The sequence below is a fragment of the Bacteroides sp. DH3716P genome (assembly GCF_025914115.1).
GTDB classification, from domain to species: domain Bacteria; phylum Bacteroidota; class Bacteroidia; order Bacteroidales; family Bacteroidaceae; genus Bacteroides; species Bacteroides ovatus.
The window spans coordinates 5,231,627-5,289,297 of the sequence record NZ_CP083673.1; the positions used below are offsets into that span (position 1 = coordinate 5,231,627).

A 57,671-nucleotide genomic window follows, 5' to 3' on the forward strand; every position below is an offset into this window, starting at 1 on the left:
ACGTAGGGGATGCCGTATCAATGCCGAGCCGGCTGAAGGCGGCGGGTTTACAGTTTATTTCACTATTCCGCGCCGATAAAAGGAAAACACATAAAAGTTATTAGATAAGGAACATGGAAGAACAGAAGTTTAAAGTTATTATTGTAGAGGATGTAAAACTGGAGTTGAAAGGGACAGAAGAAATATTCCGTCATGAAATACCGAATGCAGAAGTAATCGGCACGGCAATGACGGAAAGTGAGTTTTGGCCGTTGATGGAGGCCCAGCTTCCCGATCTGGTATTGTTGGACTTAGGACTAGGAGGTTCTACGACCATTGGTGTTGATATTTGCAAGAATATATTCAAACGTTACAAAGGAGTTCGGGTATTGATCTTCACGGGTGAGATTCTGAACGAAAAGTTGTGGGTGGACGTATTGAATGCCGGTGCCGATGGAATCATCCTCAAAACGGGTGAGCTACTGACGAAAACAGATGTACAGGCTGTGATGGATGGAAAGAAATTGGTATTTAACTATCCGATTCTGGAAAAGATTGTAGATCGTTTCAAGAAATCTGTAGCCAATGATGCTAAGCGTCAGGAGGCTGTCATCAGCTATGATATTGATGAATACGATGAACGTTTTCTCCGTCATCTGGCTTTGGGTTATACGAAAGAGATGATTGCCAATCTGAAAGGAATGCCTTTTGGTGTGAAATCATTGGAGAAACGGCAGAATGATCTTATTGGACGTCTTTTCCCGAATGGAGAACGGGTGGGAGTGAATGCTACCCGGTTGGCAGTACGTGCATTGGAATTGCGTATTATTGATCTGGATAATCTGGAGCCTGACGAAGAGTAAATTAAGTATTAACGGTAGCTTCTTGCTTAGTCGGAAAATGATGAAGAATAAATGGCGTATGCCCCATCCCGCTACGATGTTCCTTCTGCTAACAATGGCAGTGGTCTTTCTTTCATGGATATGCGATATCTATGGGTTGAAAGTGACATTGCCACAAACAGGTGAGGACATCCGTGTACAAAGCCTGTTGAGTCCGGAAGGAATCCGCTGGTGGTTGCGGAATGCTATTAAGAACTTTACAGGTTTTGCTCCATTGGGCATGGTGATTATTGCTATGTTCGGATTGGGAGTGGCACAACATTCCGGTTTTATTGATGCTTGTATCCGCATGGGGGTGGGAAACCGGCAGGAAAAGAGGAAGATCATCTTGTGGGTGATTGTGCTTGGCTTGTTGTCGAATGCCATTGGTGATGGTGGATATATCATTTTATTGCCTATTGCTGCTATGCTGTTTCAATGGGTGGGGCTTCATCCGATTGCAGGGATTGTTACGGCTTATGTTTCCGTTGCGTGCGGGTATAGTGCTAATATTGTATTGAGTACGATGGACCCGTTGTTGGCGCATACCACGCAAGAGGCTGCACTGGCACAAACGGGTTATCAGGGGAATACAGAACCTCTTTGCAATTACTTTTTTATGAGTGCTTCAACGGTGGCCATTACGGCTATTGTGTATTGGATTACTCAAAAATGGCTTCTTCCTACGTTAGGTAAGTATGAAGGCAGTATGAAGGTGGTGGCTTACCATCCTCTGTCTCGTAAAGAGCGGCGTGCCATTATGATTTCCATTGTTGTGGCAGCTATCTATGTGGCTCTTATCTTGTGGCTTACTTTTTCTTCTTATGGAATTTTGCGGGGTGTGAATGGTGGTTTGATGCATTCGCCTTTTATTGCCGGTATTTTGTTTTTGCTTTCTTTGGGAGCAGGTATTACGGGAATGGCTTATGGATTCAGTTCCGGACGGTATCGCACTGACAATGACGTGATTGAAGGACTTACGCAGCCAATGAAACTTCTTGGAGTGTATTTCGTTATCGCTTTCTTCGCTGCGCAGATGTTTGCCTGTTTTGAATATTCCCATCTGGATAAATGTCTGGCGATTATGGGGGCTGACTTGCTTTCTTCGTTTGAACCGGCTCCTTTGTCTGCTCTTGTTCTGTTTATTCTGTTTACGGCATTGATAAATCTGATTATGGTATCTGCTACCTCCAAATGGGCTTTTATGTCTTTTATCTTTATCCCGATGTTTGCACAGATGGGAATTGCTCCGGATATAGCACAATGTGCTTTCCGTATCGGAGATAGTTCGACGAATGCCATTACTCCTTTCTTATTCTATATGCCTCTGGTGCTTACCTATATGCGGCAATATGATAAGCAGATTACGTATGGTTCATTGCTGAAATATACTTGGAGATATTCATTAGGCATCCTGGTTGTCTGGACATTGCTGTTTATCGTTTGGTATTTGTTGAAAATACCGATGGGATTGTAGGGTTAAGGAATGATTGCCGGGCTCCGGTTTATCTGATTGGAATTTTGTTTTTCTGAATTAATCGCTATATTTGCACCGTTCCTTAAAGAAAGACAACGAATGAATCTACCAGAAATCTCTGAAAATCTAATTGAACAGTTAAATCACGGTAATACAAAAGCATTTGATAAAATCTATCATACCTACTACCTTTATTTGTGTGCGATAGCTGTTTATTATGTGCATGACAAGAGGGTGGCAGGGGAGATTGTGAATGATGTCTTTGTCGCTTTTTGGCAGAATCGCCACCATATCACTCACCCGGCTCTTCCGTACTTGCGGCGTGCTATTCAAAACGCAAGTATTAGTTATCTGCGTTCTTCCTACTTCAACGAAAAACAGATGATGGAACAGATGGAAGAAATCTGGGCTTTTCTCGAAAATCATATTCTTTCTTCCGATAATCCTTTGCAGGCATTGGAGCATAGCGAAATGAATACCATCATCATGAAGAAGGTGGAGGAATTGCCAGCCAAATGCCGTGCCATATTTAAAGCAAGTTTGTATGAGGGTAAGACATACAGTGAAATTGCCGAGGAGCAGAATATTAATGTGACCACTGTAAGAGTACAGATGAAAATAGCATTGACTAAGCTACGCGAATCACTGGGTACTCCTTATATGATAGCTATTTTGATGTTTCTCTAAAAAAAATCGCTTTTCTTTTAAACGTTTCTTTTTTTATTGCGTATCTAGTTATATACACCCATAGAAAAAGTACGTTTATGAATGACTCTTATCATATAGAAGAATTGGAAATCCGGATAAGCAACTATCTGTCCGGTAACTGCACCGAAGAGGAGAAAGAAGCTCTGTTCGCTTATCTGGCTTCCAATGAAGATGCAGCTAAAATTTTCCGGGAGATGTCCGCAGTATGGGCTGTTTCTTCTGTGCCTGCATTTGCCAAAGTAGAGGATGCTAATTTATCACAGATAAAAGAAAAAATAGCCGCTGCTGAGATGAAACCTGTCCGTTCGCGGAAGATAGTTCCTGTGTGGCTGAAGGTAGCTGCTGCAATTATTTTGTTGTTGGGCTGTAATTACTTCTGGTACACTTATACTGAAAATCTTACGGAAGTATATACGAATGCGGATTCTCCTTATGAAATTAAAGTGCCAGCTGGTTCGCGGACGAATATTGTGCTTCCGGATGGAACAGAGGTTTCATTGAATGCGGGTTCTGTGTTACGTTATTGCCGTGGGTTCGGTATTCGTGAACGTGATGTTACGCTTGATGGCGAAGGATATTTCAAGGTGGCGAAAAATGAGAAGATTCCTTTCTTTGTAAATACGAATGGTGTACAGGTAAAGGTGGTAGGGACTGTTTTTAATGTACGCGCTTATGATGACGATAATTATGTAATGGTATCTTTGTTGGAAGGTCGTGTCAATTTAGCCACTTTGTCCGGTTCGGTAATGAAACTATTCCCTAGCGAACAGGCTTTTTACGATAAGAATACGGGCCGCATGGAGAAAATGAAATCAAATGCTAGTTCTGCCTGTGACTGGTTGGATGGTGGCCTGACATTTGAAGATGCTCCGTTTGCCGACATCGCACACCGTCTGGAGCGCAAATTCCAGGTGAAGATCAGTTTAGAGAGTGAACGTCTGAAAGCGGAACGCTTTTCCGGATGTTTCAATAGTAATCAAAGTATCAATGATATATTGGGAGAAATCAACGTTGAGAAGCAATATACATGGAAAGTTAGTGGAGACACTATCTTTATAACTGACAAGAAAAAGGAGGTAAAATAAGAAAAAGTAAAGTATGATTGGGAACTTAGTCGATAGATATATCGGTGGTTCAGCGTTGTATAGAAAGATATTATGTTAACCTTTAATAGTGAAAAATATGAGATTAATAGTAAAAAGAATATTATTAATGCTTCTGCTTTTGTCTGTAGGAAACGTTTTGACTGGTGGTTTCCAGCTATCGGCACAGGAACAAAGTAAGCGATTCAGTGTGAAAGTAGATAATATTACTTTGAAAGAAGCCATTGAAGTAATAAAGAAGCAAGGCAATTACTCTTTCCTGATTCGTAATAATGACATTGATTTGAATAGGAAAGTCTCTGTGAATATAAATAACGGTACTATTAATGATGTGATGGGACAATTGCTGGCCGGTACGGACGTCAGTTATGAAGTGAACGGCCCCCGGGTGATTATGTTCCATGCAGTGACACCGCAGAAAGAACAGGAAAAAGCGTTTGTCTTAAAAGGTAGAATCACTGATCCTACAGGTGAAGGGGTGATTGGGGCAAATGTGAAAGTGGTCGATTCTACGGAAGGTACCATTACGGATATGGATGGCAATTTTTCTTTGATGGTTACTCCGAATGCCCGTTTATCCATATCGTATATCGGCTATGCCACACAGGAAGTGGTGGTGAAAGATCAACGTCCTCTCAATGTAACTTTGAAAGAAGATACTCGGTTAATAGACGAAGTAGTAGTTGTTGGTTACGGCGTACAAAAGAAAGCGAACCTGACAGGTGCGGTGAGCAGTGTGAAGATGGATGATGTTTTAGGTGACCGTCCGGTGGTGTCTGTGAGTGACGCTTTGAAAGGGGCAATGCCCGGCTTGCAGATTACAGGTAATTCAGGAAGACCCGGTGAAGAAATGAGTTTCAACATTCGTGGTGTCAACAGTTTGGATAAGAATGGGAAACCGCTGGTGCTGGTAGATAACGTGGAGATGGATATTAATATGCTCGATCCGAACGATATTGAATCGGTGACTGTTTTGAAGGATGCGGCATCTTCTGCTATTTACGGAGCACGGGCAGCTTTCGGTGTGATTTTGATTACTACAAAGAAAGGCTCGGATGCAACTAAACTCTCTATTAATTATTCAAATAACTTCTCTTTTAGCAGACCTGCCAATATGCCTCATAAGGCTACTCCGCTCCAAACGGTACAGGCTTATAAGGACATGGGGACAATAAATTATCAAAGTGGTCAGAACGTAGATACCTGGTTGGGACTTTTGAAGGAATATAATGCTAATCCGTCTGCATATCCGGATGGTTATGCAATGGTGGACGGGCTGCGTTATAGCTTGGCAGAAACTGATCTTTTCGATGATATGATGGAGACTGGTTTCCAGCAAACTCATAATATTTCGGTAGGTGGCGGTACGAAAGATATTTCTTATCGTTTCTCCTTCGGTATGGTGAATGAAAATGGGGTACTGGCTTCGGATAAAGATACGTACAAGCGTTACAATGTGTCTTCTTATCTCCGTTCAGATGTGTTTTCATGGATTACTCCGGAATTGGATATTAAATATACGAACTCTAACTCTTCATTGCCGGAAACTTCCGGAGGATATGGTATATGGGGAGCAGCAGTCGCATTCCCTTCTTATTTCCCTACTGGAACAATGAATATTGACGGCGAAGAATTACCGATCAATACTCCTCGTAACTTGATTGATCTGGCATATCCGACAACTATTCAAAAGAATAATCTTCGTATTTTCGGAAAGGTTACGATCAGTCCTTTGAAGAATGTGAAGTTGATTGGTGAGTATACATTCAATCATCTAAGTAACGAGAAAACGAAATTTGAGAAGAAGTTCTATTATGCACATGGAGGTAACTTTGTGAAAGAGGTTTCCACTGCCAATTCCAAGTATGAATATTCCAATGGTATTACGGATTATAATGCATTGAACTTCTATGCTAACTATAACAACTCATGGGGCAAACATGATGTAACGGTGATGGGAGGTTTCAATCAGGAGAGTAGTGATTATCGTTATGCTGAGATGTCGCGTATGAATATGATTAATGAAGATCTGCCGTCTATTTCGCAGTCGACAGGTGATTATTTTGCTAAAGACAAATTTGAACGTTATACGGTAAGAGGGTTATTCTATCGCATTAACTATTCGTTTGCCGGCAAGTATTTGCTTGAAACGAACGGACGTTATGACGGTTCTTCCAAATTCCCGAAGAATAGCCGTTTCGGTTTCTTCCCTTCGGTTTCCGCCGGATGGCGTATCAGCGAGGAAGCGTTTATGAAACCTTTGAACTCTGTTCTTTCGAACTTGAAATTGCGTGGTTCTTGGGGTAATATTGGAAATCAGAGCATCACTCCTTACGCATATATTCCCGGTATGGATGCGGAACAGGCTTATTGGACTGTTTCCGGTATTAAAGTTACTACTTTGAAACCAGCTGCTTTGGTTAGCAATAGCTTTACTTGGGAAAAAGTAACGACAATTGATGTCGGATTCGATCTTGGGCTAATGGATAACAGATTGAATATGGTGTTCGACTGGTATCGTAGAGATACTAAGGGTATGCTTGCTCCGGGCTCTGAACTTCCGGGTGTATTAGGTGCAAGTGCCCCTTTACAGAACACGGCTGACCTTCGTTCTAAAGGTTGGGAAATCTCGGTTGACTGGAACGATCAGATCGGAAAAGTGAAATATAGCATAGGCTTTAATCTTTACGATGCGAAAACAAAGATTACTAAATACAACAACGAAACAGGACTGTTTGGCAAGGACAAGAACGATAATGAAACATATCGCGTAGGAATGGAACTGGGTGAAATTTGGGGGTATGTGACCGATCGTTTGTACACAGTGGATGATTTCGATGCAGATGGCAAACTGAAACCGGGTATTGCTAAAGTGGAAGGTTATAATCCGAATCCGGGAGATATATTATATAAGGACTTGGATGGTAATGATATTATCAACAGTGGTACCAGTACAACGAAAGATCCGGGAGACCGTAAAATCATTGGTAATAATACCCGGCGTTATCAGTATGGTATTCATGGTAGTGCAAGTTGGAACGGTTTTTCTCTGTTATTCTTGCTGCAAGGAGTTGGTAAACGAGATTTGTGGGTGATGAACGATCTGTTTTATCCGCATTATGATGCTTGGACTACCGTTTATGATTCACAGTTGAATTATTGGACTCCGGAAAATACGAATAGTTATTTCCCCCGTATTTATGAGAAAGCGGCCGGAAATACAGATGCCAATACACGTGTACAAACTCGTTATCTACAGGATGGATCGTATTTAAGTATTCGTAATATAACGCTTTCTTATAATTTTCCGTCTAAGTGGATGAGTAAGATTGGAGTTAATAATTTGGCTGTGTTCTTCAGTGGTGAGAATCTTTATACGTTCGACCACTTGCCGAAAGGACTTGATCCGGAACGTTCTGTCACGGATGATTTAGGACAACGTGGTTTTACCTATCCGTATATGAGACAGTATTCGTTCGGTATAAACCTTTCATTCTGATTGTTTCACAACTTAAAGAGTAATTATTATGAATAAATATATACTATGTGTAAGCGTTAGTCTTTGTTTGTTGATGTCGTCTTGTCTAAATGACGAATTTCTGGAGGTTTATCCCAAAGGACAGCAAACAGAAGCATCGGTCTTTACTACCTATGACAACTTTAAAACGTATACATGGGGATTGTATAACGTGTTCTTCGGATATACGTATGATACAGGGCAAACGGATGAAATTTTCCGTGGTGATTTTGAATCGGATAACATGATAAAAGGATTGGATGGATATGAAGGTCAGTGGGCATATCGCAAAGCAAAGGCTACGGATGAGTCTAAAGATTGGGATTATGATTATATCCGTCGTGTTAACCTGATGCTCGATAATATTGATCATTCGGAAATGAGTGAAACCGAGAGGGAGCATTGGAGAAGTGTGGGATATTTCTTCCGTTCTTATAAATACTTTCAGATGCTTTCTAAATTTGGTGATATTCCTTGGGTAGAGCATGCTTTGACTGAGGAAAGTCCCGAGCTTTATGGAAAACGTGATAGTCGTGACTTGGTGGCTTCCAATATTCTGTCTAATTTGAAATATGCGGAAACACATATTGGCAGTAATATCGAAGCGGATGGGAAAAATACAATTAATATGTATGTGGTGAAAGCTCTTATTTCCCGTTTTGCTTTATTTGAAGGAACTTGGAGAAAATATCATGGTTTGTCGGGAGCGGATACTTATCTGGAAGAATGTGCCCGTGCTTCTGAAGAGGTGATTAAGCAATATCCGAATGTGCATCCTAAATATGATGAGTTGTTTAATTCGGAAACACTGGATGGGGTGACAGGTATTCTTTTGTATAAGGCTTATGAAACCGGACAGTTAATGCATGGTTTGACCCGTATGGTGCGTACAGGTGAATCTTATATTGAGGCAACGAAAGACGCGGTAGACAGTTATCTTTGTACGGATGGACGACCGGTTAGCACGACGACTAGCCGTTATGGGGGTGATAAGAATATGTATGGACAATTCCGTGATCGTGATTACCGGTTGTATTTGACGATCTGTCCTCCATATATGGTGAAGAAAGAAAACGGACCCAGTACGGCTGATTGGAAATATACGGATAATGCACAGGACAGGGAATTTATAGATTTAATGGCTACGATTTCCGGTGAAACTTATCATCGTTTGCCGTCTTCCAACTTTAAAGGATTCACCGTGCAAGGACAACCTCACTTTAAGAATATGAACTGGGGACAGGGCTGGAACGCTTCCCAAATGGGCTTCTGGGTATGGAAATATTATAATACACATACTGTAGCTACCAACGCGAATGGGGTGAATACAACAGATGCCCCACTGTTCCGTATAGGTGAGGTGATGGTAAACTATGCCGAAGCGATGTGCGAATTGAACAAGTTCGACCAGGCTGCTGCGGATAAGTCTATTAACAAACTTCGGGCAAGAGCTAATGTGGCGAAAATGGTGGTGAATGATATTAATGATGCTTTTGATCCGAAGCGTGATCCTTCCGTTCCTGCTCTTTTGTGGGAAGTGCGTAGAGAGAGACGAGTTGAATTGATGGGCGAAGGTTTCCGTTTGGATGATTTGCGCAGGTGGAAGAAAGGAGACTATGTTAACAAACAACCGCTGGGTGCCTATGTGACAGGGGCTTCGGCCAAGAATTTGAAAGTAACGGGTGGTGCAGGTGCTGATGAAGGATATGTTTATTTCTTTGATACCCCGCTTGGATGGCAGGAACATTATTATCTGTATCCGTTGCCTTTGAAGCAATTGGCGTTAAATACGAATTTGGAACAAAATCCGGTATGGACAAAGTAATTTTAAATTGAAATGATGCACAAGACCTGTAATATTTTAGTATATTGCAGGTCTTGAAAATTTAAGGTAGAAAATGAAAAATAGAATATCAATAAAATATGCGTTTTTTTGTGGAACAGCTTGCTGCATCTCATCTATACTACGTGCACAACAGGATGCATCCCAAATGAATGTGCTTTTTATAATGGCTGATGATATGCGCCCCGAACTGGGGTGTTACGGGGTAGATGTAGTGAAAGCTCCTAATATGGACCGTTTGGCGGCAAGTGGCGTCTTGTTTCAGAATGCGTATTGTAATATTCCTGTGAGTGGGGCATCCCGGGCTAGTTTATTGACGGGTGTATATCCTCATTACCCCGATCGCTTTATTAGTTTTTCCGCCTATGCCAGCAAAGATTGTCCCGAAGCAATACCTATTTCGGGATGGTTCACCCGGAATGGTTATCATACTATTTCGGACGGCAAGGTGTTTCATCATATCAGCGATCATGCGGATTCGTGGAGTGAGCCTCCTTACCGGAATCATCCGAATGGATATGATGTATATTGGGCGGAATATAATAAATGGGAACTTTGGATGAATTCGGAATCGGGAAAAACGATTAATCCGAAAACGATGAGGGGACCTTTTTGTGAATCTGCTGATGTTCCTGATACTGCCTATGATGATGGGAAACTTGCAAACCGAGCTATTCGTGACTTGAAAAGGATGAAGGAGGCTGGCAAACCTTTCTTCTTGGCTTGTGGTTTCTGGAAACCTCATTTGCCGTTCAATGCCCCAAAGAAATATTGGGATTTATATAAACGGGAGGAAATACCTTTGGCTACCAATCGTTTCCGACCTGAAGGATTGCCGGAGCAGGTTCGTAATTCGAGCGAGATATATGCGTATGCACGGGTTGCGGATACGAGTGATATTGACTTCCAGCGGGAGGTAAAACATGGATATTATGCTTGTATGAGTTATGTGGATGCACAGATTGGCAAGGTATTGGATGCATTGGATGAACTGGGATTATCGGATAATACAATTGTGGTTTTGTTGGGAGATCATGGCTGGAATCTGGGAGAACATGATTTTATAGGTAAACATAATCTGATGAATACTTCTACTCATGTACCGTTGATTGTCCGTGTGCCGGGAATGAAAAAAGGAAAAACAAAATCGATGGTGGAATTTGTTGATTTGTACCCGACTTTATGTGAACTTTGTAAACTGCCTGTTCCCGCTGAACAGCTAAGCGGGCAAAGCTTTGCCGGGGTTTTCAAGAATCTGAAAGCTAAGACGAAAGGTGAAGTCTATATTCAGTGGGAAGGAGGAGATAATGCCGTTGACCGGCGTTATAGTTATGCGGAATGGATGAAAGGCGACGTGAAGAAAGCCAGTATGTTGTTTGACCATCGGATTGACGGGAAGGAAAACAAGAATCGGGTCGATGAAAAAAAATATAAGAATAAGGTTGAATCATTATCTTCTTTTATCAGAATAAAGAAGTCATCATTAAAGAAATAATATGAAAACAGTTTTATTACAGTCCAGCCGTTTGGTATCGGTTGTTTTATTCATGCTTTACGGAATGTCGATGTTTGCCCAGCGACAGGATATCTTGCTAAATAATGATTGGAATTTCCGGTTTTCGCATCAGGTACAGAAGGGAACAGAGGTAAGAGTTGATTTGCCTCATACTTGGAATGCGCAGGATGCTTTGTCCGGTAAGATAGACTATAAACGGGGAATTGGTAATTATGAGAAGAATTTATTTATTCGTCCCGAATGGAAAGGAAAACGTCTTTTTATTCGTTTCGAAGGAGTGAATAACATTGCAGATGTGTTTATAAATCGTCGTCATATAGGTGAGCATCGTGGGGGATATGGAGCTTTTATCTTTGAGATCACAGGAAAGGTGGAATATGGAAAAGAAAACTCTATATTAGTACGGGTGAATAATGGTGAACAGTTGGATATTATGCCTCTGGTCGGTGACTTTAATTTTTACGGAGGTATTTATCGTGATGTACATTTGTTGATTACTGATGAGACGTGTATTTCTCCTTTGGATTATGCTTCCCCCGGAGTACGTCTGATACAGGATAGTGTGAGCCATCGGTATGCTAAGGTGCGGGCTATTGTTGATTTATCAAACGGGAGTAGTGGTAATCAGGAAGTGGAGCTTAACGTACGCCTGTTAGATGGTCAAAGGGTGGTGAAAGAAGGAACAAAGAATGTGAATCTTTCTGGAAACGAAGTAATGCAGCAGGAACTTACATTTGAAATCGATCAGCCTCATTTGTGGAATGGTCGTCAGGATCCTTTCCTTTATCAGGCGGAAGTGACTCTTTTCCGGAATGGTCAGATGGTAGATCGTGTTACACAACCGTTAGGACTTCGTTTTTACCGGATCGACCCTGATAAAGGTTTTTTCCTGAATGGAAAACATTTGCCTCTTCAAGGCGTTTGCCGTCATCAGGATAGGAGTGAGGTGGGCAATGCGCTGCGCCCGCAACACCATGAGGAAGATGTGGCATTGATGTTGGAGATGGGAGTGAATGCTGTTCGTTTGGCGCATTATCCGCAGGCTACTTATTTTTATGATCTGATGGATAAGAATGGTATTATTGTATGGGCTGAAATACCTTTTGTGGGTCCTGGTGGATATAATGATAAAGGTTTTGTGGATTTACCTGCTTTCCGTGCCAACGGAAAAGAGCAGCTCAAAGAACTGATTCGTCAACATTATAATCATCTTTCTATTTGTGTATGGGGGCTGTTTAATGAGTTGACGGAGTTGGGAGATAATCCGGTTGAGTACATCAAAGAATTAAATGTGCTGGCACATCAGGAAGATACTACCCGGCCTACGACCTCCGCAAGTAATCAAATGGGAGATTTGAATTTCATAACGGATGCTATTGCTTGGAACCGTTATGATGGATGGTATGGTGGCACTCCCGCTGATTTGGGGAAATGGTTGGATCGAATGCATAAGGATCATCCGGAAATATGTATTGCTATCAGTGAATATGGTGCCGGCGCAAGTATTTACCATCAACAAGATTCGTTGGTTAAAACTGTACCAACCAGTTGGTGGCATCCTGAAAACTGGCAGACGTATTATCACATTGAAAACTGGAAAACAATCTCTTCCCGTCCTTATGTATGGGGGAGCTTTGTCTGGAATATGTTTGATTTTGGCGCTGCACATCGCACTGAAGGAGACCGTCCCGGAATTAATGATAAAGGTTTGGTTACCTTCGACCGGAAAGTTCGTAAAGATGCTTTCTACTTCTATAAGGCCAACTGGAATAGGGAAGAACCAATGCTTTATTTAACAGGCAAACGTAACACAGTACGTACACAACGTTTGCAAACAATTACTGCTTTCACGAATCTGTCAGGAGCCGAATTGTTTGTAAACGGTAAGAGTTATGGTAAAGCAATACCGGATTCGTATGCTATTCTGGAATGGAAAAATGTGGAACTAGAACCTGGTGAAAATGAAATAAAGGTTGTTTCCACTAATAAGAAGTTACCTTTGAGCGATAGTTTTCATTGTAGATTGTGATAGGTAGTTTAAATGATAATCGGAAAGAGCACTGTAAACAAAGTAGGTTTGCAGTGCTTTTTTTCTAGGGGTTTCTCTTTTGGGAGATAATAATCCTTCCTGAATCTATAACAGCGGATAATGATACTCCAACAGTATAACAGATCATATCTGACCATAGAAAACCATGTCCAAAGATTAATGCTCCAAGTGTGGTGTTTCGTACAGTATTTGCCCAGTCTGCTTGGTATAGTTGGCTAATTTCTATACAATAAGAAAATAATAAGGAAATAACAATGGTCTTGAGTATAGATAATGACGGGAAAAGAAAGCGTATTCCACAATACACCATGGCTGCCCAAAGCGTATCGCCTGAATACTCTGCGATAAATTCGGGCAATATATCACCATGTTTTCGGGAAGCCAATCCTAACACTATAATTGCGGAAATAATTGCTAAATAAATCCAACGTTTGTTTTTCACGCAGTAATGTTTTAGTATGGTGCAAATTTATAAAATTAAGTTGGATAACTTGGCAGGATGGATCAAACTCTGATAAAAACAGATTTTATTTACATACTAAACTTTTCGTTCTTTTGAAATGTTATAAGGTCGTTCGAGCTTTATCTCGATAAATGTGTTCATAACCAACCGATTTACGCAATTGTTGTGGAAACGGCTGCAGTTGGTCACTTAAAAAGTTAGTAATTAAAATAATAGAGTTATGAAGAATCTTTTTCGACCGTTGTTAGTACTGACAGGATGTATAGTATTGGCGAGTTGTGTAAGTCAGAAGCAATTTAAAGGTTTAAAAACTGATTATACAAAGTTGCAAAAAGAATATCAGGAAAGTCAATTGCAGCTAAGAGAAAATCAGGCACGTTCAACAAGTCTTGAGGAGAGACTTGCCGAAGCGCAGCGGAATAATAGTGAGTTACGCAAGAGCTTGTCCGATATGCAAAGCATCTTGAATAAGAGTCTTACACAGAGCTCTCAAGGGAATATGAATATGGGTAAGTTAATAGATGAGATCAATGCTTCAAACCGTTTCATCCAGCATTTGGTTAAAGAAAAGAATAGATCAGACTCTTTGAATCTCGTAATGGTCAATAAACTTACCCGTTCGCTTACCCGTGAAGAGATGCGTGACTTGGATATTAAGGTATTGAAAGGTGTTGTATATATTTCCTTAGCAGATAACATGCTTTATAAATCAGGAAGTTATGAAATTAGCAATAAAGCAGAGGCTGTGCTTAGTAAAATAGCCAAAATCATTCAGGACTACAAAGATTATGATGTTCTGGTAGAAGGAAATACAGATACCGATCCGATATCTCGTACGAATATACGTAATAATTGGGATTTGAGTGCGTTGCGTGCTTCATCTGTTGTTCAGGCATTACAGAATATTTATGGTATAAATCCCAAACGCCTGACTGCTGCCGGTCGAGGTGAATTTAATCCGGTAGCCGGTAATGATACGGCAGAAGGAAAAGCTCGTAACCGCCGGACCGAGATTATTATAACTCCTAAACTGGATCAGTTTATGGATTTGATAGATCAGGCTCCTGATAATTCTTCATCAGGTATAGTGGGGGATGAGAATACAAAAGAGTAAAGGAAATATTTCCATCTAGGGCTAATAATAAAGCGATGAATTTGAATTCATCGCTTTATTATTAGCAATTTGAAACAGATACAGTAAAGTGTTAGAGGTATCTATATTTTATTTTCAGAGCTTGAGAAATTGCTCTATTTTATAGAGAGTCCGATTTGAAATGAGTATTGCTGATTTTAAATGTTTTCGGCAGATGGACCTATTTTGAAAATTCAAACTCATATGGATAAGGAGTTTGATTCCATGAAACCCATTCTATCTTTCCATAATTATGCAAATCACATGGGAAAACTACAGAATAGTCCCATGGATTATATCGATATGGTATGTCAACATATTGACAAGCATATTTATTTGAATATAGCCAATGATATCCTGTTTTAGAGTCGCTATATATTGCTACCATAAAATATTTACCAATCTTTACTTTAGCGGAAGTATATGTTTCCTTTATTGACGAGGCAAATATATAGTACAAAGGAACACACAAAACCACGTATTAGCAAATTTTACGCCAACAAATTGAGCTTAGAACTGTATTTTCAGGAATTATTCCTTTTTCATTTTCAGAACCTTCTCCAAATTATCAAAGGAATATTTCATATATACTTTATAATTTAATGCACCAAGTTAAAATGAATTTTATGTGAAAAAGAATCTCTCCCTTCTTTTTTTGAGTGGCTATTTTACATTAATCAGCAGTATACTTATGTCATAAGATAGTTCTGTTTTGATGTAAGAACGATCTTTTTTGTGAAATACAGATTAGAATAGGGAGTCTATGTAGATTGTTTTTTTTAATTCAGAAATGAACTTTTTTAGAAAAGCAAAACGCTAATTATCTGTTGATAATCAGCGTTTTATTTAAGTGATTCAAGTAACGTTTATTAATCGCTTGATTATTAATTGCTTGTATAATTGTATAGCCTACAATATGCCTACATTTCTTATCTATTACAGGTTATTTCTTACTTAATAAGACTTGTATTAGACGTTCCTTCTCCTCAATTATCCTTTCTAAATCAGCTATTTTTGCATCCTTATCAAGTTCATTTGATTTTATTCCAGGTATGGGAATATTATCAAAGAATACACCTACAGGAACTTCCAGAACCTTTGCTATTGCCTCAATGGTTTTTGTATTCGTTGTTCCATTCCTGACAATAGCCTGTATGCTACTATCTTCTTTTCCTATACGTGATGCAAGTTCTCGTATAGTGATTTTCTTTAACTCACATAATTCTCTTATTAACAAGAAATTAGCCATATTATATCTTTGTTATAACTTTTATTAACGTAATTCTTATTCACTTGTGGTGAAAATAATTATACCTTTGCTATGTAAAGTTAATAATAATGAGTATATTTATCACAAAGGTATGACGAAAAAAAAATTAAAAAGGAATGATGACGGCGAGAAACTAAGAATATACCTTTTGAATTTGCCGGTAAAAGAATCTTCTGAAATGTCCCTTAAATTGGCAGAAGCATGTAAAGTGCCATTACATACCTTTCGTAATTGGCGGGGTAGTCGTTGTCGTATTCCCGAACTTGCCAAGGATAAGATCGAGGAAGTAACAGGCGTAAAAATCTTCCATAGTGAAAACCAATAAATAAAAGAAAAATGAAATCAAAGAAATTAGAAATCGAAATTCCGGAAGGTAAAACGGCCGTCTGGAGAAATGGCATCTTAACTCTTATTGATGAACCGGAGAAAGACGTAAAAGAACGTATTAAGACGTTTGAGGACGCCTGCCGTGAAATTGGCATTGATGCGGAAGCATGGAGCCGGGATAAAATATCCCTCGGTCTTGAACCTGACGTTCTGGCTTTCCTGAAACTCCGTATCATTGTCAAGGCTTTAAATGAAGGCTGGGAACCTCAATTTATAGAGGATGAATACCGTTATTATCCTTGGTTTATTCTTTATACAGGGGAAGAATACAATAAGTTGGACGAGGAAGAAAAGTCTCGTGTGGTGTATCGGTCGTACTACTACGCGTACGCGTTGGGCGGTGTTTCGTATGCGTACGCGAATGTCGATTCATCGAACACGTATGCGGGCATCGGCGTTCGGCTTGCCTTCAAAACGTCAGAACTGGCAGCGTATTGCGGTCGACAATTCCTTGATATTTGGGCGGACTTTGTTTTTCTTCCGGAAAAGAAAAGTGAATAAATAACCGGGGCGGCTTTTGCCGCTCCATATAATAACCGCCGGAGTGTGGAGATAACCCCGAAGGGCGAAAGCGGGTGTTATTGGTAGTTCGATGCTATCCTCCGGCACAGCTATAAACAACAATGAGCAAAATTTACATAGTAACTAAAAGGGAATCTGGAAAATACGAAGAAGACGGCGTTTGGTTTTCTATCCTTGCCGCATTTGATACGAGAAATAAAGCAGAAGAATATTTAAAGAAATATGTAAAAACGGCTCCTAAAGAAGCTTACTACACTTTCTATCGAATAGAATCTGTTCCGTTGTTTCTTTCTTCTCATAAAGTGAAAATAAACAGACCGAAACATACGACCTATCCTATTGGTGAATTGGTAAAATTAAAAATAAGTGGTGAAAAATAATTCAAATCAAGAACAGAAATGAGCAAAAAAATCTCCATAAAAGTAACTGAAGCACAACCGCTTCCTTGCCCTTATTGCAATGGTTTTTACGGTTATCAGTATAGTGATCTGTTTAGAATGAGTTACACGAGTGTGCATAATTCTGACGGTACATATTCCGGTGGGGAATATTCCGACGGAGTTTCCTTAAACAAGAGTAAAACAGCTTATTGTGTGAATTGTGGTACCAAACTACCTTTTACCCTAATACGTGAAGGTGAGGAACAAGTCGAATAATTAAAAATAAATCAGAAATGAAATCAACAATTACCACCCCCGATGAATTAACCACGCTACGAATAGAAGGCAGTAGTGGAACCTATAAAATATTCAGTAGCTTCCGCCCCATGGAATCCCCTGCGTTCGTGGATGCGGTGGACCGGAAATATAATCTGGCGGAGATTAAGAATCTTTCCGGCGGAAAAGGTTATTTCCTGGTACACTTGAACAGAGAGCAGCAGGAAACTATACAGGAGGATTTAAGCGCTATCCTTTGCGATAGTGTGCCATGTCTTCTGTAAACTAAGACGATCTTAACGAAATGCCATGAAAGAAGACAGACGCCTAAGAAACCTACGTTATCAGATGCGGAAGAAACCTACGTTATCAGATGCGGAAGAAAGGTTACCAGTTCGATACAAAGAACCTGGTGGCCATTATGCCTTCACATGACAAACGTTCCCTTCTCCAGGAAAGGAGATTAAGCAAATTCGGTTTTTCAATTCAGTATAACATGTTTGAACAATGAAAGATAAAAATTTAAAATACATCGCCCACGCTATCATCGTGGTTGCCTTTATGGGGCTGATTGCCTTTGTCATTTATTATACGGGTAAAACCGCTTTTCTTTGGCTGTTATTATTCGTTTTCCTGTATCAACCTTGGACGGAGATGTGCCCGGGACGGAAAGAAGACAACGAAGAATAAGTAACCATGTAACTTTATAACGATGATAAAGGCAGAAGACATCTACAAAGTAACCAACAACGGGCTGGATATAATTCTACATTATTATCCGCAAGCCCGGGATTGTGTCGGAACCAACCGCCATTTCAAACGCCGGCCGTCAGAGGACGACGCGTCGGCCTGTATCAAGTTATTCGGAAAGGAAGGTTCCCAGCAGGTTTATAAGGTAACGGATTTCGGCGATACCGGAACGGCTCAAAGCCCTGTCGATATCTGCATGTATGAGGAAGGCCTCCGGTTTAACGAGGCTATCCTTAAACTTGCATCCATGTACAACGTAACCGATGAACTCAACCGTAACGTAAACAAGCCGGATATCCGTAAGGTTCCGGCCTCCCAGGATCAGAAAGACGGTACTAAAATTTTCGAGCTTGCCGATCATCTCACCCCGGAGCAGTTACGCATACTCGGCCCCCGTGTCACCCAGGAGAACGCCGAGGCCCTGCACTGGTATTCGGCCAAATACATAGGGTATGTAAAAAATCGCGAGGTAACTTATAAATACGCGACTGCGACATACCCTATCTTTATGCGCGAATGTCTGGTAAAACCGGCCGAGGGTGACACGCCCGAAGTGAAGTTCTATAAAATATACGAGCCCCTGAATCCGGACAAGCAGTGGCGTTTTTCCTACACCCCGGAAGGTGTCAAGCCGAAAGACTATATAAACGGCCTTTCCGAACTGAAAGCCTTATACCGGGAATTTAATTCCAGGGAGGAAGCCGCTTTTAAAAAGAATCCGGCCAATGCGGAAAAGCCCTATAAGGAGCAGAAGCTGCAGGAGGCGTTTATATGTTCCGGAGAGCGCGACGCCCTGTGTGTTAAATCGCTGGGCTTTTCCCCGATCTGGTTTAATTCGGAGACGTATAAACTTTCCGAACAGGACTATAAAGAGATCATGAAATACGTTGAGGTCCTGTATAACATACCCGATATCGACACGACGGGCAGGGTGAAGGGTACGGAACTTGCATTACGCTTTATCGATATCCATACGATCTGGCTACCGGCCTGGCTTACCACTTACCGGGACCAGCGGGGCAAACCGCGTAAGGACTTCCGGGACTTCATGGAATTAAGAAGCAAGAACGAAGATTTCCGTAACCTTATGACGCTTGCCATGCCCGCCAAATTCTGGTATTCCAAGTTTAACGAGAAATCCCGGCAATGGGATCACAATATAGACGCGGACTGCCTTCACTACTTTTTACGTCTTAACGGTTTCTATTCGCTTCATGATGAAAATTCCAGTTCAACGAAATACATCCGTATTACCGGCAATATCGTAAAACTGATAAAGGCAAAGGATATCCGGAAGTTTATCCGTGAGTGGGCCCAAGAGAGCTTTTTATCCCGCGATATAAGGAATCTTATTCTGAACAGCCCCAAACTGTCAGATACGGCCCTGGACAACTTGCAGGAGATCGAACTGGATTTTACCAATTATACCCATAATACGCAGATGTTCTTCTTTCCCGGTTGCAGCATGGAGGTAAGCGGTACCGGTATAAAGGAGCATCCGGCCAACGGCAGCACATTGTCCCACTACGTTTGGGAAGAAAACGTCCTGAAACACAAAGTCCGTCTAATGGAAGACATGTTTACCATTTCCCGTAAAAAAGACATAGAGGGGAACGATGTTTTTGATATCCGGATCAATGCCGTCCCGTCTAACTTTTTCGGCTATGTAATCAATTCGAGCCGCGTTTACTGGCGTAAGGAACTGGAATATAATTTCGACGACAAGAGCGTGGGGGAAGCGGAATCCTACCGGGAAAAACATAAATTCGATATCGAGGGGGAAGGCCTCACGGCGGAAGAAGTGGCCGAACAGAAAAGGAACCTTATCAACAAGATCTTTACTATCGGCTATATGTTGCACCGTTATAAATCCCCTTCGCGTGCCTGGGCACCACAGGCCATGGATAACAAGATCGGTGAAGACGGTGAATGTAACGGACGTTCGGGCAAATCGTTCATGTTCAAGGCCCTTTCCTACTTTATGAAGACCGTCAAGCTTTCCGGCCGTAATCCCAAGTTAATGGATAACCCGCATGTGTTCGACCAGGTAAACCAGCATACCGACTTTATCCTGGTGGATGATTGCGACCGGTATCTTAATACGGGCCTGTTTTACGATATCATCACATCAGATATGACCGTGAACCCGAAGAACAACCAGTCGTTTACTATACCTTTCGAGGAATCGGCCAAGCTGGGATTTACAACTAATTACGTTCCTATTGATTTTGATCCGTCTACGGAAGCCCGTTTGCTGTACCTGGTATTCTCCGACTACTACCACCAGCGTACGGAAGATAACGACTACCGGGAAACGCGTTCTATCCGGGACGATTTCGGTAAGGATTTGTTTTCCAAGACTTACAGCGAGAACGAGTGGAACGCCGATATAAATTTCTTCTTGCAGTGCTGCCGTTTTTACCTTTCCCTTTGCGAGGAATCTATAAAATTGCTTCCGCCCATGGAAAACATTATCAGGCGTAAATACAAGGCCGATATGGGCAATAACTTTGAGGACTGGGCGAACTCTTATTTCTCTCCGGACAGCGAGCACCTGGACAGCTTTATCGTCCGTGAAAAGGCTTTTGCTGATTACAAAAGTTTTTCCGGTGTGAATAAAATCACGATGCAGCGTTTTACAAAGGCCCTCAAAGGCTTTGTGGCCCTTTGCCCTTACATTGACGAGCTCAACCCGAAGGACCTTTGCAACTCCCAGGGGCGTATTGTACGTAAGGATAACGACGGCAAGGCCGCCGACATGATCTATCTGCGTTCATGCGGCACGGCGGAAACGGCTGCCGGTGGTGGAACGGAACCGGCCGATCCGACACTCATGTTTGTACCTGATGAACGACCGGATGAATGAATAACGCGCATTTGAAATTAAACAGCATGTCCGAGTTTACCGCGCTCTGGAACAGCGGCGAGAGGTTCCGGAAATTCGCCGAACAGGTCTACCGCTATCTGGAGCGTATGAAACCCGGTACCGTCCTGGCACTGGAACGCTATTCGGGCGAGCAGCTCGAATGGATCATCAAAACGGCCTGTGTTTTTATCCTGGAAGGCGACAACTACCTGGAGTATGAATTTAACGAGGACTATACGGCCGTCGTGCACCGCTATATACCCCCGGACGTAAAGAAATGGATTTTAAGCAGGTGCAAACATCGCGTATAAGACGGATCGGAGCCGGTATAAAATACGAAAAGAGGGACCAGATACGAATGTGTCGGTCCCTCTTTTCGTATGGAAACAAATGCGTCCCGCCCGGCTTCCCTCCCCATACCCCACCTCTATTTCATACAAAATTTTAGTAACCTTGTAACCTTTGTTTGCTTGAAAGAAAAAAGTCTGAAAATCAAATAAATAAATAGGAAATAAAGGTTACGAAGTTGCAGTTACAAAACGGTTACGAATTTTTCCGGTTTGTAACACCGGCCTTTTTATCTTCTACCGGTAAGCCCGGTTACAAACTGTTTTCCGGCCATTTTTTTGTAACGGAAATTAGTAACGTTACTAAGTTGCTAAGATACAGGATTTTACCTTTGTCGGTTGCCCGGTTACGAAATTACAAAAATTTAGTACCGAATTATATTAGCACAGCCTGGCAGAGAAAATGTCGGGTGTGTGGCGGCTGGAAAAGGCATATTATAATTATTCTCCCGGAGTATATTTATCAAAATGACGACTGAAAGCCTACATTTTCCCGTAAATGGCAGACCAACAGCCGATAAAGGAATATCTTTGCCTTTAAAAAGGAATGTTATTGCTATGATTACCACCCGAATACAGATCGAATCCTACCTGGCCGAGTATGTCCGGGGCAAATATTACGACGAAACGGTCGGTACCGTCCGTTTTCCTTCCTCGTCCGATATCTATGTGACCGTTTACGATCTCATGGAGAAACGGCCGGTAAATTGTCCGGCTGACCGCGGCAACCTGGAGTTTATGCTGCCTGACCGCCGGGAGGCCAATTTTGCCGGCGGCAAGTCTCCGGAACAGTTCAATTACATTTCCGTACGCGGTACCGCCATTCTTGAAAAGCGTCTGCGTGCCCTGATGTGGGCCGAGCTGCACGAACTCATGGACGAAAACAAGCACCTGCACGGAATCGAGTTTAAGGAAACCGTTTTTACCTTCCTGAAAAAGTATGATATCTCTTCCATTCAGGAAGACGGGCTGCTGAAAAACTACCAGCGGTGGCGGGACAGTTTCAGGCGTAAGAAGAAAAGGGCGTATAACCGAAAAAAAGTGTAAAAAAGCAAGTTATTTTTTACCTACCAACTGTATCTGTTTGTCCTTTTTTGTCCGGTTTTTGGCTGAAAAACGTCCGAAAAATGCTGAATGTTTGATTATCAATGCTTTATATCTGTAATTATGTCAAGAAAGTTAATATCCGCCGCCCATAGCCTGCAACTGGTTCCCGTTTACAACATTATCCATTTTGGCGTCGTGCTCTCGAAAGTCGTTATCCGCTCTATCGGAAAACCTGATATTCTTATGATCGTACCGGGAACCTTAAAACCGGGTGACAGCAAAAATGAAGACGTCTATACTAAAAAACATACCTTCAAGCTTGCCGACGTGTCGCAAAATAAGACGCTTTACCTGGAAAACCTGAAAGCGACGCCCTTTGTCGCCCTCTATACTGACGAAACGGGTAACACCCGTGTTTCCGGTTCTCCCGATTACCCGCTTACCTTTTCTTTTGAGATCGGCGGGGGCCTGTATAACTGCACCCTGTCCGGTACGGGTCCGGGCGTTGATGCGTTCCTGTAGGTTCCTTTCAGTCCTTCTCTACCTATTATATAGGCGTTTTCTTTGCCGTAAAAAAGAGAACGTGGACAAAATACAGGAGATTTTTACAGCACCTTGGGCAATCGCTGATAATGATTATTACCGGTTGCTTTCCTTACTTGTGCCGTGTGTTGCAGCCGGCAACCTGGATGCGATCGAAAAACGGCTCGACAATAATAAAATAACCGCCTACGCTACTACGCCTTACCTTGCCAACCGGTGGGAACTGGACGATGAGACATTGCCGGCTGACAGTGTGGCCGTCATTATCCTGGAAGGCACCTTGTATTCCTGGGAGACTTACCGCCTGGAAAAGCAGCTCCGGGATGTTTTCGATAATCCTAAGATTTGCGGTGCGGTACTCTGGATCAATGGGCCGGGCGGTATGGTCGCACATGTGGACCTGGCGGCTAAAATGATTGCCGAATCTTCCAAGCCTATAGCTACCTATGTGGCCGGTACCATGGGGAGTGCCCATTTCTGGCTGGGAACCGCCGCCGGTAGAACCTTTATCGCTTCCCCTATGTGTGAAGTCGGTTCCGTCGGGATCATGCTTACTTACCAATCTTTTAAGGAATATTTTAGGAAACAGGGCATTGATTACCGGGAAATCTATCCGGATAGTGCCGATCTGAAAAACTATGAAACCCGCGCGATTGAAAAAGAGAACAACGAAGAGCCTATAAAACAACGTCTGGCAGTCATGCACCGTATTTTCTGTGATGCGATCAGTCGGAATCTGGGTATTGCCTACGATCCGGAACTTCCCCTTTTCCGGGGACAGATATTCACCGGCGACGTAGCCGTGGCAAACGGTTATATAGACCAGTTCGGCACGCTGGAAGACGCTGTAAAGTGGGTACTGGCACAGGCCACCGTCAGAAAAGTAAATGAGATGTATAACATATAGTATTAACTTCAAAATTTTGTATATATGAAATTTAAGAGCTTTTCCGCTCACATTCTGGCCCTGCTGGGTCTGTCGGAATGGAGCAAGGTAGAGGACAAAAACTCTATCACGGTCGAGGAAGTGGCAAAACTGAAAAATTACGGTTTTACCGAAAAATTCCTCACGGACTTTAAAGCGTCCCTCGAAAACGATTTCCAGGACGAATCCGAAGACGGGAACCAGGGAGAGGAAACCGAGGAACCTAAAACTACCGCTTTCCTTCGTGGTTTGTTGGGTGACACTGCGGCACGTCTGACACAAGCGCAGGAACAGCTTGAAGCCTTGCAGACGCAACAGCGTGACGAGAACCGGAACAACACCGCGTTAATTGCCAAGAAGGATGCCGAAATAACAAAGCTTTCCGGTATTATCGCTCAACTTTCGGCCGCTGCGGAAGATGATCCGGGCAAAGGGAAACAACACAACGCCCAGGCGGACGGTAAAGGGAAATTCAATCTCCAGGACGAAAAGCAGCTGGGGGGCTTGCAGGGTGAAATGTTCTCACTGGAGGACCGCCCGTATAACCTTCGCGCTAAAGCTGCGTTAATGGAGGCTGCCGGTTTTGAAATGATCGCTCTTCCGAAAGCAAGTTCCATTGACTACAGCCGTTTGAAGGAGGACCTCGGGGCCTTTTACCGTATTCCCTGGCAGCAGCGTTTGCAGTCGTTTTTAATGGAACTTCCTTCCATTGAAAGTATTTTCCCGCTTGAATCCGGTTATCAGGATTTGGCTACGCTGGTTAATATCTGGCTGGGTGAGTTTTCACAGGCCGGTAATGAGGAATCCGACTTCGATAAGGTGACTAAAGGTTCCTACGAGTTCGACGATGAAACCCTGCGCATGTTCAACGTGATGTTTGCACACCGTTTCAAAAATTTAAAGGCCCTGGAGAAAACTTGGATCGGCACTTTGAACAAGGAAGGTTCAAACCCTATCAAGTGGTCTTTTATCGAGTATATCCTGGCCGAAACCGCCAAAAAGTTGCATAACGAGCGTGAACAACGCCGTATTAACGGAATCCGTAAGGACCCGAATCTGAACGAACCCGGCAAAGCACTTGCTGCAGCTGACGGACTGTATGAGTTCCTGAACAAGAAAGTGAACGGACATACCGATATCAATAACGGAAAACTCGTTTACCAGATCAAGCCGTTCGAATTGGGGGAAATTACCGAAGCAAACATCGGTGAAAAAGTGTACAAGGGTACTTCCATGATCCCGGCGGTTCTTCGTGACAGCGGTAACCTGGCACTTTATATGCCTTCGCACTTTATTGTATTGTATCATAAATACAATGAATTGCATTACGGGCAGAACCAGGATTACAAGGCTAACATCATGTATGTGAAGGAATATCCGGCGGTGAAGATTATTCCGGTTCCCAATGCTGACAACCACCACCGTATCTTCTGGACGTTTGAAGGTAACATTAAAACCTACGAGGATAAGCCGGGTGAAATGACGGCTTTCAACCTGGAGCAGGAAGACTGGAGCCTGAAAGTCTGGAGTAACTGGCGTGAAAGTATCTGGGCTATTGCCGTGGGATTCAAGTACACCAAGAAAGAAGATATGGACTATACGCGCCAGATGATCTTCTGTAATGAGTATGACCGCCCGGCGTCTTACTTCGTGGATGCTGACAAGGACAAGAACCCGTCGGCCAAACTTCATACATCCATTGTTACCGTAGCCAATACGGCCGAATTTACGATTACCGATATTGAAGACGCTCCGGTAGGTGCGGTTATTTCCCTGAAATGCGGAAGCGTGGATAAGGGTGTTAAGATCGAGAAAAGCGGAAATTTTGAACTTATTTCCGATGCCTGGCAGCCCGGTAAGGGGGACGTTATCAAACTGATGAAACGTGCCGACGGTAAATTTATCGAGATTGGTCGCGAAAACGCTTCTTCCGATGCGTTGCAGTTTGCGCCGGATGAAACGACACCTTCCTTGCTTGACGGTGAAGTATTCGTTACCGGTGTAAATACAAAAGCAACGGCAATCACTAACTTTACCGATGCAGAAGCCGGAATCGTTTACACGATTTACGGAAACGGTTCTGAAAATGCTTCTACCATTGCCAGCGGTGGAAACTTTGTTTTAACCGAAGCTATAACGCTTTCCGAAGGCAAGTTCATCAAATTGGCGAAAGCTGCTGACGGTAAATTCTACGAAGTGGCAAGAGGCTAAATTAATCGGAAGGGGTACTTTATCCCTTCCATTTTATAACCTTATAAATCATTAAGTTATGACATACGTAAAAGCAAGCGTAAGAAGGCCGGCCGGCAATCCCGGTAATGGTATTCAGCCCAAGGATCAGCTCGTAATTTACGACGTTGACGATATTCTTTATTTTCCGCCAAGAAACGAGGCCGGCGTGGTTATCGAGGAGGATATCGTGATGAAGGCGGGGCGTTATGCGATCGGTATTTACCTGACACCCGGTACCGCTGAAATCAGTTCCAACAGTGACGGGGAAACCGACGCCGAAGGTTATACGCCTTCCGTTAAGTTCAATCATCCCGGTAACGAACAGGAGATTCGCGAGTTTAAGACAAACTGGCTGTCTAAAAAATGTATCGTTGTTCTCCGTTATTGTAGCGGAAAGCCTGCCGATCTGATCGGAACGCCCTGTAACCCGTCTAAGTTATCCGTTTCTTATACCGGTTCCAATGAATCGAATACGAACGAACTTACTTTCACCCAGATCAGCAAGGGGGATGATATCGCCATTTACCGGGGTACCGACACCCTGGAAGAACCGGTGGCCGTAGTGGAAGCCGGTGCCACAGATATAGATTACCAGACAGACGGGCAGTACCAGCTTTCCGCAGGTGCGGCCAAAATAGCCGGTGTTACCGGTGGAAGTCATGGATCGGTAATTACCCTTATGGGATGTTCGGGCGTTGCGCCAACAGTGGAAAAAGGCGGTAATTTCCTTCTGAAAGGCGGTAAGACGTTTACCGCTTCCGAAGGTTCCCAACTGACATTGCGGGCGTTTAACGACGGTTCGGAGGCTATGAAATGGATTGAACAAAGCCGTTATGAGGCGTAAGTAAACGGCTTTCATATCATTCAAAGGGTGACCGGCAGCACATGCCCGGCCACCCTTTGTCCTTTTTGGGGGTAATTGCCTTTTTTTTCTTTGTATCATCAAATTTTATATAGTATGAAACAGGAAATTATTACCTATCTGGCCGGTCCGCGTAACTTTATTCAAGGCGTGGAACTGTACGAGAAATACGGTATCAACCGTATGCTAAAGAAGTCATTTCGCCGGCAGGGAGAAACGGAAACGATGAAGGCCATTCTTTTAGAGGAACTACGGAAGCTGGCCGGGCTTTCCGAACGTGAATTTAAGACGATCCGGCGCAACTCTAAACAGCCGGCCGCGGTAAAAATGGAACCCGCCCGACAGGAACCTCCAAAAATGCCGGTAAAATACAGCGATGATTTGCTGCTGGAACTTGCCGAATCTTTCGGCGTCAGCGTGGAAGAACTCGTTTCGTCCGATTTCCGGGATAAGGTTCTTTCCATGGATGAAAATGCCGACCGTGTGGAAGAGCTGGAAGAGGAACTGGAAGAGGCGGAGAAACGATACAAGGCGGCTCCGGAAACCGTAACCAAAATGATACGTTTCCGCGAGAAATTTACCTTCCTGAACTCTCCGGATTGTCCCGACATTCTGAAAATACTTGTTTCCGACATGTTCACCGCATACGGGAAGTATAAGGAGGCTTTCGCCCGTCTGGAGGTTACGCCGGATGATGTCAGTTCACTTTCTACAGCACAGGAAGCGCAGGCGGTTGTGGAAAATTTCATTACTAACCGCGAAATGTGGGACGAACTGGAATATTACCGGGAAAACGGAAAGATTTTGGGTAAATGTGAGAAGGTAAAAAGTTTGTCCGTCCGTAAGGGTGTCGAGAATCTTTCGGATATCGACATACAAAAGGCATTGAATAACGCTCGTGCCAACCTTTCAAAGAATAAGGCGAAACTGGAACAGGCCGGGGATGATGAGAAGAAGAAAGCGAGTGCCCTTGCAATGATCCAAAAGTGGGAGACTACAAAGAAAGCCATAGAGGAAGAAATCGAGGCGCGAAAAAAAAAGTAGTTGAACTTATTGCCACTTTGACAGGAAAACGGCAACGGATCATGAAGGACCGGGGCCGTTTTTCTCACCCTTGCGACCGCTCGGAGCTGGGGCACCAGCTCAAGACATTAACCCTCCGGATAGAAAAAGAAGAAAGCCGGCTTAAACAACTTTCCAATGATAACAAACCAAATTTATAACGAGGATTGCCTGGAGGCGTTGAAACGTGTTCCGGACAATTCTGTAGATTGTATAATAACCGATCCGCCTTATTTCCTGGGAATGACACATAACGGGCAGAAAGGCAGTTTTAAAGATTTGTCTATCTGTAAACCCTTTTACCGGGATTTGTTTCAGGAGTTTAACCGGGTGAAGAAACCCGGTGCTTGCGTGTATTTTTTTACGGACTGGCGCGGATATGCTTTTTATTATCCGTTGTTTGACTTGTATTTAGGCGCGTCAAACATGCTCGTTTGGAATAAACAGTCGGGGCCGGGTAATCATTACGCCTTTATACATGAACTTATTTTGTTTCATTGTGGAAAGGGTGTTTCTATTGGTGCCACAAACATAATAGATAATATCCGTTCTTTTGCGTCCGGTGCTAAACTGGTAGAAGGTGAAAAGGTTCATCCCACGCAAAAACCGGTGGCGTTGATCCGTAAACTGATTGAAGACAGTACAAAGCCGGGCGATTTGATCCTGGACACTTTCGGCGGTTCCGGTACTACGGCCGTGGCATCCATTGAAAGCGGCCGGAACTTTGTTTTAATGGAACAGGACGAAATTTATTATTTCACGGCACAGAAACGAATAAAAGATGCGTATGAACGATTTAACGGTGGTAGATAGTATTTACCTGGATGCGCAGCAAAAAGAGGATGTACGGCGTTTGTCTTCTTTAGGGTATTCTTCGAAAGACATAGCCGTTTCCCTGGGGCTTTCTCCGGAAGATGTCGGGCTTTTTGTCCGGGATGCGGAAACGGTGGGAACTTCTGTTAACTTTCTGATCCGGGAAGGGATTCTCGTAGCACGTGCCGCCCCTGAAATAAAACTCCATGAAGCGGCGGAAGGTGGAAACGTGGAAGCTATAAAACAGCTGGAGGCCGTACGGAAAAGACATACTTTTGAACGTTTAATCGAACAAATGGATGACGACGAATTTAATTAAGCCCTCACGAATAGACTTTGACAAGGTGGATATCAACCAGATTCAAAGGATTCTTTCTACCGGTACGCTGGAAGCACTCGCGCCCGATGAAAGGGAATATTACAGCCTTATGGAAATGGTACGGGGCCTTCGTGCCCGTATGCGTATAAATGGCAAGTTGGTGACAAAGGCCGGTATCATCCGCCTTTTAAAGTCGGAGCCTTACGGCCTTTCGGACTGGATGGCCCGCCAGGTGTACGCCGACAGTCTCAATTTCTTTTATACACAGGATAACGTACGTCCGCAGGCTTTCGCCAACCTGTATGCGGAAAAGGCCGAAAATTGGGCGAATACCGTCTTTCTTATGGGTAATGTAAAGGAGGCTAAGAACCTTCTGAAACTGGCGGCGGAACTTCGCGGATGTTATAAGGACCAACAGACCGAAATACCGGAGGAACTGCTTTCACAGAAAAGCACGGTTATTTATACTACCAGCCGTAAGGATCTGGGTGTTCCTGAAATCGACCGTAAGGAATTGGAAGAGTTTATCGACGCGATACCGGAAATTCCTGTTATTGTACGTGATAATATAAAAGAGGATGCGCGTATTAAAGCTTTTGATCTGAAAAAACGTATGTTGTATGATATCAAAGAGTTCGGGGAAGATAACGAAGGTGAGTAACGCCGATGATGTAGAAATAAAATACGGTCATATAATCCAGGTTCTGACGGACTGGATCGATACTACTATCCTTGTATCTATTGACGGCCGCGGTATGGCTAAATCTACCGTTATACAAGCCAGGCGTTCCGCCCGGTGTGTGGAAGAAATGCCCGGCGGTGCGTTCGCTTTTGTTGCCAATACCTACAGTAACCTGGAAGATAATATAATGCCGGCCGTACAGAAGGGCTGGCAACTTATGGGCCTGATCGAAGGGGTACACTATGTAAAAGATACCCGCCCGCCTGAATCCTGGCGGCGTAAATGTTCGGTTATCGTAGATGATTACAAGCATGTTTATAGCTTCTGGAACGGATGTGTTATTTTCATGGGATCACTGGATAACCCTTCATTGCTTGCCGGAAAGTCTGTAATACATCTGTTTTATGATGAAGCGAAGTACGATAAGGAAATGAAAGTAAACCGCGCTATGCCTATTCTTCGCGGTGATGCGATCACTTACGGACATTCCCATTTGTTCCTGGGAATAACCATTACTACCGATATGCCGGATATCGACGAAAACGAGTACGACTGGTTTTTCCGGTATGTCAAGCAAATGGACCCGGAACGGATCATTAAAATAGTGCAGGCGGCAAGTGTACGTAATGACTTGATAATTTCCCTTTTACGGGAACAAAGAAAGAACAGGCCTTCCCCCTTGAAACTGAAACGTTTGAAGCGGGATATTGAATATTACGATCGGGCTTTGTTGAAGTTGAGAAAAGGGCAGACGTTCTTTCTTAACGCTTCTTCATTCGCTAATGTTGAGATACTTACGATAGAGTATTTAAAGCGGTTGTATAATGGTACGCTGGAGCTTCACGAATTTAAAAAGTCGGTGGTGGGTATGCGTCCCGGTCTTCGCAGGGATTTACGTTTCTATGTGTTGTTTGGTGAAGGACATAAGTATTATAACGGTACCATGTCTGGAGAAGCCGCTTACAGCTCGCGGGAACTCCGGTACCTGCACCATGATAAAGCGATTGAAGGCGGTATGGACTTCGGTAATATGCTTTCTTTGGTGATCGGTCAGCCGGACGGTGCTTATTACCGGGTACATAAGAACTTTTTTGAGATACCGCCGGGCTGGTTCCGGGAGATCGCCGACCAGTTCCTTTCTTTTTTCCAGAACCACGAATACAAAGAACTGGATTTGTACTATGACCGTGCAGGTAATAACTTTGAAAAACAGAAGGAGGATTACGCGGGTAAGATCAAAGACGCCATAGAAAAAGACGGCAGCGGAAACCGTACCGGCTGGATCGTAAACCTAAAGAGCCGCAAACAGGCAGTTATCCGGCAGGATGCGGAATACGACTTCATGCAGGAGATTATGGGCGGTACCAACAAGAACCTGCCTATCCTGTTGGTTGATGCGGTGAACTGTAAAGAAATGGTTAGTTCTGTAGAAAAGGCAAAGGCTGAAATCAAATACCGGGGTAATTCTAAAGTAGTGTTCAAAGTGAAGAAGTCCGAAAAGCTGGCACCAAAAAAACTACCGATGTTATCCACCAATTTCTCCGACGCTTTCAAATACTTACTGATGCGCCCCGGCTGGATAGCTTTAGTACGAGGCAAGCGGACGCTGCAGGCCGACTCGTTTGTGGATCAATGGATAGAGAACAGGCATAAAAGGTAATTGCCTTGTAACGCTGGAAAATTGGTTTTCCGGCGTTTTTTGTGTTACCAGGTTACGGGTACCCCTCCGGGAGAGGTCATATTTCACCTTTTAGGGGGAGGGCAACTGCTTTCCGACTTCTGAGCGGCTCGGTCTTCGGAAGGTGTCATTTTTTTAGTTTTTGAATTTTTTTTCGGCTTTTGACTGTTTTTCAGTCGTTTATCTGCATTTAGACCAAAATTTTACGCGAAAAAGTGCGTTTTTTATGTGTTTTTGTTTCATTTTTTGCCCATTTTTGGGTGAATTACCGTGTATTTTGGGGCGGTTGCCTTTCATTTTTGATTGATTTTGGGGTAATATTTTTTATAAATGTATATATTTAAGTACTTTTGCAATCGTCAAAATTACACTGCATATATACCGTCAGGACTTACGGGGTGGTACAAACTAAAGTACACACTAATTTTAAGTTACTGATATGAAAAGATTTTTTTTAGTTATTGTATTGGCCATACTAACAATGGCAGCCATTGCACAAGAACCGTATAAGGCTTATTGTGAAATCGTGGGTACTGGAAATATAACCGGTACAAAAGTAAAAATAGAAGTAGATTTCGGCCAGAAGGCAAAATGGGCAACACCAAATGCTCGTTTTTTAGTAGATGAAAACGGTGAAAAGATGAATTTTAATTCAATGATAGACGCCGTTAACTATTTGGCTAAATTGGGTTGGGAACTAATACTGGCTTATCCGGTTACACCTACACAAGGAATGAGCAAAGACCCTGTTTATCACTATATTCTTTGTAAAAAGGTAACTTCTGATGAACAGATAAAAGAGGGAATTAATTTAAAAGACAAATAGAATATTAATTATAGTGTGTAACGCTCACCCTTAATCAGGTGGGCGTTTTTTGTTACGAAGTAACGAATCGTAGAGTCGAGAAACTTTCTTTCCTAATAAACTTTTATTAACGTTTTTTTTTTTTTGTTCAGAATTTAATGCCGACATTTGCCCCTGTCAAAGTTAACACCGCTGGTGCGGTCCGGTGAGTCTCGGTTATTGGCTCGAATAAATAACGGGCTTTTTTTATGCCCGATAAGTGCTTGTTTAATACAAGGCGGTTGCCTTTCCCTAAACTTATAACCCGATCTTCGGACGGTTTGCGGTGTTAATTTTGACGAATTAGGGGAAATGGTAACCGCCTTTCCCATGTAAAATAGTCAAAATTAACACCGTTATGAAAAATGAATTTCAATCCGGTACAAGCTATGTACCTTCGTTCCGTACTGGTAGCACGGACGTAAACACAATCCAACATCGTTATTTTCAGGAACCGAAACATGAATGTACTGTTTGTTCAACTTCTGGGGCTTATTACTTATCTGCTATCGCTTGTTTCTGTCTTACTTTTATCTATCCACCGGCTGTCATTGGTGCAGTTATATGTGTGTGTCGTGCCAAGAAAGCGAGGAAAGGAGGCCGAAAATGATATCTTATTTTATAGAGCTTAACGAATATAAGCCACAGAACCGAAAATGTGCTGAAATGGCAGAGTTTGCAAACCAGTTTGGTAATACGCTTTGCCCTGATAAAATTTCCTTTGATGCTTTTAAAACTGAACTGGAAGCAAAGGTAAAGGAGCTGAACGAGAAATACCCTAAAACAATGCCGCTGAAAATATCTTCCGGTAGCGGGTTTATTCATATAGATCAGGACACTAAAACACATAATAACGGCTGTGACAAGCCTGTAGCCTATTTTTTCATTTACCGGGTTAAAAGAATATATAGGTTTTCAGAGCGTCCCCAGATAGAAAAGAAAGGAGGTGCCGAATGATATATACTGAATATCAGCAAGTGTTACTTACTCAATTACAAAACAATGATAAAAGGATTGAGGAAATAAAGAAGGAAAAGGAAGAAATACAGGAAATGTTTCTACAAGAAAGTAAATTTAAACCGGGTGATCTGATACAGATTGATTATAAAATAAGCAATGCTACTTTTAAAGTTCGTGGCTGGATTTTCCGGATTACATTCTGGAGGAATCGCCCGTATTATCACCTGAATTTACCCAAGAAAGACGGTTCCCGCGGATTAAGGGTTAAAAGTGTATGCGACGGGGTACTGGAAAGTATAACAAGTATTTCACATATTAAATTAGAAGACTTAAAAGGAGGTGCCAAATGAATACAAATAATCCTGATATCCTATTTTTCGTTAGACGTGAATACGGCACGCCTTCCATTGAATTAAGAGCCTATAAGGTGGAGAAGGTTAACAATGAGTTTGCTTTCCTTGAACTTGAACGTTTGCGGTTGGTTGTTTTCTCCGGTGATTTTCAGTCTGTATCACTTCATCACGAGTACGGTAAAAACAACTGTCTGTATAATAGTGCCAATAATATACCGGATTTGATGAAAGACATGAAGAGGTGGCAGTTATCGCCCATTGACAGACGTAATTACGAACGGTTTAGGAAAGTCGCCCTCGGGATATACCGGCAGGCCGGAATAATTGATTTCACTACCTTAGAGACTACACCGATTAAAAACGTTTAATGAAAGATTTGTTATGAAAGATATAGAAGTAAACGGCGCACATATAACAGATGAAAGTGCCGAGATTTTGACACAGTGGCAAACTAAGACGGAACCGGTTTCCGCTTGTTACATCGAAGTTATTGAGGACCTAATCGATTTCCTAATAGAGAAAGGAGATGAAAGTACACCAACAAATGAGGTGTTAAGAAGGATTCAATTATTACGTATGATGAAAAAAGACATCGAAAAGTTGTCTAATCCTTAATATTAACAATTTAGCATACCGGCTGAAAAGGCAGCCGTTGGGTTTAAGTCCCAGGTTAGGGTTTGTTTGTGCCGGGGTGGTTCCCGGCACTCTTTTTTATGTCCTTTTCGTCCGTTTCCGTTCTTCCCACCTTTGCAGTAACCAATGATTCAAATTATGAAAATAGGAACGGACAAATGGAAGCATTTCGGAATTAATTACGCTATATGTGCCCTGTTGGGTGATTATGGTGTTCCCTTTGCCCTGGGTGCTTCACTGGGTAAGGAATACGGGGATGAAATGTCCCCCTGTAATAAATGGGACTGGAAGGATATTCTGGCAGACCTGGCCGGGATCGTGGCGGGTTATTTGACGCATGTATGTATCGTCCGGACTATAATGTAACATTTTCAACTCTACTAATATGACGGAAACGATAATTACAGCGATTATTACAGCTCTTTGCACGGGTGGCCTGACTTGGTTATTCACTCTCCGGTATACCCGTAAACAGGCGGAAGCTGACGCCATGAAGTCAGTACAGGAGGTTTACCAGGAACTGATTGAGGATATGAAGAATGACCGTAAGGAATTGAAACAGCGGATCGACGATGTAGAGAGCCAGTACCGGGAACTCCAGCAGAAATGTAACGAAATGGAAAAGGATATCAGGCAGAACGCCCGCGTAATGGATATCATGAAACCGTTTCTTTGCGGGGTGAAAAATTGCCTGAACCGTAAATCTATCACTTTCGACACTAATAACTAAAATCAATTATGAGACATGGAATCGTACACCTACTTATTCTTATTTGTTTTGCAGCTTGTTTTTACGGTTGTCGTTCTCCTCGCTCTGTTACACGAAAAACGGTTACAGAAGCAACTGGAGAAGAAAAACAAACAACTACTGACGGAGTTATTGAACTTGCGCGGAGAGATTCGAGCCATGAGGAGCACGTACTTGACGTTTACCGGGAAGATAGTACGCATATCCGTATCGACTACGACAGCCTCGGAAGAATTAAAGAAATTGATTTCAGTAACCGAAAAACTGAAAAAAGAACTGGAAAGAATCAAAGCAGTTCCCTCCGGGATCATAAGGAAACTACCAGTCAAACGGAAACAGCCGTTACCCGTAAATCCGACGTTAAGCAACAAAGCCAGGAAAAAGAAAAGACTACAAACGGGTGTAGCCTATGGACGTTCCTAAAATTCATGTTTTTCTTTCTATCCTTCTGCTTGGTACATGATAACTGGGCCAGTATTAAAAACTTTATCCGCCGGCTATGGAAAAAATAAACCTTTATGTAGCGGTAGAACAGATGAAGCGGATTACCATTTCCGGGGGTACCTTTTCTATCAAGTTCCGGAAATGGAACCGTCAGACGCGGGACGGCGGCGACATGGTGATACTTACTGCCGCCCGTTTGAGGAAAAAGGCGACGGATGAAAGCATCGAAAATTCAAGCTATAAACTATTCCTGACGGACACCACAACGGGCCGGCCGCTGAATTGCTGGGAATGTCTGGTAATGGAGTTCAACGGGAAAAGAATAACGATTTAAGATTATGGAAATAAGACGAAGTGGCAACTTTGGAATTATAGATACCGGCACCGACAAGGGTTTGATCTCCTTTTCTATCGGTGGCCGCGGTAAAGGTTGGGAACCTTCCAGCATCCAGTTAAACCGGCGGGGGGCTTTCTTTTCGCGAAAGATCAGCGTAAACGGTACCTTTATCGTTCCCATGGGTGACAATAACGACATGCCGGGCGAGGTCATGCGTTTACTGGATAAATTCTACGCCGGTGAAGGTATTATGGGTAAAATAGCCGGTTTACAGTGGGGAGAAGGCCCGCGGCTGTATGAGGATGCGATCGACGAAGAGAATAACCGTTTTTACCGGCGTTGGAAACTCGATCCGGAAATAACCGCCGACCTGGAGTCGTGGGATTACACGACGGTTCTTCACCGCTCACTCGTAGACTTAACACACATGCAGGGCTTTTTTATAAAGTTTGTCCGGAACCGTGCGCCGCGTGTAGGCAATCCCGGGCGTTTGGTACGGCTGGAACATATTCCCTACCAGAAGGCCCGCCTGGTATATCCTCCCGACGGCGAGGATGAACCGCAGGAAGTACTTGTGGGCGACTTTCCTTATCCTGATCCGGCCTATACTTACCGTTACCCGGTCTTTGATCCGGCCCACCCGTTCAAATATCCGGTTTCTGTGAAATATTATAATATCTATTCCTTTTGCAAGGATTTTATGAGTACACCGCGTTTTTTGGGTGCGCTTGACTGGCTGGAGCTTGCCGGCGGTCTGGCCGCTATCCTGATCGCCTATAACGAAAACGCTTCGGCCATTTCCCTGCATATCGAATCGCCGCAGTCTTACTGGGACCGCGCGGAAGCACGTATAAAACAGGTTTGCGAGCGTACGGGCGAGAAATACACGGCCCAGATGCTGGAAGATTTCAAGGACGAAGCTATGGAGAAATTCGCCTCCAACATTACCGGAAGGCAGAACGCCGGAAAATACATGCACACGACCAAATTCTGGAATCCGGAAGCGAATAACTTTGAGGGCTGGACGGTGGAACCACTGGATAAGAAGATAAAGGATTATGTGGACGCCCAGATTAAGATATCCAATAAGGCGGACGCTGCCGCCACTTCCGGCTTCGGTCTTGATCCGGTACTTTCAAATCTGATTATAGAAAACAAACTTTCTTCCGGATCGGAGAAATTATACAGCCTGAAAGTGTATAACGCTTCTGAAACGGCTATTCCGGACATGATCCTTTGTAAGCCGTTACAGCAGTATATTAATGCCAACTTTCCGGGTACCGCAACGAAAGTAGGGCTTTATCGTACCATAGTGGAAGCGGAACAGAACGTTTCACCCTCTAACCGTATGAAAGAAAATGCGTAGTCTGTTTTTTACACCGAAACCGGAAGATGTGCCGGAAGAACCGGTAAGCGACCGGCAACCGGAAGAGAACCGGGCCGATAACACCCCGGATAAGCATATAAAGGCCCGCCGGACGAAAAACGTTCATTTTGACCGGCGGATAAAATCGGAGCTGCACCTGGAAGAGTGTTTGCCCTGGCATTTTGAGAAAGGGGCGTCTTATCACTGTATCAGTCATGGGGACGTTGACAGCCTTACTTATCTTCGTGTGATCGTGAAGCAACAACCGGTGGAATATGTTCTGATTTCTACCTGGTGTATGGCAATTACCGATGTTAAGGAGGTGGAGAAATGGCTGGAGAGAAAAGACATAGGGCACGCGGATTTTTATGTAGGTGAAATCTTTCAAGGTTCCTACGCGGATGTTTATTTATACCTAAAGAAGGTGGCGGAACGTTTCGGATCACGTGTCTGCATCTTCCGTAATCATGCTAAAGTAATGGCCGGTTTTGGTAACGCTTTTGATTTTGTAATAGAAAGCTCGGCCAATGTGAACACCAATCCGCGCACGGAGCAGACCTGTATAACGATAGATACCGGGCTGGCCCGCTTTTATAAGGAGTTCTACGATGAAATAAACAATTTCACAAAGGATTTTGATAATTGGAAACCATATACATTAAAAAGAGACCGAGCAAATGACGAAGTTATTTAATAAAGGCGGTGACGGTGCCGGTGAAATAGTCCGTGTTCTGGGATTGATCGATAATGATCTTGATTTTACCAAGTGGGAACCTATCTTACCGCTGGGTATTCGGGATTTACAGGCTATCATCGGAACGGAACCCATAGACGCGGTAGATAAGTATTACCGTGAAGATCATGCGGACGGTACGGAACCGGACGGCATGGCGGAAACTTTGCGGCTGATGCAGCAGGCGGTGGCAATGTTTACCTGGTTAAAGGTCATTCCCACTTTAGACGCACAACACGGAACGGCCGGACGTGGCAAACACCTTGGAGAGAATGAAACGGGTATGACCGCCTTACAGGAGTTCAAGGATGAAGAGAATATCCGGAACCTGGCTTATGAAGCCGTAGACGCGTTGGTGGAGTTAATGGACCGCGAAAAGTTTGATTTCTGGATGAACGGCATTAAGAAAAAGGCTATAAACCGGCTTCTAATCCAGAATAAGGAAACGTTCGATGAATATTACAATATCGGCAGTCACCGGCTTTTTCTGGTGCTTATTCCTATGATCCGGGAAGTCCAGGACGGGCAGATAATACCTGTTATCACCCGGAACCGTTATAATAAACTGATTGAAGGCGATACCGTTTTAACGGAGAAATTGCTGGAGTATGTACGCCGCCCGCTTGCACTTCTCACCATAAAAAAGGCCGTTGAACGTTTACCGGTGGAAGTTCTACCCAATGGAATCGTACAGGTACAGCAGAGCACAACCGTACGGGATAAATTGCGGGCGGAAAAAGAGGCCCGGCAATCGGTTGCTAACAGTCTGGAGCAGGACGCGGCGGCTTACCTGGATGTATTGCAGGATATCATCAGGGAACTGGATGCGCAGTCGGAAACGGTGGATTACTATATACCGGGTGTTACCGTACAATCCAAAGGAATAACCTTTTAATGTCCGGACATGGAGAAGTTTACATATAATAGTAAGACGGCGGAGGTTCCTTCATGCCTGGATGAAGTCAGCAGTGAGCAGTACCGGCAGTTTCTTATATTGTCGGTACTGATGAACCGCGGTACGATCAGCCCCGGACAGTTCCGCGTAAAATGGCTTTCTTTCCTTCTGGGCATGAAAGCGGATTACACCATGTACCGGCGTGAGATCATCCGGGAGCTGGACGGCCAACTGGAAAAGCTGGACGGCTTTTTCTCTTATACGACCGGTAAGGAGGGCGAGCGGATCGTTACGCCCATTCTGAAAACCGGGCGTAACCTGATGCAGGATTTTGGGAGCTGGCATGGTGTCGGTGACATGCTGAACGGTCTTACTTTCGGTAACTTTTGTGATTGCCTGGATTTGTTGCAGCAAAGCAAGCAGGCGGCGACAGAAAAAGACGAACCGGCTATAAATGAAATCTTCCAGGATATCACATTAAAGCTTTACCGGTACAAGGACCCGGAGAAGATGCCGGCCGTTCCTTCCTTGCTTGCCATTCATGCGGTAAACTTCTTTTCCGCTGTTTGGGAAATGGTTCTTTCCGGACCGGTTTATATTGGTGGTGAAGATATTGACTTTCGGATATTATTTCAGAAGTTGGCATCCGAGGACCGGAAGGCGGACGATAAAACCGGCTGGACCGGAATAGTCTTTGAAGTGGCGGCTTCCGGCGTGTTCGGTAATAAGAAGGAGGTGGACGATACACCCTTTTGGGATGTATTACTTTATCTGTATAAATGTAAGTTTGAGTATTTACACCAAAAACGTAACAAGAAATGAGAACAACAACAGGAACAAAAAACAAGATTAAGCAATTTGAGGGGCTACGCCTGAAAGCGTATGTATGTGCCGCGGGAGTATGTACGATCGGTTACGGTCACACAACCGGCGTAAAACCGGGAGATGTTATCACCGAGGCCCGGGCCGACGCTTTCTTTGAATCGGATATCAGGGCGGTAGAAAACCAGGTAAACGCGCTTCCCCTTCATTTGGGACAGTACCAGTTTGACGCGGTAGTAAGCTTTTGCTTTAATGTAGGTATCGGAAAATTCAAGAAATCAACGCTTTATAAGAAGATCAGAGCGGATGCGTATGAGCCATCCATACCGGCAGAGTTTAAAAAGTGGATATACGGGGGCGGTAAGATTCTTCCGGGGCTTGTTACCCGCCGTGAATGGGAGGCGAAACGTTATCAGGGATTGACGATATGATAGATATAAAGGTTTACCGTGAATACTGGGAAGGCGTACAAAAACGTATTCCTGAAATAAAGAAGGTGCTACCCGTTACCATTGACGAGGAAATGAGTAAGACGATACAGGGGCTATCAAAAGAAGAATGTCCGGTGCTCTTTATTCTGATTCCGTCGGGAACGGGTGCCAGCCTTTCGGCTGACAATGTGAGGGAAAATAATTTATGCGTTATTTTCCTTATGAGCAAGTACGATCCCCAACGTAAAGGGGCTTATGAGACTATCGAAGAGGTGCAGCCGGTTATGGAGCGTATCAAACAAATGCTGATAGAAGATTCTGCCACCGGTTGCCCTGTCACTAAGGAACTGGATTTAACCAGCCTTTCCACTCTTCCGGAATCCGGCTTTTACCGGACGTTTGCAGGGTGGAGCCTGGCTTTCTCATTTAAAACAAGATTCTAACTGAATGGCCGAGAATTTTAAAACGGATTTTTTTACCGACCGGATCGGGCGTGGAATACAGGACATATTTCAAGCCCAACTGGATATCGCTACCAAACGGATTTACCAGAAAGGCCGTGAGCGTAGGAAAGTACAGGGAACCGGGGAGATCATACAAGGGCGATCCGGTGCATTAATGGCCGCACTACAGAACCCGAATTATTCGGTCATTCCGGACGGCGAAGGAGTAATCGCACATTCTAACCTTCCATTATATACCCGCTTCCTGGATATGAAGAAACACGGTAATTACCAGATTTATAACCGGCAGATATACGGGATTCTATATCATGACACACTCGGGAAGATTAAATATGAATATCAGGATTATGTAAGGGAAAGGATAAAAGAAATGTTTGCCAGTTCGCTAAAATAGGTAATAAAATTAATACCTAAATATTTGTAGGTAATGATTTTATTACCTATCTTTGTTTCAGTAACCAATAAAACAAAGTTTATGCCTGAAATTTGTAGATTCTTCGGTATTATTATATTCCTCTATTGGAAAGATCATAATCCGCCACATATTCATTTTACTTATGGTGATTATGAATGTTCTATTAGCGTATTGGATCGGATTGTAGACGGTCAGGCTCCAGCTAAAGTTATTGCAAAAGTAAATGAGTGGATTAACTTGCACGAGGCAGAAATACTTTCTCTTTGGGAAAAGGCCCAAAAAGGGGAAAAAATAGATAAAATTGAACCATTAAAATAAACGCTTATGTTACGGGTTATAGATGTGGATTATATTAGGAATTACGAGCTTCTTGTTACTTTCAGCGACGGGAGTAAAAAGATCGTAAATTTGGAACCTTATCTTACAGGTGAGGTTTTCGGGGAGTTATTGGATAAGGAAAAATTTGTTCAATATGGTTTAACCCGTGCTACTATTGAATGGGCCAATGGTGCCGACCTTGCACCGGAGTTTTTATATGAAATTGGTATAGCTGCATATTTTTAGACCCTATGAATGATTGTTTAGCTATTCAAGATAAGAAGGAAGAAACTTTCTTATATCGGATTTTTATTTCTCACCCGGAACTAAATGCTTCTGCGGTGGCTCGACGTATGGGAATAAGTCAAAGCCTTATGTCTCAATATATAAGTGGAATAAAAAAGCCCTCACAAGAACGGGAGGCCCTAATAGTAAATACTATTAAAGATATCGGTAAAGAACTAACGATGATTGTATGACATACGAAGATATTTTATTTTTGATCGGCTTTTTCCTGGTAATATTTTTTTTCGTAGGATGTAAGCATAAACCGGCTACTTTATCCGGGTGGCTTGCTTTTGCCTTTCTTTCCTTTATCGTGACGCCTCTTATATCGGTTCCTCTAACCTGGTACATTTGCTGGATGATAGATCGGGCAACAATTAAGGATAAAGAATGTTTTGATCCTTCGGATTTTACCTTTAAGAGATAAAATACTTTCTTCTTAGTATAATAAGCCTGTAGAATGGTTCTACGGGCTTTTTTTGTGTCCTTTTCCGCCACTTTACACCAGGATAATTTTGCCTTATAAAATTTACTCTTATGGCAAAATTAAAACCTGACTATATCGAATGGGTGTTAACCCTGAACGCCTCCGATGCGCAGAAGGAAATACATAATCTTTCAGAAAAGAACAAGGAGCTCCGGGATAGCAATAAGGAGATAAAAAAGGCTATGACCGATTTAATCGCCACCGGGAAAGCTGGCGGTAAACAATGGAAAAGGCTTGATGAGCAACTGAAAGAAAATAATAAGACGATCGGCGAGAATAACAAGAAGATTGCCGAATGTGAGAAACGGCTGGATAAAACCACCATGAGTGCCAACCAGCTGGCAAGGAAGGCAAACGCCTTGCGGAAAGAGCTTCGCGATACGGTGAAATCCTTGCAGCCGGAAAAATATGCCGCCCTGGAGAAGGAACTGAAAGAAGTTGAGAAAGCATACGGGCAGGCCACGAAAAAGGCGGAAGGTTTCGGCGGTTCCCTTCTTTCCCTGAATAAGATAAAAACGGTTCTGGCCGGTGTGTTTGTCACTATCGGCGCAATGATAACCGGACAGATTGTCGGCGGGCTAAGGGATGCGATCAGTACTATTATAGAGTTCGAGAAGAAAAACAGTACTTTGGCCGCTATTCTGGGAACCACGAAAAAGAGTATCAAGGATTTAACAGATGAAGCGCGCCGGCTGGGTGCTACTACTTCTTATACGGCCGCACAGGTAACGGAACTTCAGATAGAGCTTGCCAAGCTGGGATTTTTTAAAGAGGATATTAAAGCGATGACGCCTTCCGTGCTGAAATTCGCTAAGGCTGTGGACACTGATCTTGCCTCGGCTGCTACGCTTGCCGGTGCAACATTGCGTATTTTCAACCTTGATGCGGAAGATACGGAACGGGCTGTTTCTACTATGACTATGGGATGTAACGCATCCGCTTTAAGCTTCGAGTACTTAAATACGGCAATGTCTATTGTTGGGCCGGTTGCTAATTCTTTCGGATTCACGATCGAGGAAACGACCGCCCTTTTGGGGGCTTTGGCAAACAGCGGTTTCGACGCTTCATCGGCAGCGACGGCAACACGTAATATTTTGCTTAACTTGGCTGACGGTAGCGGTAAACTTGCACTTGCCCTTGGTGGTCCTGTAGATAACTTAGAAGACCTTGTAAAGGGGCTGAAAAAGCTGAACAGTGAAGGAATAGACCTTAATAAGGCACTGGATTTAACGGATAAACGTTCGGTTGCCGCATTTAATACCTTTTTAAATGGTACTGATACCGTTTTAAATCTCCGTGATGCAGTAACAGGAGCCGAAGAGGGATTTAATGCCATGGCGGAAGAAATGGGTGATAATGTACAAGGTTCCCTCAATACATTAAGTTCAACTATCGAAGGGGTAGTTTTACGTTTCTATGAATCAAAGGGTATTCTTCGGGATTTAATAGACCTTGTTACGCTTATGGTGGAAGGTGTGGGCGGTATGATCGACATGTTTAATAAATGGGGTGTTGTCACTTATACCGTTACCGCTTATTTGGTTTCTTACTATGGAGGACTGAAAATCGCTACCATGTGGCACGCCCGTTTTAAAACGGCGACCCTTGCTTCGGTCGTTGCAGAGAAAGCGCACGCCGTACAGCTTTATATCAGCCGGGCGGCTACTCTGGCTTATGCGGCGGCCCAGGCATTGCTGCACCTGAATATTAAAAGATGTACCGCCGCCCTTCGGTTAATGAGGATCGAACTTTTGAAGAATCCATATACGGCCCTGCTCGCGTTACTCGTGGCAGCCGGTGTTGCTATCTACCAGCTTGCAAAGAAGACGGAACAGGCTTCGGCGGCGATGAAGGCCCACCAGGAAGTCGTAAAGAAAGTGAATGAAGAATATGCCAGCCAGGAAGCAAAAATAAAAACTCTTGTAGCTGCTATTAATGACGAGAACCTTTCCAACTACACCCGTAAACAAAGGCTCGCTGAATTAAAAGAACTGATACCGGATTATAATGCGGAATTGAATGAAGAAGGCAGGCTCATAAACAACAACAAGGAGGCTATAGATCAATATTTAGTTTCCTTGGAAAAACAAATCAAGTTGAAAGCTTACCAGGAGGAACTGGAAGAATTGTACAAGAAAAAAAGGAATCTTGAAAGCCAGGAATCAGAGCAAAGCGACGCTTACTGGGACACCCGCCAGCAAAATACATTGTCAGGATATAACCGGAACAGTCTTACCGCTAAAATAAGCCGTTTATTTGGTACGGAAAAAGAGGCTAACCAGTTGAAAGCCCTACAGACAACACAGAAGGATTTGGCCGGTATAGAATCAGCAATCGCCCAGATCAATAATGATATCTTAAAAACAGAGGCGACGGCCACTTCATTAACCGGAACCAATAAAGAAAATATAAATACTGAAACATCCCTCATAAAGAAACTGGAGGCCGAAAAGAAAAAGGTTCAGGAACAGTGGGCGGAAGACAGCGAAGCGAATATCGCCAAGAAAAACAAGGAAATAGAACGTATCGACACCGAAATAAAACGTTTAAACGAACTGGGGAAGGTCAAAAAGAAGGCGGAAGCCGGGGAGTATAAAAATACGGAAACGGACGCCACGTTAAAACCTCTGGAGATCGAGCACGAAAAACGTATGCTTCTAATCAAACAGAACCGGGAGAAGGAAAATAAGACGGAAGCCCAGTATATTCTCGAAGGGACGGCGGAAAACCTTCGCTATTACCGGGAACGTATCGACGCACTCCAGAAGCTGGAAGCAAAAACGCCGGCTAATAAAAAGAAATTACTCGATGAAATCCACAAGCTCGAAACAGAAGCACAGACGGCCATTTTTACGGAAACCGGCAAGCAGGAGGACGCCCGTATAAAACTGGTACAGGAGAAACGGGACGAACGGTTAAAGATTGAAACCGCCTATTACAATGTCCAGAAGGACACCATGGAAAAAGCGGTATTAAACCAAAGTATCACGCAGGAAGCCGCCGACGCCTATATGCTGGAAGTTGAAGCGGAGCACGCCGCAGAACTTCTGGAGATAAACCGTACTTACCAGAATGATATTGCCGCTTTGGAAATTACCGGTAAACAGAAACGTATAGAAACAGCGACGGAAGCGGCCGACGCCGTGCGTGAGTCTGAAATGAAGTTATTGCGTGATCGGGCGGCCATTGCTCAAAAAGTACGTGAAATAACTTCCGTTCCGGTAGGAATAACCGGTATGCAGGAAGCACACCGGAAACAGGTTCAGGATGTAGAAACGACTTATAATGCCATAATTGAGATAGCGAGGCAGGCGGGAATTTCTACCGTTGGTTTGGAGAAACAGAAACAGCAGGAAATTAGCCAGCTTGAATTTGAGTACCAGAATAGTTTATACCAGATTCAATCCCAGATCGGCGTATCATGGGCACAGGAATACCAGAATGAACTGGCCCTGTTAAAGAATCTGCACGATCAGGAATTAATAGATGAAAAGACATACCAGCGTAAAAAGCTGCAAATGCAGATGAATAACGCTAAAAAATACTTTGACTACTATTCCGGTCTTTCCTCTTCCATGGTGGAAGCCATTCAACAAGCCGAAATCGACCAGGTGGAAGCAAAATACGATGTTCTCATACAGGAAGCCGAGAACAACGGTGAAGATACTGCCGCCCTGGAAGAAGAGAAGGAAAATAAGAAACTGGAGATTCAAAAGAAGTACGCGGATGTAAACTTTGCTATCAAGTGTTCCCAGATCATAGCAGATACGGCCGTTTCGATTATGAAGGCGTACGCGGACCTCGGGCCGATTGCCGGAACCGTTGCTGCAGTAATGCTTGCGGCTACCGGTGTGGCCCAGCTTGCATCGGCCAAGGCAGAACGGGACAGGATTAAAAACATGTCCTTGAAAAACACCACCGGCAGCAAGACCGCCACGGCTGAACGTGTTGTTTCCGGTTCTTCCGGTGGTGGGTATTATGAAGGTGGTTACACCGGTCCCGGCGGACGTTATGAAGTGGCCGGCGTGGTTCATAAGGGGGAATATGTGGTACCACAGCCGGAAATGAATAATCCTAAAGTGATCGACGCCGTTAGCACTATCGAAGCGATCAGGCGGCAGCGTACCAGTGCCAACCCGTTACCACAGAATCCGGGTGAATATTATGAAGGCGGTTACGTGACTTCCCCTGCAGGTGATTCTTCCTACCGGGAGTTCCTGGAAGCGGCAAAGGAGCTTCGCGCCTCCTGTGAGGCTATCAAATTGATAAAGGCCTATATCGTTTACCAGGATTTGGAGAAGGCCAAAGAAACTATAGATAACGCCCGCGACACCTTTACACGCGGAAAATAAGTAATCATTATGCTAAAGATTAAGACGAACAAAGGTTATCTGGACTTAGGGGGTGACTTTACCGTACAGATCGACGAGAAATCCCCCGTCATGAACGACCGGGGATCACAAACCGTACCGGTCACGGTTCCCGTCACTGCCAACAATGCAGGGATAACCGGTTTTGCCCACCGGCTCGACATGGGTGTAAAACCGATGAATGAAGATCAGACATGTACGGTATTGGACGGGGTGTATAAACGTACCGGAAAGATAAATATCGTTTCCGCCGGCAGGACGGAAGGAATTACTTTAAATATCGGTTTTGACAATTCGGAAGCCTACAGCGCCTGGAAAGCAAAGAAACTGAACTCGATCACATTACCCAGCATAAGCGGCGGTACCGTTAGCGGTCTTATGTCCTCTATAAACTGGTTCTTCACGGATTCCCATGAAGATTTTGCCATATTTCAAATAGTAGTCAAAAATGATTCCAAGGACGGCACGTATTACCCGCAATACATAAACCGTATCACTTTGGATTCAAACGGTGAATATGCCTTATGCTATCAGGCAAGGACGGAAACACTACTGATAAATGATACCCCGACCGAAACGAGTTTACCGGAAGGGTACGGCGTGGCCCCCTTCTTATACGTGCACCGTGTCCTGGACTTTATATTTTCAGAATTTGGTTATACTATAACCGAAAATCCTTTTAAGACGGACAAGGAACTTTCCAGCCTGGTAATCCTGAACAATGCCGCCGACTGTTGCGTGACGGGTATCCTCAATTATGCCGATTTAATGCCGGATTGTACGATTGAGGACTTTTTAAACGCGCTGTATGTACGTTTCGGACTGGTTTATAATGTCTCTTCCGATACGAAAACGGCCACTTTAAGACTGATCCGGGATATAATGGAAGATGAACCTGCCGTTGATCTGTCCCGGAATCTGACGGCGGAACCCCTTATCAATTATGAAACGGCCCGTCAGATAAAGTTATCGGCCAAAACGTCTTTTACCGGTGCCGCGCCTTCGGTGGAACGGTACGAGGACTATATCAAGGGGAACGAAAAAATGGTTATCCGTGTAAGCCGTTTCGATCCTTCCCAGGCCTCCGTGTGGCTGAACTACGAGAAGACCACCGGCAACTGGTACAAATGGGATTCGGGCAACAAGAAGCATACGTTATCATCATCCAGTTTCTTTAACTGGGACCGGAAGACGGAAAACGTAGAGGACGAGGAGCTGGCGAGCGATGATGAATGCGTGTTTATGGATTTTGCCCCGAACGGCCTTCTTTCCCCGTATTACCTGGCCGGGTATGTGCACCGTTATACCTACCTGAAAACCTCTTCCGATGATGAAGAGGATTCGGAAAAGGAGGAGACGCCGCTTTCCTTCGCTTTCGCTTTTACAAAGGCCGTTACGGAAAGTACGGATTATTCCTTCGGTTCTATTTTACCATACGCTCCGGACGGCGGAGAAATTACGTTAAAAGACGGCAGCAAACATACGATATCGCTTTTATTCCAGTTTGAAGACGGTCTGTTTGCCAAGTTCTGGCAGAAGTATGACGCCGTATTAAGGCACTCTTTTAACCAGGTGGACACAAACACCCTTTTACCGGTTCACCAGCTTATGAAAATGGATGTCTTGACCCCGGTAGCCCTGCGGGGGCAGTACATGCTTCTGGACGGCCTTTCCTATTCGCTTCCTGCGGGTAAACTGGTACCGGTAAACATTACGTTGCGTTCCCTGCGTCTGATCGGTCCCTATAATCTGGATAATGAACAGGGCATTCCCGTGTGGGGCGGTGCTTCCTACGTGTGGGTCGTATATTCTTCCAATTTGCAGAGTGTACAGGCCGGAAGGGTGGAATATTGGGAAGATTATTACCGTTATCACTGGATGTATGCTGTGTACGGTTGCCGTGTATCGAATACGATATATGACGGGTATGTTACGCCGTCAACGGATGAGGATATATTAAAAAATCCGCCCACCGCACAGGATAACATCATAGAAAAAACTTACAAATGTAAGATAGAGGTTGAAATCGAGGTAAACGAGCGTTCCGGCGCGGCCAACTATTTTTGTTACGAAACGGAAGAAGTCGAATACCAGGTAAGGTTTGTCGCATCGAGGGTGCTTAGCTGATCCCGTCCTTTATTCTTCCTTTGATAAACCCAACTTTTGCAGCATGGAAAAGCAGAATAATATCATCCTTGCCCCGTCATCTTCACAGGTGACGGAGCTTTATAAGCTTTGGAGGGAAAACCATGCGGGGCGGCTCTCGGACTTTTACAAGTTCCTGACGTCTCCCACGGATCAGCGTGATCGTTTCCTTTCCGGACTTGAAAATAAGAGTGAGTTTAACGGAATATTCATCGTTAACACCTTTGAATTATGAGTTTGACAGCAAACATTGATCCGACGGAAAACGCCTTTACCGGAAACCCTGTTTATCTTTCGGTAGAAACTACTTCTATGGCGACTTACAATATAATGTATTTCGTGAACTTTGAATTTATGCGTTCCATATTTACCGGTAACGGTAATGGAAGTTTCAAGGTGAATATCGCGGAGGTCCTGGAAACGCTTTTTGTTGATATTCCCCCGTTAACGGACAGTTCCGAGATGTTGATAAGCCTTTCCGATAAACGGTATAACAAGGCGGTCGTCACGATCACCCTTCAAAATGAGGAGGAAGAAACGGCCACTTTGGTTGTTACTGCCTGGCGTGGCGGTATATCCAAACGGGCTTTTAAGAAATTGCATGAAGAAGGTAATAACATCTTTTCTTTGAAGTTCTTGAATGAATCCTGCAATTTCTTCTTTACCACCCGGAGCAATGACTGGCGTATAACGATGCGCGAGACGGAACTTTACCCGCTCTGTTTCATCTATCCGGAGCACGAGCTGAAAATAACGGAACTTCTTACCGGACAAAGCCTTGCAGTACCAGGCACGGCAGGGAATTTCTACGCCTTGAACCTGGAGGCCGTAAGACTTAAATTCTTTACCGATTACGGGGTACTGGCCAACCTTTTTGACGTGTATAGCGGTGAAACGTTCGCTCTCCGGATCGGGATCGAGCAAAGCCCGACGGTCCGCGAGCGTTACCGGCTCCGGTTCCTGAACAGTTACGGGGTTTACGAGGTGTTTTCCCTGGAAGGCGAGGCGAGCGTAACTCCCGGCATGGATGAAGACGAAGACGCTGTTTTCCGGCGTTACGATGAAATTACCGATGATTATTATTCGGATCGCATACGTACGGAGATACAGGAAGCCGTAACGGTTAAGACGGGATTCAAACGCCCGCAGGAAATACGCTTTCTTCTTGACCTGCTTTCCTCCGATGATGTCTACCTGGCAGGTTACGGCCGGGAAGAGATCAAGGTAATTCCTTCGGCGGAAGAGTTTTCTTACCGTGTCCGTCCGGACGCGCCGCAGAACGTGACGTTAAAGCTCACGTTTGCCGAGAAGGAGTCCAACTGGACGGGAGAAATCACGGAAAGCGGCTACCGGAAACCGCGGGTTCATTCCAAAGAGTTCAGTAAACAATTTAATTAATGTATCTATATGGCAACACAGGAGTATATCGATGATCTTATTATAGTCATTGAAACCGCGGAGGACGCGGAAAGCGTTACCAACCAAATGGTGGCGGCGGTTCTTGGCTTCTTGAACGAACACCTGAAACTGGTTTCCCAGGGTAAGGAAATCGAGGCGGAGGAAGCCGCCCGCATTGCCGCCGATGCAGCCTTGCAGAAGGCTATCGACGCCGTTTCTCTACGTATCGACCGGCTTGTCGGCAACAACGCTTCGCAGGCAATCGACAACTTTAACGAAATTCTTGCTTTTCTGGACGGGCTTAAAGACAGTGATTCGCTGGCCGCATTGCTGGCCGATATCAACGCCCGTATCGGCAGCGAAGACGGTTCACAGAGTGAAGACGGTTCCCTTTGGGGAAAGCTGAAAAGTCTGTCCCAGGATATTAGCAGTTGTTCCGAGGACATAAGCACGTTGCAGGCAGACCGTGACGAAATGAAACAGGAGTTGCAGGAAACTGCCGGGCGTCTGTCTTCCACCTTTACCAATGTAAACAACCTCTTGAACGCCGGCAGCGTTTATAGTGATCTGTCGGGGGTGTTTGCAGCATTGAAAACGGCGGGGAAGATTGACGATGTCCGGAAAAACGGCGTGATCCTTTCTTTCCTCACTGCCGACGGCTGGGTGACGAAACAATTTAAAGGCAATCCGGACACGGATTTTGAGAATGTCGAAAAGTGGGAGGATTTCGGCAGCGGCGGTTCAGGCGGCGGGAATACCTATAATGTAACCGGCAGTGTGCCGCTTACGGAAGGTTTCTATACCCTGGCTTCCGCCATTGCCGCGGTACCGGAGAAGTGGCGCGGCCGGGGGCGTGTCATCACCTTTGAAACATCGCTCGGCAAATGGGAGACGTACCAGTTTACCGGAACCGCCCTGGATGCCTGGGACCAGGAGGCGAGCTGGGAAGAGTTCGGCGGCAAAGGAACGGTAAAGAGCGTAACGGTAAACGGCGAGAAGCAGACGCCGGACGCGGCCGGTAATGTGAATGTAAACGTGGATATCCTGGAAGTGGACGAGACTTTGTCCGCCGATTCCACCAATCCGGTAGAAAACAAGGTAGTAACCGCCCGTTTTAACGAGGTGGACGCTTCCACGCTGTTTAACGTAAATGCGGAGGTAAGCGAGGATGAAACATCCGTCCGTCTGTCTTTCCAGAACAAAAGCGGCGCGGAAATTACCGCCGTGGATATCCCGGCCGGTTCCGGTGGAGGTTCCGGCGAAACGGTGGCTACTAAAATTGTCTTGAATGCGGCTGTAGATAACGCCATAATCAAGGAAGGCGGAAACGCCCGTCTTACTTATACATACGATCACCAATACACCACGGGGGATGAAAAGGGGGAATCTACCGGGCAAAAGGCGGATATCACCGTTACGATCAGGCGTGGAACAACTACCATGTATTCCCAGACGGTCAGCGATGTTTCCAAAGGCAGTTACGAACTGGACCTTTCAAGTTACTTGCTTGTTGGGAATACCGATATTTACGTAGTGGCAACCACAACCGATCCGACTACCGGCAAGAAACAGACCCGACAGGCGTTTACATCCGTGAAGGTTGTCAGCCTTTCCCTTACCAGCTCTTACAATCTGGCCGGGGCCATAGCCGCAGGCGGTTATACCCTGGCCGACACGATTAATATCCCTTATGCCGTGAGCGGTTCCGGAACAAAGGTCGTCACGCTTTATCTGAACGGCCGGCAACAGAACGCGCACACCATTACAAGATCGGGAACGACAAACGGCAGTTTCAGTTTGTCCCCCTCTTCGCTTGTGACCGGCCGGAATACCGTTCAAATGGTTGCCGAAATGGAGGCTTCCGCCGATCTCGTGTTAAAGTCTGAAAGTATCTATATTGATATTCTGAAATCCGGAGGATCGGCACCGTTCATCGGCACGATGATGAGTTTTCCGGACGGCCGTATTTTTACGGAGGACCATCTTGTTCCGCGCTTGGAAGCGGGGCAGTACGAACAGGTAAAATTTGACTTTGTGGCTTATGATCCTGACGCAACGCCGGCTCAAATGGACGTTTACCGGGGCGGGGTGAAAACGCAGTCTGTCAGTGTGGCCCGTACTACGCAGACATATACCAACCGTTTTACGGAGCAGGGCGAGATCACTATGAAATTTAAGACGGGGGCCACGGAATACCCGTTTTATATCGACGTAACGGAAAGCGGGATCGACTTGCAGGAAACTACCGCCGGGCTTGTACTGAAACTTTCGGCAGCCGGGCGGAGCAACAGCGAATCCGATCCGGGAGCCTGGGATTATGGCGACATACATACGACATTTTCTGGTTTCGACTGGAGCAGCAACGGCTGGACGGGTGACGCCCTGAAACTTACGGGAGGCGCGAAGATTGAAATCGGGTACCGGCCGTTCTCCACGGATGCAACCACTACCGGGGCTACCTATGAAATGGAAATTCTTTGTTCGTCGGTAACGGACCGGCAGGGGGTGATACTGGACTGTATGGCCGGCGATATCGGTTTCCAGATGACAACGGAGCAGGCCCTTATGCGTGTTTCCGGCGGTACGGAAGTAAGTACGAAGTTTGCAAGTGATATGAACCTGAAAATGGCCTTTATTGTCGGGGCCAAGGCCGGTAAGCGGTTGCTGGAACTTTATGTAAACGGAATCCGTTGCGGAGCGGTGCAGTATGGGGCTACCGAAGGATTACTGCAGGCGGAACCGGTGAACATCCGTTTGTTCAGTGATACGGCGGATGTGGAGATCAGGAATTTCCGTATTTATAACCGTGCGCTTACGGATGATGAAGAATTGAACAATTACATGGTAGACCGGACTACGTCGGACGAAATGGTCCTGTTATTTGAAAAGAATGATGTTACGGGGGACAACGGTACGGATATCGACATAGACAAGTTACGCGCCCAGGGAAAGGCGGTTATGCGAATTGTCGGCGATGTGAACCTTGTCAACGCCACCAATAACAAGAAATTCGAGGTACCGGTCGATATCTATTTTTATAGCCCGCAGGGTAAGGAGTACGATTTTGTAGCAAGGAATGTCGGTCTAAGAATACAGGGTACATCATCCACCACTTATCCGCGTAAGAATTACCGTCTTTATTTCTTGCGCCTGGAAAAATACGGTACCACGCTGGAAGTTAACGGCGTGGATGTGCCGTCCCTTGAATACAGTTTCAAACCGGGAGCACGGCCGATCAGTATATTCTGTTTGAAAGCGGACTTTTCCGATTCTTCCGGTACACATAATACCGGTGCGGTGCGTATTGTGAACGACGTTTGGAAGAGGTGCGGGTGGCTGACACCGCCGCAGGCTGCATATAAGGGGGAATATGACGTACGTATAGGCGTGGACGGTTTCCCTATGGACCTGTTTTATGACAACGACGGCACCGGTGCGAATACTTATCTGGGAAAATACAATTTCAATAATGAGAAGTCGGAAAGTGCGATCATTTACGGTTTTGAAGGAATTGAAGGATTCAACGACGAAGCGGCCCTGAACGGGCAGCGTAACAAATGTATCTGTCTGGAGTTCCTGAACAACTCCGAGGCCCTTTGTCTGTTCGGGACTACCGACATGTCTTCTTTTGATGATGCGCTGGAATTTCGTTTCAAGGCGGACACTACCTGGGCGGATGCACACGAGGACGACAAGGCGGCAGTTACAAGGCTTTGGAACTGGATCGATTCATGTAAGGATGATCCCGCCAAGTTCCTGGCGGAATATAACCAGTATTTCGGTAATGACAGCCCGTTTGCATGGTATCTGATTACCGATTACTTTATGGCTGTGGATAACCGGGCAAAAAACATGATGCTGGCGACTTGGGACTCTCTGATCTGGTATTTCCTTCCTTACGATATGGACACGCTGTTCGGTGTGCGTAATGATTCGGTACTGAAATACGAATATACCATTACCCACGAAAGTTTTGACGATAGTATCGGTAGTTATGCTTTTGCCGGCCATGATTCCGTTTTATGGGAACTGGTACGGTCTTGTCCGGACAAATTGCGTGAAGTGGCGGAAACCTTGCGTAGCAATATGAGCCTTGAATATGTCCTGCAAGTATTTAACGAGGAACAAATGGGCAACTGGTGCGAGCGGATTTATAACAAGGATTCGGAATATAAATATATCCTTCCGCTTACCGAAGGGGTGACAACCGGCAGCGGAACCAGTTATTATAATTATCTGTATGCCTTGCAGGGAAGCCGTTATGCGCACCGTACTTATACCATTCAGAACCGTTTCGCCCTTTTGGATAGTCAGTATGTGGCCGGTACTTACCGTCGTGACAGCTTCGCGGCTTATTTCGGATACAAGTTCGGCAGCGATAACCGGAAAATTCGGATTACGGCCTCCGAACGGTATTATTACGGGTACGGGTACACGTCCGGAACACCGCACCAAAGCGCGGTACTTGCAGAAACGGCCGGGGCTGTGGTGGAACTGACAATGGACACGGATTTAATTGTAAACGATCCGCAATATTTCTACGGTGCAAGCCGTATTCGCGGGCTTGATCTGACGGATGTAGCCCACGCCATTGTCGGCACGTTGAACCTGAACAACTGCACGGCCTTGCGTGAACTGAATGTTAGTTGTGAGGCCGGACAGACGACATTTAACGCCCTTCTGGTGGGTAATTGCCGTAATCTTCGAAAACTCGACATATCCGGACTTAAATCTTCTTCCTTTACCGGTATGGACCTTTCAAGTAATACCAAACTTGAAACCTTCCTGGCCGGTGATACATCCCTTACCGGTGTGACATTTGCCGGCGGTGCGCCTCTGGCCGTTTGCGTCCTTCCCGGAACTTTGCAGACGCTCGAACTCCGGTACCTGAACAAACTAACCAATGCAGGGCTGCAGCTGGAAGGTACGGCAAATATCACGCGCCTTGTGATTGATAACTGTAGCCTGATCGACTGGAACACGTTATTACAGCAATGCAGTGCGACCAGCTATCTACGAATTACCGGTATAGATATGGACGGGAACGGTAATTTGCTTCGCAGGCTTATGACAATGGGCGGCGTTGATGAAGACGGGGGAAACGTGCAGACGTGCCGCCTGGTAGGTACGTACCGGCTCACCCAGTCCATGTCGGATGAAGAGTACGCCGCCACCTGTGCACATTTCCCGGAACTGAATATCATTCAGCCGCAGTTTGTCGGTATAAAAATAGATCAGACGGTAGGAGACGGGGAAAAGATTACGAATCTGGATAACTCTACCGGATATGACTATAATACTGAATTTACCCCGTCTTCCCATATATTGGAAGTGTTGTCGAAAAGACGTTGTATTCTGGCTAAAAAGACGGCGGAGGGTGAAATGACCTGTTACCCGCTTCATGATGAGAACCGAAATAAATACGCGGATAGTGACAGCGTGGAGAACGCCACGGATGCAGTATTAACCGGATCGGAAGGTGAAGTTTACATATATGAGCCTCATTACTGGTACAAGGGAGTAACGGACGTGCTGAATCAGTGCCTTTACGGTTTTATTTCAAGTAATGAGGATGCGCCGGCAGCAGCAGGGTACACCAGTATAAGATTTACCCGCGAGGAACTGGATGTGACGGAAGGGATCGGGATTCGTAAGAATACGGATTACACAACCATTGAAGAGGCGAAGAATGAATACGAATCCGGATCGTTCGCCCTGGTGGACGTCCGGGATTACAAGCAGGTTCGTTTTCCCGGTTTTGCTTCTACTCTTTACGGTGCTGTATTTATAGATGATGCCGGGAAAATAGTAAGTCGGATCAGCGTTTCAAATGCGAACGGTTTTATCAATGGTATGTATCTGTTTTGTGCCGTTCCTGTAGGGGCTACGAAACTGGCCTTTACTTTCCTTAATTCGGCGGCCTTCGATTTCGTTTTACTCACAACATCGGAAAGTGTGGAAGCGATCGAGCCGGACTGGGTAGAGCATACGGAATGCCTGGGCGGTGTTTATGAAGCCTATCTGATTGATGATGTGCTGCGTTCTGTCAGTGGTGTTTCAAGTGTAGGAACTATTTCACAGAGCCAGGCAGTCAAATACGCCCAGAACAGGGGCAAAGGTTTCCAGCTGTTCGACTGGGAGATGCACAAGGATGTGGGTAATCTGCATTTCTTTAAATACGGTAATACCGATTCGCAGGGAGTTTGCGGATATGGAACAAACAATTACCAGAAAGTGACAGGCCTTACAAATGCGCTGGGGATGCGTGATACGGTTTCTTATTATAAGGAAAAGGGCGGTTCCAATCCACAGGCGGAAGGTGCTTACCGGGACGGTGTAAATTATCAGTCCGTCAATGTGCTGGGATATGAGAATTTCCAGGGAAACAAGGCGGAATGGTTGCAGTATGTCACAGTAAACAAGACGGCGGCGGACGGAAGGTGGTTTATTACCATGCCGGACGGAACGGAACGCGTTGTACAGGGAATTACTGTTTATAATGCGGATATTTATCCTACCCACATGGTTTGGGGCCGGTATATGGATTTGATTGCGGCCAAGGAAGGCGGTTCCACTTCCTCTCATTGGTTCGACAGGTTCTATGTGGGTACCGGGCTTTCTCGTGTGGTGTATCGGTCGTACAGCTACGCGTTCGGGTTGGGCGGTGTTTCGTATGCGAACGCGAATAACGATTCATCGTACACGTATGCGAGCATCGGCGTTCGGCTTGCCTTCAGGGGCATCATACGCTGGGCGGGTAGCGTCGCGGCCTTTAAAGCCATAAATCAGGCAGATTAAGATAAAAAATAGCAACGTAAAACGTTGTGCGGGTAGCGCAGGCGTCCGGAAGTAAGACGGGTGCCGGTGCTTCCTGAAAGTACAAAGGCGGATTTCCTCATATACACTCGTGTGGTGTATCGGTCGAACAACAACGCGAACGCGTTAGGCGGTGTTTCGTATGCGAACGCGAATAACGATTCATCGAACACGAATGCGAACATCGGCGTTCGGCTTGCAAACAATTAGGATAAAGAAAAAGCGCATAAGCCTTAAAGATTGGCGTACAACAGTGGGGACGTGTCCCCGGCGTGGAGCCAAGAGGAATGAGCCTCGCCAACAGCAGCCGTTTACGGCTGGAAAGGGGAAAAATAAAGCGCAGGGCAATGGGGTTTGGTAGGAATTTTTTTCGAAGAAGCCCGGCCCGGGGAATTGAAGGCTAATTTAATTATCATGTGGAGAGAAGATAATATTATAGAAGAGATTGTCGAGGACTCCAATATAGAGGACGCCATAAAAACGGTATTGCGCAAAAGAAGACGAAAGCGCAGCTTTGCCGGGCGTAGAATACTGGCGGATGTCCCGAAGGCAGTAGAGAGGATCAGGCAGCGGATCAGGAGTGGGCGGTTCAAGCTCGGAGGATATCGGGAAATGACCGTAGACGACGGGCCGAAGGTAAGGACCGTACAATCGGTTTCCCTGGAGGACAGGATCGTTCTTAACGCTGTTATGAATGTGGTGGACCGGCATTTGAAAGTACGTTTTATCCGGACTACTTCCGCATCCATTAAAAACAGGGGAACGCATGACCTTTTA

General features: G+C 44.6%; 55 protein-coding genes (1 of these 55 cut by a window edge). 53 read left to right on the top strand and 2 right to left on the bottom strand.

The features are described from left to right. Positions 1-113 precede the first annotated feature (113 nt). The 8 genes from KQP79_RS19785 to KQP79_RS19820 all read left to right on the top strand — a co-directional run bounded on the left by KQP79_RS19785 (position 114) and on the right by KQP79_RS19820 (position 13,053). A complete protein-coding gene (locus tag KQP79_RS19785; protein ID WP_004295828.1) occupies positions 114-842 on the top strand; it encodes a DUF5932 domain-containing protein in 729 nt (242 codons plus the stop codon). A gap of 40 nt (positions 843-882) precedes the next feature. Then, positions 883-2,337 carry an AbgT family transporter gene (locus tag KQP79_RS19790; protein ID WP_008777020.1) on the top strand — a complete coding sequence of 485 codons (1,455 nt, stop codon included), beginning with the start codon at positions 883-885 and terminating at the stop codon, positions 2,335-2,337. A gap of 99 nt (positions 2,338-2,436) precedes the next feature. Continuing rightward, complete coding sequence (locus tag KQP79_RS19795) at positions 2,437-3,024, top strand: RNA polymerase sigma-70 factor (protein ID WP_061448148.1); 588 nt, start codon at positions 2,437-2,439, stop codon at positions 3,022-3,024. Between the two features lie 77 nt (positions 3,025-3,101). Continuing rightward, on the top strand, positions 3,102-4,130 hold the full coding sequence (locus KQP79_RS19800) for a FecR domain-containing protein (protein ID WP_004295831.1): 1,029 nt from the start codon (positions 3,102-3,104) through the stop codon (positions 4,128-4,130). Positions 4,131-4,257: 127 nt separating this feature from the next. Beyond that, positions 4,258-7,647, top strand: coding sequence for a TonB-dependent receptor (locus KQP79_RS19805; RefSeq protein WP_004308904.1), 3,390 nt, complete (start codon positions 4,258-4,260; stop codon positions 7,645-7,647). A 28-nt stretch (positions 7,648-7,675) separates the two neighbouring features. Continuing rightward, complete coding sequence (locus tag KQP79_RS19810) at positions 7,676-9,490, top strand: RagB/SusD family nutrient uptake outer membrane protein (RefSeq protein ID WP_004308905.1); 1,815 nt, start codon at positions 7,676-7,678, stop codon at positions 9,488-9,490. Between the two features lie 73 nt (positions 9,491-9,563). Continuing rightward, positions 9,564-11,003, top strand: a complete 1,440-nt coding sequence (locus KQP79_RS19815) for a sulfatase (protein ID WP_061448149.1) — start codon at positions 9,564-9,566, stop codon at positions 11,001-11,003. A gap of 52 nt (positions 11,004-11,055) precedes the next feature. After that, on the top strand, positions 11,056-13,053 hold the full coding sequence (locus KQP79_RS19820; RefSeq protein WP_373167112.1) for a glycoside hydrolase family 2 protein: 1,998 nt from the start codon (positions 11,056-11,058) through the stop codon (positions 13,051-13,053). Between the two features lie 64 nt (positions 13,054-13,117). On the opposite strand, the gene KQP79_RS19825 is transcribed toward KQP79_RS19820, so the two are convergent. Beyond that, positions 13,118-13,516, bottom strand: coding sequence for a DUF2809 domain-containing protein (locus KQP79_RS19825; protein WP_004308909.1), 399 nt, complete (start codon positions 13,514-13,516; stop codon positions 13,118-13,120). Positions 13,517-13,757: 241 nt separating this feature from the next. Here KQP79_RS19825 and KQP79_RS19830 point away from each other — a divergent pair, with 241 nt between their 5' ends. Continuing rightward, entirely contained in the window at positions 13,758-14,651 is an 894-nt protein-coding gene (locus tag KQP79_RS19830) for a flagellar motor protein MotB (protein ID WP_032849718.1), read from the top strand. 961 nt (positions 14,652-15,612) lie between these two features. On the opposite strand, the gene KQP79_RS19835 is transcribed toward KQP79_RS19830, so the two are convergent. Then, a complete protein-coding gene (locus tag KQP79_RS19835; RefSeq protein WP_004325853.1) occupies positions 15,613-15,918 on the bottom strand; it encodes a helix-turn-helix domain-containing protein in 306 nt (101 codons plus the stop codon). A 112-nt stretch (positions 15,919-16,030) separates the two neighbouring features. Here KQP79_RS19835 and KQP79_RS19840 point away from each other — a divergent pair, with 112 nt between their 5' ends. The 44 genes from KQP79_RS19840 to KQP79_RS20055 all read left to right on the top strand — a co-directional run. Continuing rightward, positions 16,031-16,264, top strand: a complete 234-nt coding sequence (locus KQP79_RS19840) for a hypothetical protein (protein ID WP_264386553.1) — start codon at positions 16,031-16,033, stop codon at positions 16,262-16,264. 11 nt (positions 16,265-16,275) lie between these two features. Next, on the top strand, positions 16,276-16,827 hold the full coding sequence (locus tag KQP79_RS19845; protein WP_264386554.1) for a hypothetical protein: 552 nt from the start codon (positions 16,276-16,278) through the stop codon (positions 16,825-16,827). A gap of 122 nt (positions 16,828-16,949) precedes the next feature. Further along, on the top strand, positions 16,950-17,228 hold the full coding sequence (locus tag KQP79_RS19850) for a hypothetical protein (protein WP_004325856.1): 279 nt from the start codon (positions 16,950-16,952) through the stop codon (positions 17,226-17,228). Positions 17,229-17,246: 18 nt separating this feature from the next. After that, the gene (locus tag KQP79_RS19855; protein WP_004303404.1) at positions 17,247-17,504 is read left to right on the top strand and encodes a hypothetical protein; all 258 of its coding nucleotides are present in this window, start codon (positions 17,247-17,249) and stop codon (positions 17,502-17,504) included. A 17-nt stretch (positions 17,505-17,521) separates the two neighbouring features. After that, positions 17,522-17,788 carry a hypothetical protein gene (locus KQP79_RS19860; RefSeq protein WP_004325857.1) on the top strand — a complete coding sequence of 89 codons (267 nt, stop codon included), beginning with the start codon at positions 17,522-17,524 and terminating at the stop codon, positions 17,786-17,788. Positions 17,789-18,011: 223 nt separating this feature from the next. Then, entirely contained in the window at positions 18,012-18,194 is a 183-nt protein-coding gene (locus tag KQP79_RS19865) for a hypothetical protein (RefSeq protein WP_004303402.1), read from the top strand. Between the two features lie 22 nt (positions 18,195-18,216). Next, positions 18,217-21,120: a hypothetical protein gene (locus KQP79_RS19870; protein ID WP_004325859.1), complete on the top strand. Its 2,904-nt coding sequence runs from the start codon at positions 18,217-18,219 to the stop codon at positions 21,118-21,120. Further along, the gene (locus tag KQP79_RS19875) at positions 21,117-21,431 is read left to right on the top strand and encodes a hypothetical protein (RefSeq protein WP_004303400.1); all 315 of its coding nucleotides are present in this window, start codon (positions 21,117-21,119) and stop codon (positions 21,429-21,431) included. Before KQP79_RS19870 ends, KQP79_RS19875 begins: the two co-directional genes overlap by 4 nt. Before the next feature lie 594 nt (positions 21,432-22,025). Then, the gene (locus KQP79_RS19880; protein WP_004303399.1) at positions 22,026-22,514 is read left to right on the top strand and encodes a hypothetical protein; all 489 of its coding nucleotides are present in this window, start codon (positions 22,026-22,028) and stop codon (positions 22,512-22,514) included. An 87-nt stretch (positions 22,515-22,601) separates the two neighbouring features. Next, on the top strand, positions 22,602-23,036 hold the full coding sequence (locus tag KQP79_RS19885) for a hypothetical protein (protein ID WP_004325860.1): 435 nt from the start codon (positions 22,602-22,604) through the stop codon (positions 23,034-23,036). Positions 23,037-23,097: 61 nt separating this feature from the next. Continuing rightward, positions 23,098-23,964 (top strand): S49 family peptidase, encoded by an 867-nt coding sequence (locus KQP79_RS19890; protein WP_004303397.1) that lies wholly within the window; start codon positions 23,098-23,100, stop codon positions 23,962-23,964. Positions 23,965-23,988: 24 nt separating this feature from the next. Next, positions 23,989-26,193 carry a hypothetical protein gene (locus KQP79_RS19895; RefSeq protein WP_004325861.1) on the top strand — a complete coding sequence of 735 codons (2,205 nt, stop codon included), beginning with the start codon at positions 23,989-23,991 and terminating at the stop codon, positions 26,191-26,193. Positions 26,194-26,251: 58 nt separating this feature from the next. Further along, positions 26,252-27,058 (top strand): hypothetical protein, encoded by an 807-nt coding sequence (locus KQP79_RS19900; protein WP_004325862.1) that lies wholly within the window; start codon positions 26,252-26,254, stop codon positions 27,056-27,058. Positions 27,059-27,172: 114 nt separating this feature from the next. Beyond that, a complete protein-coding gene (locus tag KQP79_RS19905; protein ID WP_004325863.1) occupies positions 27,173-28,120 on the top strand; it encodes a hypothetical protein in 948 nt (315 codons plus the stop codon). 156 nt (positions 28,121-28,276) lie between these two features. Beyond that, entirely contained in the window at positions 28,277-28,951 is a 675-nt protein-coding gene (locus KQP79_RS19910) for a DNA-methyltransferase (RefSeq protein WP_004325864.1), read from the top strand. Next, the gene (locus KQP79_RS19915) at positions 28,926-29,270 is read left to right on the top strand and encodes a hypothetical protein (protein ID WP_004325865.1); all 345 of its coding nucleotides are present in this window, start codon (positions 28,926-28,928) and stop codon (positions 29,268-29,270) included. The genes KQP79_RS19910 and KQP79_RS19915 overlap by 26 nt, the downstream gene beginning before the upstream one ends. Next, positions 29,251-29,931, top strand: a complete 681-nt coding sequence (locus KQP79_RS19920) for a hypothetical protein (protein ID WP_004325866.1) — start codon at positions 29,251-29,253, stop codon at positions 29,929-29,931. The genes KQP79_RS19915 and KQP79_RS19920 overlap by 20 nt, the downstream gene beginning before the upstream one ends. Beyond that, complete coding sequence (locus KQP79_RS19925; RefSeq protein WP_004325867.1) at positions 29,891-31,612, top strand: hypothetical protein; 1,722 nt, start codon at positions 29,891-29,893, stop codon at positions 31,610-31,612. Before KQP79_RS19920 ends, KQP79_RS19925 begins: the two co-directional genes overlap by 41 nt. Before the next feature lie 457 nt (positions 31,613-32,069). After that, entirely contained in the window at positions 32,070-32,456 is a 387-nt protein-coding gene (locus tag KQP79_RS19930; protein WP_004303389.1) for a hypothetical protein, read from the top strand. Between the two features lie 376 nt (positions 32,457-32,832). Continuing rightward, a complete protein-coding gene (locus tag KQP79_RS19935; RefSeq protein ID WP_004318183.1) occupies positions 32,833-33,084 on the top strand; it encodes a hypothetical protein in 252 nt (83 codons plus the stop codon). Further along, on the top strand, positions 33,081-33,431 hold the full coding sequence (locus KQP79_RS19940) for a hypothetical protein (RefSeq protein WP_004318184.1): 351 nt from the start codon (positions 33,081-33,083) through the stop codon (positions 33,429-33,431). The genes KQP79_RS19935 and KQP79_RS19940 overlap by 4 nt, the downstream gene beginning before the upstream one ends. Then, positions 33,428-33,784 carry a hypothetical protein gene (locus tag KQP79_RS19945; RefSeq protein ID WP_004318185.1) on the top strand — a complete coding sequence of 119 codons (357 nt, stop codon included), beginning with the start codon at positions 33,428-33,430 and terminating at the stop codon, positions 33,782-33,784. Before KQP79_RS19940 ends, KQP79_RS19945 begins: the two co-directional genes overlap by 4 nt. After that, positions 33,781-34,155 (top strand): hypothetical protein, encoded by a 375-nt coding sequence (locus KQP79_RS19950; protein ID WP_004325868.1) that lies wholly within the window; start codon positions 33,781-33,783, stop codon positions 34,153-34,155. The genes KQP79_RS19945 and KQP79_RS19950 overlap by 4 nt, the downstream gene beginning before the upstream one ends. Positions 34,156-34,168: 13 nt before the next feature. Beyond that, positions 34,169-34,402 (top strand): hypothetical protein, encoded by a 234-nt coding sequence (locus KQP79_RS19955; RefSeq protein WP_004318187.1) that lies wholly within the window; start codon positions 34,169-34,171, stop codon positions 34,400-34,402. Between the two features lie 156 nt (positions 34,403-34,558). Then, positions 34,559-34,786: a hypothetical protein gene (locus KQP79_RS19960; protein WP_004318188.1), complete on the top strand. Its 228-nt coding sequence runs from the start codon at positions 34,559-34,561 to the stop codon at positions 34,784-34,786. Positions 34,787-34,805: 19 nt separating this feature from the next. After that, positions 34,806-35,150: a hypothetical protein gene (locus tag KQP79_RS19965; RefSeq protein WP_004318189.1), complete on the top strand. Its 345-nt coding sequence runs from the start codon at positions 34,806-34,808 to the stop codon at positions 35,148-35,150. A 15-nt stretch (positions 35,151-35,165) separates the two neighbouring features. Next, entirely contained in the window at positions 35,166-35,591 is a 426-nt protein-coding gene (locus KQP79_RS19970) for a hypothetical protein (RefSeq protein WP_032837731.1), read from the top strand. A 76-nt stretch (positions 35,592-35,667) separates the two neighbouring features. Then, the gene (locus tag KQP79_RS19975) at positions 35,668-35,946 is read left to right on the top strand and encodes a hypothetical protein (protein WP_004318191.1); all 279 of its coding nucleotides are present in this window, start codon (positions 35,668-35,670) and stop codon (positions 35,944-35,946) included. A gap of 4 nt (positions 35,947-35,950) precedes the next feature. After that, positions 35,951-37,315 (top strand): hypothetical protein, encoded by a 1,365-nt coding sequence (locus KQP79_RS19980; RefSeq protein ID WP_004318192.1) that lies wholly within the window; start codon positions 35,951-35,953, stop codon positions 37,313-37,315. Beyond that, positions 37,308-38,009: a hypothetical protein gene (locus KQP79_RS19985; RefSeq protein ID WP_004318193.1), complete on the top strand. Its 702-nt coding sequence runs from the start codon at positions 37,308-37,310 to the stop codon at positions 38,007-38,009. The genes KQP79_RS19980 and KQP79_RS19985 overlap by 8 nt, the downstream gene beginning before the upstream one ends. After that, the gene (locus tag KQP79_RS19990) at positions 37,993-38,943 is read left to right on the top strand and encodes a DUF6712 family protein (protein ID WP_004325869.1); all 951 of its coding nucleotides are present in this window, start codon (positions 37,993-37,995) and stop codon (positions 38,941-38,943) included. The genes KQP79_RS19985 and KQP79_RS19990 overlap by 17 nt, the downstream gene beginning before the upstream one ends. Before the next feature lie 9 nt (positions 38,944-38,952). Next, the gene (locus tag KQP79_RS19995) at positions 38,953-39,765 is read left to right on the top strand and encodes a hypothetical protein (protein WP_004325870.1); all 813 of its coding nucleotides are present in this window, start codon (positions 38,953-38,955) and stop codon (positions 39,763-39,765) included. Continuing rightward, positions 39,762-40,196 (top strand): lysozyme, encoded by a 435-nt coding sequence (locus KQP79_RS20000; protein WP_004325871.1) that lies wholly within the window; start codon positions 39,762-39,764, stop codon positions 40,194-40,196. Before KQP79_RS19995 ends, KQP79_RS20000 begins: the two co-directional genes overlap by 4 nt. Next, entirely contained in the window at positions 40,193-40,639 is a 447-nt protein-coding gene (locus KQP79_RS20005; RefSeq protein ID WP_004318197.1) for a hypothetical protein, read from the top strand. The genes KQP79_RS20000 and KQP79_RS20005 overlap by 4 nt, the downstream gene beginning before the upstream one ends. 4 nt (positions 40,640-40,643) lie before the next feature. Further along, positions 40,644-41,054 (top strand): hypothetical protein, encoded by a 411-nt coding sequence (locus tag KQP79_RS20010; RefSeq protein ID WP_004325872.1) that lies wholly within the window; start codon positions 40,644-40,646, stop codon positions 41,052-41,054. Positions 41,055-41,087: 33 nt separating this feature from the next. Beyond that, positions 41,088-41,393 carry a DUF4160 domain-containing protein gene (locus tag KQP79_RS20015; protein ID WP_004303371.1) on the top strand — a complete coding sequence of 102 codons (306 nt, stop codon included), beginning with the start codon at positions 41,088-41,090 and terminating at the stop codon, positions 41,391-41,393. Positions 41,394-41,399: 6 nt separating this feature from the next. Next, positions 41,400-41,639: a DUF2442 domain-containing protein gene (locus KQP79_RS20020; protein WP_004318202.1), complete on the top strand. Its 240-nt coding sequence runs from the start codon at positions 41,400-41,402 to the stop codon at positions 41,637-41,639. 5 nt (positions 41,640-41,644) lie between these two features. Next, positions 41,645-41,872 (top strand): helix-turn-helix domain-containing protein, encoded by a 228-nt coding sequence (locus KQP79_RS20025; protein ID WP_004303369.1) that lies wholly within the window; start codon positions 41,645-41,647, stop codon positions 41,870-41,872. A 343-nt stretch (positions 41,873-42,215) separates the two neighbouring features. Further along, positions 42,216-46,517 (top strand): phage tail tape measure protein, encoded by a 4,302-nt coding sequence (locus KQP79_RS20030; RefSeq protein WP_005681019.1) that lies wholly within the window; start codon positions 42,216-42,218, stop codon positions 46,515-46,517. 9 nt (positions 46,518-46,526) lie between these two features. Continuing rightward, positions 46,527-48,662 (top strand): hypothetical protein, encoded by a 2,136-nt coding sequence (locus KQP79_RS20035; RefSeq protein WP_004318205.1) that lies wholly within the window; start codon positions 46,527-46,529, stop codon positions 48,660-48,662. Positions 48,663-48,705: 43 nt separating this feature from the next. Next, a complete protein-coding gene (locus KQP79_RS20040; protein ID WP_004318206.1) occupies positions 48,706-48,915 on the top strand; it encodes a hypothetical protein in 210 nt (69 codons plus the stop codon). Next, the gene (locus tag KQP79_RS20045) at positions 48,912-50,078 is read left to right on the top strand and encodes a hypothetical protein (RefSeq protein ID WP_004318207.1); all 1,167 of its coding nucleotides are present in this window, start codon (positions 48,912-48,914) and stop codon (positions 50,076-50,078) included. Before KQP79_RS20040 ends, KQP79_RS20045 begins: the two co-directional genes overlap by 4 nt. A 9-nt stretch (positions 50,079-50,087) precedes the next feature. Continuing rightward, a complete protein-coding gene (locus tag KQP79_RS20050) occupies positions 50,088-56,876 on the top strand; it encodes a CotH kinase family protein (RefSeq protein ID WP_264386555.1) in 6,789 nt (2,262 codons plus the stop codon). Between the two features lie 432 nt (positions 56,877-57,308). Then, positions 57,309-57,671: the beginning of a reverse transcriptase domain-containing protein gene (locus KQP79_RS20055; RefSeq protein WP_004325875.1), read on the top strand. The gene runs 933 nt beyond the window's last position; 363 of the gene's 1,296 nt are visible here — the first part of the coding sequence; the start codon lies at positions 57,309-57,311; its stop codon lies off the right edge, out of view.

Excerpts from the sequence above, each read along its gene's own strand:
- KQP79_RS19785 (WP_004295828.1), top strand. The coding sequence starts at position 114 with ATGGAAGAACAGAAGTTTAAAGTTATTATTGTAGAGGATGTAAAACTG.
- KQP79_RS19790 (WP_008777020.1), top strand. The coding sequence starts at position 883 with ATGAAGAATAAATGGCGTATGCCCCATCCCGCTACGATGTTCCTTCTG.
- KQP79_RS19795 (WP_061448148.1), top strand. The coding sequence starts at position 2,437 with ATGAATCTACCAGAAATCTCTGAAAATCTAATTGAACAGTTAAATCAC.
- KQP79_RS19800 (WP_004295831.1), top strand. The coding sequence starts at position 3,102 with ATGAATGACTCTTATCATATAGAAGAATTGGAAATCCGGATAAGCAAC.
- KQP79_RS19805 (WP_004308904.1), top strand. The coding sequence starts at position 4,258 with ATGCTTCTGCTTTTGTCTGTAGGAAACGTTTTGACTGGTGGTTTCCAG.
- KQP79_RS19810 (WP_004308905.1), top strand. The coding sequence starts at position 7,676 with ATGAATAAATATATACTATGTGTAAGCGTTAGTCTTTGTTTGTTGATG.
- KQP79_RS19815 (WP_061448149.1), top strand. The coding sequence starts at position 9,564 with ATGAAAAATAGAATATCAATAAAATATGCGTTTTTTTGTGGAACAGCT.
- KQP79_RS19820 (WP_373167112.1), top strand. The coding sequence starts at position 11,056 with ATGCTTTACGGAATGTCGATGTTTGCCCAGCGACAGGATATCTTGCTA.
- KQP79_RS19830 (WP_032849718.1), top strand. The coding sequence starts at position 13,758 with ATGAAGAATCTTTTTCGACCGTTGTTAGTACTGACAGGATGTATAGTA.
- KQP79_RS19835 (WP_004325853.1), bottom strand. The coding sequence starts at position 15,918 with ATGGCTAATTTCTTGTTAATAAGAGAATTATGTGAGTTAAAGAAAATC.
- KQP79_RS19840 (WP_264386553.1), top strand. The coding sequence starts at position 16,031 with ATGACGAAAAAAAAATTAAAAAGGAATGATGACGGCGAGAAACTAAGA.
- KQP79_RS19845 (WP_264386554.1), top strand. The coding sequence starts at position 16,276 with ATGAAATCAAAGAAATTAGAAATCGAAATTCCGGAAGGTAAAACGGCC.
- KQP79_RS19850 (WP_004325856.1), top strand. The coding sequence starts at position 16,950 with ATGAGCAAAATTTACATAGTAACTAAAAGGGAATCTGGAAAATACGAA.
- KQP79_RS19855 (WP_004303404.1), top strand. The coding sequence starts at position 17,247 with ATGAGCAAAAAAATCTCCATAAAAGTAACTGAAGCACAACCGCTTCCT.
- KQP79_RS19860 (WP_004325857.1), top strand. The coding sequence starts at position 17,522 with ATGAAATCAACAATTACCACCCCCGATGAATTAACCACGCTACGAATA.
- KQP79_RS19865 (WP_004303402.1), top strand. The coding sequence starts at position 18,012 with ATGAAAGATAAAAATTTAAAATACATCGCCCACGCTATCATCGTGGTT.
- KQP79_RS19870 (WP_004325859.1), top strand. The coding sequence starts at position 18,217 with ATGATAAAGGCAGAAGACATCTACAAAGTAACCAACAACGGGCTGGAT.
- KQP79_RS19875 (WP_004303400.1), top strand. The coding sequence starts at position 21,117 with ATGAATAACGCGCATTTGAAATTAAACAGCATGTCCGAGTTTACCGCG.
- KQP79_RS19880 (WP_004303399.1), top strand. The coding sequence starts at position 22,026 with ATGATTACCACCCGAATACAGATCGAATCCTACCTGGCCGAGTATGTC.
- KQP79_RS19885 (WP_004325860.1), top strand. The coding sequence starts at position 22,602 with ATGTTTGATTATCAATGCTTTATATCTGTAATTATGTCAAGAAAGTTA.
- KQP79_RS19895 (WP_004325861.1), top strand. The coding sequence starts at position 23,989 with ATGAAATTTAAGAGCTTTTCCGCTCACATTCTGGCCCTGCTGGGTCTG.
- KQP79_RS19900 (WP_004325862.1), top strand. The coding sequence starts at position 26,252 with ATGACATACGTAAAAGCAAGCGTAAGAAGGCCGGCCGGCAATCCCGGT.
- KQP79_RS19905 (WP_004325863.1), top strand. The coding sequence starts at position 27,173 with ATGAAACAGGAAATTATTACCTATCTGGCCGGTCCGCGTAACTTTATT.
- KQP79_RS19910 (WP_004325864.1), top strand. The coding sequence starts at position 28,277 with ATGATAACAAACCAAATTTATAACGAGGATTGCCTGGAGGCGTTGAAA.
- KQP79_RS19915 (WP_004325865.1), top strand. The coding sequence starts at position 28,926 with ATGAACGATTTAACGGTGGTAGATAGTATTTACCTGGATGCGCAGCAA.
- KQP79_RS19920 (WP_004325866.1), top strand. The coding sequence starts at position 29,251 with ATGACGACGAATTTAATTAAGCCCTCACGAATAGACTTTGACAAGGTG.
- KQP79_RS19925 (WP_004325867.1), top strand. The coding sequence starts at position 29,891 with ATGATATCAAAGAGTTCGGGGAAGATAACGAAGGTGAGTAACGCCGAT.
- KQP79_RS19930 (WP_004303389.1), top strand. The coding sequence starts at position 32,070 with ATGAAAAGATTTTTTTTAGTTATTGTATTGGCCATACTAACAATGGCA.
- KQP79_RS19935 (WP_004318183.1), top strand. The coding sequence starts at position 32,833 with ATGAAAAATGAATTTCAATCCGGTACAAGCTATGTACCTTCGTTCCGT.
- KQP79_RS19940 (WP_004318184.1), top strand. The coding sequence starts at position 33,081 with ATGATATCTTATTTTATAGAGCTTAACGAATATAAGCCACAGAACCGA.
- KQP79_RS19945 (WP_004318185.1), top strand. The coding sequence starts at position 33,428 with ATGATATATACTGAATATCAGCAAGTGTTACTTACTCAATTACAAAAC.
- KQP79_RS19950 (WP_004325868.1), top strand. The coding sequence starts at position 33,781 with ATGAATACAAATAATCCTGATATCCTATTTTTCGTTAGACGTGAATAC.
- KQP79_RS19955 (WP_004318187.1), top strand. The coding sequence starts at position 34,169 with ATGAAAGATATAGAAGTAAACGGCGCACATATAACAGATGAAAGTGCC.
- KQP79_RS19960 (WP_004318188.1), top strand. The coding sequence starts at position 34,559 with ATGAAAATAGGAACGGACAAATGGAAGCATTTCGGAATTAATTACGCT.
- KQP79_RS19965 (WP_004318189.1), top strand. The coding sequence starts at position 34,806 with ATGACGGAAACGATAATTACAGCGATTATTACAGCTCTTTGCACGGGT.
- KQP79_RS19970 (WP_032837731.1), top strand. The coding sequence starts at position 35,166 with ATGGAATCGTACACCTACTTATTCTTATTTGTTTTGCAGCTTGTTTTT.
- KQP79_RS19975 (WP_004318191.1), top strand. The coding sequence starts at position 35,668 with ATGGAAAAAATAAACCTTTATGTAGCGGTAGAACAGATGAAGCGGATT.
- KQP79_RS19980 (WP_004318192.1), top strand. The coding sequence starts at position 35,951 with ATGGAAATAAGACGAAGTGGCAACTTTGGAATTATAGATACCGGCACC.
- KQP79_RS19985 (WP_004318193.1), top strand. The coding sequence starts at position 37,308 with ATGCGTAGTCTGTTTTTTACACCGAAACCGGAAGATGTGCCGGAAGAA.
- KQP79_RS19990 (WP_004325869.1), top strand. The coding sequence starts at position 37,993 with ATGACGAAGTTATTTAATAAAGGCGGTGACGGTGCCGGTGAAATAGTC.
- KQP79_RS19995 (WP_004325870.1), top strand. The coding sequence starts at position 38,953 with ATGGAGAAGTTTACATATAATAGTAAGACGGCGGAGGTTCCTTCATGC.
- KQP79_RS20000 (WP_004325871.1), top strand. The coding sequence starts at position 39,762 with ATGAGAACAACAACAGGAACAAAAAACAAGATTAAGCAATTTGAGGGG.
- KQP79_RS20005 (WP_004318197.1), top strand. The coding sequence starts at position 40,193 with ATGATAGATATAAAGGTTTACCGTGAATACTGGGAAGGCGTACAAAAA.
- KQP79_RS20010 (WP_004325872.1), top strand. The coding sequence starts at position 40,644 with ATGGCCGAGAATTTTAAAACGGATTTTTTTACCGACCGGATCGGGCGT.
- KQP79_RS20015 (WP_004303371.1), top strand. The coding sequence starts at position 41,088 with ATGATTTTATTACCTATCTTTGTTTCAGTAACCAATAAAACAAAGTTT.
- KQP79_RS20020 (WP_004318202.1), top strand. The coding sequence starts at position 41,400 with ATGTTACGGGTTATAGATGTGGATTATATTAGGAATTACGAGCTTCTT.
- KQP79_RS20025 (WP_004303369.1), top strand. The coding sequence starts at position 41,645 with ATGAATGATTGTTTAGCTATTCAAGATAAGAAGGAAGAAACTTTCTTA.
- KQP79_RS20030 (WP_005681019.1), top strand. The coding sequence starts at position 42,216 with ATGGCAAAATTAAAACCTGACTATATCGAATGGGTGTTAACCCTGAAC.
- KQP79_RS20035 (WP_004318205.1), top strand. The coding sequence starts at position 46,527 with ATGCTAAAGATTAAGACGAACAAAGGTTATCTGGACTTAGGGGGTGAC.
- KQP79_RS20040 (WP_004318206.1), top strand. The coding sequence starts at position 48,706 with ATGGAAAAGCAGAATAATATCATCCTTGCCCCGTCATCTTCACAGGTG.
- KQP79_RS20045 (WP_004318207.1), top strand. The coding sequence starts at position 48,912 with ATGAGTTTGACAGCAAACATTGATCCGACGGAAAACGCCTTTACCGGA.
- KQP79_RS20050 (WP_264386555.1), top strand. The coding sequence starts at position 50,088 with ATGGCAACACAGGAGTATATCGATGATCTTATTATAGTCATTGAAACC.